The following is a 57,671-nucleotide window of genomic DNA, read 5'->3' on the forward strand; positions in this document are numbered from 1 at the left end:
ACCTCCCTACCCCCCGCGCCGAGCCTGCCCACTTTTTCTCATTTCCTGCGGTTGGACCCTTCTCACAAGGGTACTGTTACTTGAGAATTTCGACTAGATTTCAGGTAATACGGTGTGACAATCTACACAAAACCAACTGAAGCGGGTCGAGTAAGAAGAGGCCATGCGATCATAAATGCACCTGCGCCCTCCTGTGCGAGCCAGAAAAAGAAGGGGAAAAAAAATCACTTTATGAAAAAAGAGCCAGGAAATGCTGTCACGCCAGGGGCATTCGGTTGTGGCAACGAAATGCAAGGGGTTGCAGCATACAAACATTGCAACGTTTACGCGACACGCAACACTTTTACCAACCGGACCCTGTCAGGGTCGTGAGATACATATCAAAACAATTGACTGATATTACAAACAATAACCCGTACAACACAGAGGCTTTCTCTTGGGCACTGAACTTGCAGAAGAATAAGCAGAGGGAGCTGCAACACACACAATAAACATCGCCAACCAACCCATCCAAGAAATGGGAACAGTGGCGCACCCTTTGGCGTGGTCAACCAAATGGACCGCAAAAAGACCGCAACCTAGCAGCAATAAGCCTGTTTGCCGGATGAGGCGCGGAATAGCGTCTGCCGGCAAGGGGTGACCCGAAACGATCGGGAAGGAGGAAAACATGCTGTGGACAATCGCTGTTATACTGTTGATTTTGTGGGCGGTCGGGCTGGTGAGCAGCTACACCATGGGGGGGTTGATTCATCTCCTCCTGGTCATAGCCCTGATCGTGGTGGTGATCAATCTTCTTCAGAGCCGCAGACGAGTGTAGCGAAGTCGGGCCAACGGGCAAATATACAAACCTGCTTCTGGACGGGCACGTTCCCGGTGAATATACTCGCCGGGTTCAGATCACCATGTGGCAGGCAAATCAAAACTGAACCAGGAGGAGAGTATGAAATCAGGCAATCAAGACAAAGCGGAAGGCAAATTCCATCAAGCAAAAGGGAAAATCAAGGAGGTTGCCGGGAAAATCATCGACAAGCCAGAATTGGAAATTGAAGGGAAAACGGAACACAGCGCCGGCAAAATGCAGGATAAAGTCGGCGATCTGAAAAAAGCGGTCGACAAGTAGAAGACAGGTAATATTGACCCAAGGCAAGCGATCACTTCCACAACGATCATTGTCCCAGCACCATCATCCTTATCTCTGCCTAGGAGGCCCCCGTGGATATCGCCATAGAACCGATATTTTCTATCCTGATAGGCATCCTGATTCTGGTTGTACCGAGGTTCCTGAATTATTTTGTTGCCGTGTATTTGATTGTCATTGGCATTCTGGGGCTAATGAATTAAGCGCGCGAACCCAACCGCACGTCCATTCCGTGAAAACATATTAATCGTCAAATGACCTGGCCCGCAACATTGGGCCGTGGCAAGTCAACTGACCATGTAACCGTTAAACAACAGGAGGGTGAAATGTCACTGGGTACAATACTCCTCATAGTTTTAATCCTTATCCTGGTAGGGGCGATCCCCGCCTGGCCCCACAGCCGGTCATGGGGATATGCTCCGAGCGGCGCAATCGGGCTTATCCTGATTATTGTGTTAATCCTGTTTTTAATGGGAAGAATTTAACCGTAAGAGGTGATGCAAATGAACATGTTCTCCAAGGGATTTCTGGCGGTCTTTTTGCTGGCTGCGGTTTTGGGACTGAGCGCCTGCAAGCAAGAGGGGCCTGCCGAGAGGGCAGGAAAACAGGTTGACCAGGCGGTTGAACAAACCGGGGAGAAGATCGATGAGGCAACCGATGCGGCAAAAAAGAAGATAGAAGAAGCCAAGGAAACCCTCGATGACAAAACCAAGTGAGCAAGAGAGCAAGTAACTGAGACTAAATAATCTCGCCGTAAAAAGGACCAATCAGAAAACGAGGTCTTGGCACTGATCCCTGTTCAATGCGGCTGAGCATTTGCTGTCTCCTTCACTAAGTCATGGAAAAACAATATTTTGCGGATCGTTCAGGCATGAACGCTGAATGATCCGCAACAGTGAGGTTGTAACCTTTCACCAGCACTCTATCTGCGGACGATCAATCAACCGTGCCTGCGGTGCCCGATTAAGTTCGCCCGCCTCTTTGTAGTACGTACCCGAGCACTGCTCAACGCTGACAGGGCTGAGGGCATGCTGATTTTTGCCATTCGGCAAGCTGCCGATATGCTGTATGCAGGCACGTGCTGTTAACGCCGCTCCCATCTTTCCATGAAACATTCTGCATATTGGGCACAGAATTGTTTTCACCGGGGACGAGAACGCGGAATTTCATGGCACTTTCAGGTAGAACTTCTGACGCACCCCGTTTGCCCAGCATCAAGATTCATCATCGTGATTCATTTGTTATTTTTCAGATAGCGCCCATCCAGAAGCGGCCCTTTCCCCCTGACTTTTTGTTGTGCCGTCAAATTTAATCCTCGAAATATGCAGAGCCCGATAGCCTGCTTATCCATGTATGAAGCGATGGCAAAACGGTTCCAGTTTACAGGGCATGCAGTCGTTTACTTACAACTCGGTGAACGTTTAAACGGCTTCAAGCAAACTGTTTCAAGATCAACTGGCGCCAGGAACAACGGTTGGCGCGATTATTGATCAAGCAGATCGCCGACCGTTCCCAAAGGGCAACCCGTTGTAAGGAGTACAGATGGCATGGCGAATAGAGTACTGATCATCACTGGTGATACCGTTGAAGCCGAAGCGTTGCAGAAAGTGCTCGGTGGTGCACAAGAAGGGGCGTTTATCGTCGAATGGGTCAAGCAGCTGTCCGAGGGACTGGATCGCCTGCGCGCGGGCGGCATCGATGCGATTATCGTTGAGCTGGCGCTGCATGACAGCCAGGGCATCGACACCTTCGACCAGGTGCTCGCCGCAGCCCCGCACACACCGATCCTGATCCTCAGTGCGGCGAATGACGACAACCTGGTAAAAGCAAAGCAGCATGGCGCCCAGGGGTCTTTGTCGAAAAACGATCTGGACAATTCCCTGGTGCCACAATCGCTCCATAATCTTATCAAGCGCAGGGCCGTCGAAGAGACCTGTTTCCTGGAAAAAGCGCGGGCTGAAATCATCCTCAACTCGATCAGCGACGCGGTTATCAGCACCGACATGGCGGGCAATGTCGATTATCTCAACATTGCCGCCGAAACCATGACCGGCTGGTCGCGGGAAGAGGCGCATGGGCATCCCATCGGCGAGGTAATGCGCATCATTGATGGCGACACGCGCAAACCGAAACCCAATCCAATCGATTTGGTCCTGCAGCAGGATGAAGCAATGGCCCTGACAGCCGGGACCATTTTGATCCGCCGAGATGGCCACGAAGCGGCAATCGAAGATTCCGCTGCCCCGATCCACGATTGGGATGGAAAAATGAGCGGGGCGGTGATTGTTTTCCACGATGTCACGGCCTCCCAGGCGATGGCCTCGAAAATGGCGCATCTGGCGCAACACGATTCCCTCACCAACTTGCCCAATCGCGTCCTGTTGAACGACCGGGTGGAGCAAGCGATCTCCCTGGCAAAACGGCACGGCACGCATCTGGCCGTGCTGTTTTTGGACCTGGATAACTTCAAACATATCAACGATTCGCTCGGACACTCGACCGGTGACAAGTTATTGCAATCCGTTGCGAACCGGCTGCGCGCCTGTGTACGCGCTTCCGACACGGTTAGTCGTCAGGGGGGCGATGAATTCGTGGTCCTGGTAACCGAGGACAGGCTTACGGAGAATGCGGTTCAGATCGCTGATAAAATACTGGCCGCCCTGGCCGCTCCGCACATCATTGGCGAACATGAGCTGCATGTGACCACCAGCATCGGCATCAGCGTCTATCCCGTAGACGGTCAGGATGCGGAGGCACTGTTCAAGAATGCGGACACCGCCATGTACAGCGCCAAGGAAAAGGGCCGCAACAATTACCAGTTTTTCAAGGACGAGATGAACTTACGCTCGGTTGAGCGCCTGGCCATGGAAGCCGCATTGCGGTCCGCACTGCAACGGCAGGAATTTGTCTTGCATTACCAGCCCAAGGTCAAACTGGAAACTGGCGCGATGAGCGGCGTCGAAGCCTTGCTGCGCTGGATGCATCCAAAACGGGGCCTGGTGCTGCCCGGCGAATTCATGCCGGTGGCCGAAAACTGTGGCCTGATGATTCCAATCGGCCGCTGGGTGCTGCGGGAAGCATGCACCCAGGTCAAATGCTGGCAAGACGCCGGGCTTTCGCCGCACTCCATTGCAGTCAACATCTCCGCGCCGGAATTTTGCGCCAAAAATTTTATTGAGGACGTCCGCGCCATCATGATCGAAACTGGACTGGACCCGTATTGTTTGCACCTGGAAATAACCGAAAGCGTGTTGATGCGTGATGCCGAGGCCAGTATCGACATCCTGAAACAGCTCAAAAAATTGGGAGTGCAAGTGGCGGTGGATGATTTTGGCACCGGCTTTTCCAATCTCAGTTACCTGGCCCGGTTTCCCATCGACATCCTCAAGATTGCCCCGTCTTTCGTCCGCGACATCAGTTCCGCCGCCAGTAGCGGCATCATTGCCAGTGCCGTCATTGCCATGGCCACCAGCCTCAAGCAAGTAGTGGTGGCCGAGGGCGTGGAGGATCAATTGCAATGGGCGTTTCTCAAGGTACAGCATTGTGATGAAGGACAAGGCTATCTGTTCGGCAGGGCGCTTGCCGCAGAGCCCTTCACTGCGTTGCTGGTCAGTGGATTGGCCGGAGTGGTTACAAAAGCAGGCGATCACCCTGGAGCTACCCGTACCTCACGGTTCAGAGGCACACAATCACGTGAAAAGCAGGGACCTATTGAAAATCAACCAACAATGCGGCATAGCAAACAAAATTCGTGCAGGAATACCCTTACTGAACTTGGCCGTCACCCTGCCTCAACTCCTCAGGGGAAAAGTCAATCCATATAAGCATAGGGCTTGAGGTTTGCACTGCCGGAACCTGTTCACCTTGAGAGCCTCCGTAGGTAGTGTCCATCCAGAAACGGCTATTTTCCCCTGACTCTTTGTTGCGCTGTCAAATTTAATCCTGGTAATATTAACAATCTGAAGTTTCCCATTTTTAAAATAAGCCAGCCCGGGGGGGAGCCGCGAGTGCCTCGGCGGGGATGGAAATTATTCAATAATTACAACAAGATGCTGGTGAAAAATTGGGCTCGATAAGTACTTGATATAACTCGATAAATTTCAGCCAACTTTTACCAGAAATTGATATTTTATTAGCAAAAACAGGAAGTTATGAGTGAAAACGAGGCCCAGTCATGGTAGAGTGTAATTCTCCAAAAACAAATTACCATAGGAACCTCGCATGCTCATATTACACTCCCTGCTCAGTGAACTCAAAGATGAATTTGCCTCGTCGGAAAATGGTAAGGAACGTAGCGCTTGGTTTCTTCACACCCTGCTCGCGATCATTATACCATTTTCATCATCCAGAACCTCCAATCTGCTCCGAGTGCTCCGTACACTGTTTGGCTATGTCGAGATCGGTAAGAAACGGTACTACACCTTCATGGCCTCACCGAAACTTCCTTGGGACAGGCTCTGGCCGAGGCTTTGGAAAATGATCCCTGAACCAGAAACAGGTGGAAGATTGATTGTCGCTCTCGACGATTATATCAACCCCAAGACAGGAAAGAAGATTTTTGCCTGCGCCAAGGTGTTTGACCATGCAGCCAAGCAGAATCAGTCGCGCTATCCCTGGGCTCAGAATATTGTCGCCATTGGCCTTCTCAAAATGATCAAAGGACGCTGGGCCTGTCTCCCCCTCAGCCAGCGGTACTATCTGCCGGAAACAGAAATCAAAGAAAAAAAACCAGTATTCAAGGGCAAGGCGATTGACTTCCAAAGCAAGCATATCCAGGCCGTTGAGATGCTCGGTAGAGTCGCTGTGGAATTTCCCCAGTCGGATATCATGGTTGTGACCGACTCCTGGTTCGGTAACAATGGTCTCTATAAGCCTTTGCGAAAAGCACTGGGGAAAAAGGCCCACATGCTGTCCCGGCTTCGTTCAAACAACAATCTCTTTGACATGCCAGCTCCACCGACGGGAAAAGGCGCTGGTCGCCCAAAAAAATATGGCGACAAACTCGGCACGACATCCTCACTTGCCTTGATAAACAGAGAGCGGGCTCGGGAGATGACGGTCAACCTGTACGGCCGGGTACGAACGGTTTTGGCCTACGATCAGGTTGTCATGCAGAAAACACTCAAATGCCGGATTAGAGTAGTGTGGGTGTATCGTCGGACGCAATGGGTTGCTCTCTTTTCCACCGATCTAACCCTGTCAGTGGCCGAGATAATCGAGTATTACGGCGCCAGGTGGAAGATTGAGGCCGGGTTCAAAGAACTGAAAAGAGATATCGGCAGTGCCGAAACCCAGACCAGAAATCCGGTTGCAGTGAAAAACCACCTGGACTTCTGTTCGATGGCCACAACATTTACCTGGATCTACGCCTGTCGCCTGGAAAAAACTCCGCAGCGACGGCACACCGTCAAGGGCCGCAACCATTTCGCCTTTTCCGATGTTAGAAGGTTAGTGACCCAAGCAGCATTGGACAAGGATTTTCCATTGCTTTGCCCAGTTCCGCGCAAATCGATGATTAATACGCTTGTGACCGCCCTGATGCGGATGGCGGCATAAGACTTTTACAGGAAACTTCAGTTAACAATATGCCTGCGGTTAAATTTGCCAGCGCGCCTCGATTCATAATAAAATATCACGTTTCCGGATGGACACCAGGTAAGACGGCCTCGATTAAAAAACCCGGACAGCAATCATATCAATAAGAGGACACGGCCCGATGCACCTTGGTGCAGACGGACCGTTTCTTCTCCTTTTTTAAAAAAGAATACCGAACTGAGCAGCAACGTTCAGTCATCACAGGCAGGTAGAGCATGGAAGAGACCCAAGAGGCGCTTTTGTCGCCGAAAGAGTGCAGAAAGACAATTATTGAACTGAGTGGAGAAGAATACGAACTGGAGGTTGCCGCTGCCCTGTGGCCCCTGATCTTGAACCATAAGTGGCTCCTCTCGGAAAAACTCTGCCGGGACGTGGGATTGCGGACTGCCTGTATTGATTTCCTGGAAAATATGGAGCAGGCCCCCCTTGAGTATGCAATCCATAAACAACAACGAATTTTCAACGGGATGGGCGCCCAGATCATCAGCAGGGAGATGTGGGCTACCATCTCTGATTCGCAACCCCCCAAGCAGTTGGTGCAACGCAAAATTATTCTGCCCTTGACCGAGGAGGGCCTTTCCAGAAAGCATGGGGTAGTCCCCCCGAAAGCGATTATATTCTTTGGCCCTCCAGGCACGGGAAAAACCCATTTTGCCAAGGCTATTGCCGGTGCCTTATCCTGGCGGTACATCGAGATTGTCCCCAGCATGCTGATGGTGAACGGTGTCGAGAAAATTGGTGCCAATCTGCGGGAACTGATGGAAAAAGCACGAAATCTGGATGAGGTGGTTCTCTTTATCGACGAGTTTGAAGAGATTGCAGGCAGCCGCGATGCAGGGGACCGGATCGACAAGTCTATTACCAACGAGTTTCTCAAACAAATTCAGTTACTCAAGGACCAGCGCAACAAGATCCTGCTGGTCTGCGCCACCAACTACATCCGGCAATTGGATGCAGCGATGCTGCGTCCGGGAAGATTTGACTGCATCATTCCGGTTGGAGGCTTGGACAAGGAAGGCAGGAAGACGATTCTCGAATATTATCTTACCAAACTCAACACCGGCAACATTGATATGGAACGGATTGTCGAAATGACATCCGGGTTCACCCCCGCGGATATTCAGTATCTTTTCCAGCAGGTCGCCCATTTTGCCTTTGAGCAGGAACTGGCCAGTCAAGAGGACTTCCAGGTAACGGCGGAGACATTCGCCTTCATCCTCCCCAAGGTTCCTCCCTCCTTAGGCAAGGGAGTGCTTGACGAGTTTGCCAGGGACAGCGTAAGTTTTTCTCGAATTTGAGACTGACGCGCTGAGGTGTTGGCAACCGTTCAACGGGTACAAATGAATGATAGTCGTACCCGGCACCTGAAATTCAATTAAACGGGGAGGCCGCCATGGCATCACGAAAAAAGGATAAAGCAATCCCACCGGATCCACCAGGTGATGCCAAAACGAGCAAGGGACAAAACAGCCCGGTAAATGAAGCTGCAATTCCCGAGGAGGATAAGGGAGAAACCGCCGATTTTCCCATTGTTGGCATCGGCGCATCGGCCGGAGGACTGGCCGCTTTCGAGTCTTTTTTCTCGGGCATGCCGGTCGATGAGGAGCCTGGCATGGCCTTTGTCCTGGTGCAGCACTTGGCTCCGGATCACAAGAGCATCCTCACCGATCTGATTAAACGCTACACTCGTATGCAGGTTTTCGAGGTCGAAGACGGCATGGTGGTACGCCCCAACTGCACCTACATCATACCCCCAAATCGCGACATGGCTTACCTGGGTGGGGCTCTGCAGTTACTGGAGCCTTTCTCACCACGGGGTCGTCGCCTGCCCATCGATTTTTTCTTCCGCTCGTTGGCTCAGGACCAGCACGAGCGGGCCATTTGTGTCGTGCTTTCCGGAACCGGCAGTGACGGCACCCTGGGGTTGCAGGCCATTAAGAGCGAAGGCGGCATGGTCATGGCCCAGCGACCCGACTCCACCGAGTATGATGGCATGCCGCGCAGTGCCATCGCCACCGGCCTGGTGGATTTTGAACTGTTGCCAGCGGAGATGCCCGCGCAACTGATCCGTTATGCAGCCCATGCCTTCGGCAAGTCACCGAAGGTCGGCACCACCCCGATGTTAAAAAGCGAGAACGCGCTGAGGAAAATGTTCGTCCTGCTCCGCGCCCACACTGGGCACGATTTTTCCTTGTATAAGTCGAGCACCATCTGGCGGCGAATCGAGCGGCGCATGGCCCTCCATCAGATCGATACAGTGGAGCGCTATATCAAGTTTTCGCAGCAAACGTCTGCGGAGGTGGAATCTCTTTTCCGTGACCTGCTGATCGGTGTCACCAATTTTTTTCGCGACCCTGAAGTCTTCAAAATTCTTGAAGAAAAGATCATCCCCCAACTCTTTGCCGATAAACCTGCCGGTGGAACGATCCGGGCCTGGTCACCGGGGTGTGCCAGCGGCGAGGAGCCGTATTCCCTCGCCATCCTGCTCGCCGAGCGTCAGGAGTCTTTGAAGCAGAATCACAAGGTACAAATTTTTGCCACCGACATCGACAGCCAGGCGATTGCCAGGGCCCGAGCCGGACTCTATCCGGCTGGCATCGCCGCCGACATCACACCGGAGCGGCTGGCACGTTTTTTTTCGACCGAAAGCAACAGTGGTGCGTATCGCATCCACAAAACCATTCGCGACTTGCTGGTCTTTTCCGAACAAAATGTAATCAGAGACCCGCCCTTTTCCAAGCTTGATTTCATCAGCTGCCGCAATCTGATGATCTATATGGGTGTTGAGTTGCAGAAAAAACTCATCCCCCTTTTTTACTATGCTCTCAATCCCGGAGGGTATCTTCTGCTGGGCATTTCGGAGACGGTGGGAGATTTCGCCGATCTTTTTGCCGTGCAGGATCGCAAAGCAAAGATATACCGGCGTAAAGACACACTCCATGGCACCTCCATAATAGGCTTAGGCAACTATCTGCCACCCCTGACCTCGCTAGAGACAGCGTTGCCGCGGGCCGCTGGAAAAATGACAACCCAAAGGAAACCAACACTGCGCGAGTTGACCGAACAGGCTTTGTTGCAGCAAATCATTCCTGCAGGCGCCCTTGTCAAGGGTTCCGGCGACATCCTCTACATCCACGGCCGCACCAGTTTGTTTCTTGAGCCAGCCATGGGCGAAGTCGGCGTCTATAACATTTTCAAAATGGCAAGAGAGGGATTGCGAAGTGAATTGACCGCGGCCATGCACAAGGTGACGGCAGGTGTGGAGTTCGTTCGCTCCACCGGTCTGATGGTCAAAACCAACGGCACCTTCACCCCGGTCAACCTGATCGTTCGCCGAGTGGAAATAGACCCTGACGCCATACCCGAGACACCTTTGTACCTGGTCATCCTTGAGGGGGCCGCAGCGTGCGATCTCCCAACCCCGCAGCAGGAGGGCACGAGCACCCCGGCAGTGCCACATGCAGCCCCGGATATCGACATGCGGGTTGCCGCTCTGCAGCAAGAACTGCAGGTTAAGGAGGAGTACCTCCAAACGACGAACGAAGAGCTGAAATCCATTAACGAGGAGATGCAATCGGTCAACGAGGAGTTGCAATCCACCAACGAGGAGCTGGAAACCTCGAAAGAGGAACTGCAATCGATTAACGAGGAACTGACCACAGTCAATGCCGAACTGCAAAACAAGGTGGCTGATCTGACCTGCGCCAATAACGACATGAACAACCTGCTGGCCGGCACCGACATCGGCACGGTCTTTGTCGATTTCCAGATGCGAATCCTGCGCTTCACCCCTGCCGCTACCAGAATCATCAACCTGATCCAAAGCGACATCGGACGCCCTGTTGGCCATATCGTCTCCAATCTGGTCGACTATGACGCTTTGCTGGCGGATACCCAAAACGTCCTGGACACCCTGGTCCCCAAAGAAATGGAAGTCCATACTCAGGCTGGGAGATGGTACACCATGCGCATCCTGCCCTATCGAACCCTGGAGAACGTAATTGAAGGCGCGGTGATCACCTTTACCGACATAACAGAATATAAACAGATAAAGACGGCCTTGAGCAAGGCGCATGCCCATCTGGCAGAGGCTGTTGTCGCCACGGTCCGCGAACCGTTGCTGGTGCTCGATACTGATTTGCGTGTAACCATGGCGAACAGTGCTTTTTACAGCACCTTCCAGGTAACGCCCGACGCTACGCAGGGGCAGTTACTCTATGAGTTGGGCAATCGTCAGTGGGACATTCCGGAGTTGCACACCCTGCTGGAAAAGGTCCTGACCCACGATGCCGTGTTCAATGATTTTACCGTGACCCACCAATTTGAAACAATTGGGTGGCGCACGCTTCATCTCAACGCGCGCCGCATTTTCGGGGAGCCAGGTCGATCCGAGCTGATCCTGCTGGCGATTGAGGAGCATTCCGGCAACCGTTCCCAGACTCAAAACGACATCAAAGTACAGTAAAATATTTTTAAAACAAGAGCCCAACGGCAAGGAACTACTAGAAAAAATCATTATCAGCGAAGGACCGTTACGGATTCAGGCTGGAGACAATGCCCGCAACATCCTCATTGTACGAAAATTTTTCTGGGCAAAATCAACCCGGATCAATGGTAGACGTACGCGATCATAGGCACCCCATCTTTGCACGGACGCAATTGCCCGCATAGAAGGGGGCTATAACAGTCAGCCAAGTCTGCGCATACCCGGGGTACCTGATATCGCTTACAATACAGAAACGTCATAAATCAATCAGTTACAAACCCTGTGACCGGTCAGGTCGTCGCACCCGGTGGACGTTTACCGGCCATCGACCACTTCTATTCCATGAACTTTTTGGCATGACTCTGGCCAAAGGCAGGATTCTTTCTTATTGTAATCAGTGTTACCGAAAAAATTGAACCAGAACAACAACCTTCTTATCCCGGATCCGGATCCATGCGCAAAATCACCTCCATGACCATGCTGGTCACCCTTGTTGTCCTGATCCTCAATTCGATTGTCCTCTATGTGGTACCCGAGGGCCGGATTGCTTATTGGGCTGACTGGCGCTTTCTGGGCTTGACCAAGACGGAATGGGGCGACCAGCACATCACCATCGGTTTTTTGTTCCTATTAGCCAGCTTCCTGCACCTCTACTACAACTGGGGGGTGGTCAAAAGCTATCTGAAAAACAAGGTCAAGGAGATCAAGGTGTTCACCCTGCCCTGCAATATTGCCCTGGCGGTTACCTCATTGATCATCGTTCTGACCTATTTTCAGGTTCCGCCGGTCAGCTATATTCTTGATCTCAGTGCGTATTTCAAAAGAAGCGCCGCGGAAACATACGGTGAACCACCCTATGGCCATGCCGAAAAAAGCTCCCTGCAGATGCTGACCCGGCGCGAAGGTATCGAGCTTGACCAGGCCCTGGCTCTGCTCGATGAGCACGGGGTGCGGGGGGCCACGGGTTCCGCAACCGTGCTGGCCATTGCCCGGGACAACCGTATGACCCCGCAAGCCATCTACAACATCATCCTGCCGGCCAAGGTTCAGCTGTCCGTCAACGATACGGCGGCGGCACCGCCCATCGAACCGCCCCCATCAGGCTTGGGCAGAAAAACCCTTGAGCAGCTCTGCAGCGAGATGCAACTTGACTGTCCCGCCATTATCGCCGCACTGTCGGCACGGGGGATCTCCAGTGCCCCGGGCAACACCATCCGCCAGATAGCCGAGGCCAACAACAAAAGACCGACGGAAATTTATGAGCTTATCTGGGCCTTCGCCCAAGGAGAATAACGACTCGCGTTTGTTTTTTGTGTTTCACGACAAGGATTGATCCCGGCCATCGGCATGACCGTAGCCGGTACGGAGCAGGGAATCACGGCTGATCATCCCCCGGAACCGCCCCTGATCATCCACCACCGGCAGCCGCTTGAGCATCTTTTCCGTCATAATCCGCACCGCCTCGTCAATCAGCATATCCTCCCGCACGGTCAGAATGTCGGTGCGCATCACCTGCTCGGCCCGAGTCGATTGCAGCCGCTGATCAAGCTCCTGGGTGAAGCCATCCTGACGAAATGGACGCGTCAATCTGGCCAGGAGATAGCGCAGGCCTTCCGGGTCAGGCTGGAAATATCGGAGGAGGTCACGATCGGCAATGAGACCGAGCAAAAGGCCCTCGGCGTTGACGACCGCCACCCGCTGGATATCGTTATCGTTAATGATTTGGATCACTTTATCAAGCGGGGTCTCCGGTCCGACAGTATGGATATCCCGGCGGAGGATGTCGGCCACGGTGCGCAGGTTGCTGATTGTTATTTCCTGAGCCCGGAAAGCGCTCCAGTCAGGGGCTTCCCGCATGACTGTGCGAAAAATATCCAGACGCGACAGCATCCCGACCAGTCGTCCGGCGGCATCGACCACCGGCAGCCGCTTCATGTCATGCGCCAGCATACGCTCCACGGCCTCGGTCAGTGGCCGCTCCTCGGCGATAAGGACCGGTGGACTGCTCATTGCCTCTGCAACCCGCCTTTGCGCAAGATCGTGCATGATCGCTTCGAGGTCGTCCCTGCCGGATGCCGAGAGCAGTCCCAGACGTAACGGCAGCCCGCCTTTACGGATCAGATCCCCCTGGGTGATCACGCCAATGGGCCGTCCCTGCTCATCGACCACCGGCAATCCGGTGAATATGGAGGAAAGCAGCAACCTGGCCGCCTCGCTCAGCCGACTGTCCGCGGTGACCCTTTCCGGCCTGGCCGTCATCACATCCCGCACCTGGAGCTGCCGCGGGAAAAAGGTGCTGGCGGTTTTGTGGGAAACCACCTGGAGATCATGGAGGGCGATGACGCCGCTGCCGATCAGTTCGTCAAGGCCGGCGAGTACCTGGTCGGTTGCCGCGGCCGGGACGATGATATAGATCCGGATCGGGAGATTGAAGGAGAGAATTTCCAGACGATCCGTCGTCATTTCGCCGCTTTCATCACAGCCGGCAATCCCACGGGTGACAATGCATCGGGCGGCGATTTTCAACCCCCGGATATAGTGGAGAACCGCATCGATCACCGGCTTTTTGCCATGACGCGCCTTCTCATCGGTGAAAATCTCAATGGCTTTGTAGTTGAGCATCGTATCCTCCTCCTTGCCCAAGGGCGGTTCGATGCCTGGTTGTTTTGCCTGTTGACGGAGCACGCTGCTGCCACCGTTCGACAAACCTACCGGCAGATGGCATTATTGTTTTCCGCACACCAGGCTGTTAGCCGCTGACGATCTTCACGGCAGATTTTGGTACCTGCCAACCGGCTGACAACCAGATTGAGCTGATCACGGTAGAGAGAATCAAAGCCGCTAACCAGGGAATAGTGCATCCACAGCCCCTCTCGCCGCCCCTGCAGCCAACCATGCCGTCTCAGGTATGCTAAAGTGGATTGAGGTATGCCCAGAGCCTGCACCAGGTCACAGACGCAATATTCCCTGCCTTCATGCAGCAGAACCAGCAAACGCAACCGGGTTTCATCGGCCAGGGATTTAAAAAATTCAGCAGTAATTTTCATTTGTGGCCATTATTCCTGCTGGTCTGAATCTGCCGCCACAGATTCAGACGCTGGTCCGAGGGTCAGCAACTGCCACTCTGCCCACCCGTTTCTATACCAGTACATCGGCAGAGTGAATCCCCATTCTTGGGCTTGCCGGATGGCCTGATACGCTCTCAACGCCCCTGAGCAGTAAAATACCGCCACATCCTTACCGCCGAGGGCGACAGCCAAGTTGTCCTTACTCATGATGTTCGTGCTGTGATCAGGGGTATAATAGGGCAGATTCACCGCGCCGTGGATATGTCCGCGGGCGAATTTATGCTGGGGTCGATTATCGATGAATGCTGCTCCGTGTTGTAAAAGAAACAGAGTCTGGTATCCATCGATAACGGCTACAACGTTGTCTTCAGCTTTTGTACTGGTCACTAGAAACGTAGCCAGGATTAGACTGAACAGGATGTTTTTCATGGCTCCTCAATAACTGATCTGATTGATTTAATTCTTTTTAACCGGATCGTCCACAGGGCAATCACAGGTGAACGGTTAGAATGCATATTTTAACATAACGTGCTTCCTTGAGGAAGAAAACAGGCCGGGTTGAATCGAATTTGACGAAAATTATTGCCTCATCGTTTAAAGCAGGAACGGATGACCAATGCCTTGCTCATATCCGCTCGAGCGGATAAATTTTTTCTTCTATTGATTCCCGCCGCATTTTGCCGCGGGAATGCCGCTTCCCTTTATCGGCGGTGTCCTTCCGGCCCTGAAGGATCTTCATGGCTCAAAAAAAAGGCTGCCTCGGCCCGATTCGGAGAGTGGAATCCAGGCTTTTGCGGATTTTGTGCCCGATTACGTTCTATTTTTCCGTCTCCGGACGATCAGGCTACCGTGCATGGAATGTACACCAATCTGAAATAGGTCCTTGCTTTTCAAGACGACTGGTCATATATTGAAATGTACCATGAAACAACACGACCAGAACAAACAGGACATTATCCGCAAGGGATTAAAAGCACTGTACACCAAGGGATATAATGCGACCGGCGTCCAAGAGATCGCCAATGCCGCCGACATCCCCAAAGGTTCATTTTATAATTATTTCAAAAACAAGGAAGATTTCGCCATTGAGGCGATGCGTCTTTTCACCGAGCGTGAGATCGAAGTGATGCAGCGCACGCTCTGCGATACCGGGATGCCGCCGCTGCAGCGGATACGGGCACTTTATCATCAAAAAATTGAGTTTCTGTCGACGACTGTTGCCTTTTCCATAGGCTGTTTTCTCTGCAACATCACCCTGGAAATGGCGGATGTCAGCGACGCCATCGCCCGTGAAGCAACACGCTGTTTCAGGGATGAATACGCGCCGTTGCTCGCCTGCCTTCAGGAGGCTCAGCGGGAGGGAGCTATTGCACCCTCAAAAAATCCTGACCAGTTGACCAGCCTTATCCGCAACTGCTGGCTCGGTGCCCTGGTGCTCATGAAAGCCAATAAATCGGCGGCACCGCTCCAGGAATTCCAGCTTCTTCTCGACCAGATCCTGCAAAACGCAGCTGAGTAACAACACACTCTCAGCGCACTCAGCCATCAGACAGTTACTGTCTCTTTTGTTGCGACAAAAAAGACGACTGGTCATATTGACCACAACCCCAAGGAGGACCACATGGAAAACATCACATTCAAAGCAATGATTGTCACCGAAACCGAGGACAAAAAATTCACCCGGGAAATCAAGGAAAAAAATGTTGCCGATCTCCCGAATAATGAGGTGCTGATCAAGGTGCACTACTCCTCCTTGAATTATAAGGATGCGCTTTCAGCCTCTGGAAACAAAGGGGTGACCAGGAAATACCCGCACACCCCCGGTGTTGACGCGGCCGGCGAGGTTGTCGAAAGTGCAGTCGCCGATTTCAAACCCGGCGACAAGGTTCTGGTAACCGGCTATGACCTGGGCATGAACACCTCCGGAGGATACCAGGAATACATTCGCGTGCCCGCGGCATGGGTGGTGCGATTACCGGCCAACTTGAGCCTGCGCGAAAGCATGATCTATGGGACCGCTGGTTTTACCGCGGCCTTATCCTGTTACAAAATGATCAACAATGGGGTGACCCCGGACAAGGGACCGGTACTGGTCACCGGTGCCACCGGTGGCGTGGGCAGTATCGCGGTGGCCATTCTTGTTAAAAGCGGCTACGACGTAATCGCCGTGAACGGCGTGGTCGATGAAAAAGAATATCTGCTTGAACTGGGGGCCAAGGAAGTGATCTCCATTGAAGAAGCGGATGACAAGAGCGGTCGGCCAGTGCTGAAACCACGGTGGGCCGGGGCCATCGACACCGTTGCCGGCAATATTCTGACCACAGCCATCAAGGCCACCCAATATGGCGGCACCGTGACCTGTTGCGGCAATGTCGGCTCAGGTGAATTCTCTTCCTCCATTTATCCATTTATTTTGAACGGTGTCAGCCTGATGGGGATCGATTCGGTCAACTGCCCCACGGATCTCCGCCTGCAGGTGTGGGAAAAAATTGCCTCGGACTGGAAACTGGATCACCTGGACAAAATCACCACCGAACTCGATTCACTGGAAGCGCTCGACGACCGCATCAGCCTGATTCTGGAAGGAAAAAACAAGGGCCGGGCCATCGTGAAAATTGTCTGATATGCAGATTGAACCTTGCAAGGTTCCTTTTTTCTTCCGCCACCCAATAAACCACTTGTTCCAGGTTATGCAACATTGCAACCTCCTGAATCCGTGACGGCTGGACGCTTGTTTTGGATATATCTTTTTTTAATCATTTTATAATTGCAGCGGAATCCTTGACAACAACTTTCACCAGCCGCCCTTCGGGGCATCCGCTCACGGATTCAGGAACCTGAGCAGAACGACAACGTACATCAATTTAAGCAGACAGGAGGAGATATCCATGCCTACACCTTTTTTAAAAAAATCGATTATCACAACCTTGAGTATTGCCGGTGCCGTCATCCTTGTTTTTTCACCTGCAAGCCACTCTATGAGTCACCATGACCATGAACATCACGGCCACGAAGCGCATGCCGAACACACCATGACCCAGGAACAGGCGGAAAATCCCGCTGTACTGGCATACCAGGAAGCAAACGAGCGAATGCATCGCGATATGGCCATTGCCTTCAGCGGCGATGCTGATATCGACTTTGTCCGCGGGATGATCCCCCATCATCAAGGTGCCATCGATATGGCCCGGGTAGTGCTGCAATACGGCCAGGACCCGGAAATTCGCGCCTTGGCGGAAGAAATCATCACCGCGCAGGAAGCTGAAATCGCCATGATGGAGGAATGGTTGCACAAAAACGCCCATGCTCACTGAACAGACTTGATCCTTCGCTTAATGTCCCTTGCCCCCCTTGCTGCATCGGATCATTTAAATATCAACCATTGCCGACCCGCCCCGATTGGGCGGGTCGGCATGCCATCTTTTCTTCCTGAACCCGTGACGGCTGGATTCCACCTGCATTGGATCAACGGTTGAAAAAAATGGGGAGGGAGCCAGAAAAAGAGTATGGCCGCTCAGAAAAAATAACGAAGCCGGAATTCCAGTTTATTCCTGTTTTGCTTCTCGCCGTACTCGCTCAACGCACCGCCGTTGAGCACGGAAAAACGCATCTGCAGCTCCCAGTTGGTGATGCCGCTGTAGGTCAATTCCGGTGTCAGAGAGTAGCTGCCGTCGCCAAGGTTGACAATGGCGATCAAGGCTGCGTTACTATAGAGGATGGCAAGGGGTTCCTTCTGGGACAATCGGGCGTACAGATAATCCTGCCCGGCATTGGGCCGGGTGAAATCGGCGGCTGCCATTTGCCGAAGGTCGCGCTGCAGGTCTGTTGCGCCGGTGTCTGACAGCTGAACACCGCGGTTATCAATCAGGTGATAGAAGCGCTCCATCTCCGCGGGACTGTAGCCTGCGCCGTTGTGATAATATTCAAGGATGGTCGTCAGGTCAAAAGAGCTCAGGTAACGAACGCCGAGCAGGTACGAAGTCGCGCTGATGGTTGCTCGGCTCAACCCACCATTCTGGTCCACAGTTGGTTTATTCAGGCGGGGCACATGAGCAATCTCGCCATGGATGGCGAAATTGCTTCGGATATTACGGGAAAAAGTACCGCCAAAACGAGTGGACCGACTGTTGCCGCTGAAGACGATCCCATCGATGTCCGTATCCCGATACAGCAGATACAGTCTGGCCGCCAGATTGACATTGTCGCGGTCGCCAAAGTCTTCATTAACATCAGCACAGACTGGAAGCACCACCGCAGTCAGGGATACGGTCCGCAGATCACCGGAAAAACTGCGGATCGCTTCAAGATCAGCAGTGATATATCCTTCGCGGGCTTCTTCGGGATTATTGGGATCCTTGCCCCGGTTGATGAACCCCGCCGGATTCCAGGCATACCCTTTGCCCCATTGATACGATTTTTTTCCCAGGGAAGCCGTCAATTCCGGACTCGGCGACAGCGTAAGGTTGGATTCATAGACGTCAGCCCTGTCCGACCAACCGAGGGTGTTCTCCCGAACTGATCCATAAAGAAGCCAACTGAACCGGGCGATTCCGCGGGTGTAGGAACCATTCAGCTGCAGGCTGGCGGTCAACTGATCAAAAACCGTGGGGGGATCATCGTTGAAAAAAAGACGGGAAAAAACCGAATCACGGCGTACATCCATATGCTCCCATTTCATCTCGGCAAAACCACCAAGATTCAAGGGCTTCCTGGCAAACGCCTCGACATCGAAAACAAAGTCTTCCAGGGCCCAACTGCTCCCCGGGACGACCACCGCGACGAGAAACAAGGTCAGAAATGCATGCCATCGTCCCTTACGCCCCTTACGTCCATTACGTCCATCACCCTTGCTAGCGCAATTCATCGATCCTGGAAAGATAATCAAGCGTGAACACCTCGTCAGCCAGCTCCTTTTTTTCCAGGCCGGCAAAGAGCATTACCGATTTGTATCCCTGATACAGGGGGCTGTCGGTTTCCAGTACCGAAGGCCGGACCATGCCGTCGCCGAATTCCTTAATCGCACTGTAGCGCAGGGTCTTGATCAGCATACCGCTGGCGGCATAACAGTCGATGGTTATCGGTAACAAGGTGGCCTTATCAACGACCATATGCAGGTGGTCATAGGCCACTGCTGATGTTTTCGCCTGCAGGTCAAGGAGATATGTGTCCTCTTGTTCGGTGGCGCCGCGGACATCATACTCGACACTGAAATCAAGACGGAGAATATCGGAATTGTTGAAGACCCCACCAACCACCGACTGAAGGCTGGTGATCCGGATCGGTCGGCCGACATTGGGGATGTACAGCCACATATTATCACCCAGACGCAGAGTGGCCCGGCCTTTTTCGCTGGCCGGGGACAGGAACAGGGCCACCATTTTATCCTGACCTTTTTTAAGGGTGTAGAGGACAAATTCCCTGGAACGTCCGTCTGGTTCGACATTGATCAGTTTACGATACATCTCATACGATTCCGGCTGCATCCGCCGATCCAGTTCCTCAAGGATGGCATCACCATCCAGGGCCAGGGCCGTGGTATGGACAAACATCAGGATGGCAGCGATAACGCAGGCAGACAATTTGTTTTTCATTCGCGTATTCCCCTTTTCAAACATGGCGCAGAGCGGTAATCGGATCCATTTTCGCCGCTTTCCAGGCCGGATGCAAACTGCCGAGAACAGCTATGGCAACAACGATCAAGGCCGTGGTAATAATATCCCCCGGATAAAGGATTGGATCAAGGATCAGCCCCTTTTGTTGCCCGAAATCAAAGCTGATGCGGGCTGCCCCGATGCCAAGAACCGAAACCAGACTGAGCAGCACCCCGAGAACCGTACCGAAGACGCCCAGCAGCAACCCTTCGACAAGAAAAAGCGAGTGAATCTTTCCCGGTCCCGTGCCGATGGCGGCAATCGTCCCGATCTCGTTGATCCGCTCATATACGGCCATCACCATGACATTCATGATACTCACCAGGACAATGGCCACCAGCATGACCTTGATGAATACAGTCATTAGATCGATCATCCGGGCAATGTTGGCAAAGGGTGTCAACCGCTCCCAGGCATGGACCTCGAAAACCGGCCGGTCCGGATGAACACGAATGGCCTCCAGGGCAGGGCCAATTGCAGCCATAACTTGTTCGAGTTGCTGCCGATCCTTGAGCCTAACCGCGATTTCACTCACTTCCCTGTCCTCCAGACGCAGCAGACTGCGAGCATCCTCGATGTGGATGAAACCATCACGCCCCCCGGGTCCAGTGACGCCTTCAACAATGCCGCGAACAACAAAGGACTGGCCATTGACCGAGCCATCCCTGTTGGTAGCCACCAGGACAACACCATCACCGACGCCCACGTTCATGCCCCGGGCCAGCAGTTCCGGGACGACAATTTCACCCCGCTCGAGCAACCCCTGCTTGTCGCCCTGGACAACGCGATCAAGGAGCAGCGGCACGGTGCGCAGCTCGCGGTCAGGTTCCACGCCATTGAGCCGGATATTGGTCGTTTCGGTGTAATTGCTGAACAAAGCCCCCAGCTTGATCCGCGTTGAGAAGGCTTCCACCGCTTCATGTTCGGAGAGCAGATTCTCCACCAGAGCAACCTGTTGCGCGTCAAGGTTGCGATCCAGCGGCAAGGTGTCGATGGCAGCCATGTACCCTCGCTGATGGATCTGCAGGTGGCCAAGCATGGAATCGGTGATCTGCCCGATCATCATGTTTTTAAAGGATCCGGAAACAGCGAGAAAGAGCAGGACCGCCACCACCCCCAGGGTGATCAGCATCGAGGTCAGCAGGGTTCGGCGTTGATAGCGGCGCAGATTACGAAAAGCGATTTTGACGATGTTAACCATGGCCTGGATCCGTGAGTGTTTGCCGGCACGTCAGTTTCGTTGTCCATGGCCGTTTGATGAAAGGAGACTTTATCGGACGGTTACGGCCAATGAAGTTGGCGTGCCGACAGACGCCCCGAAGGGCGGCAGGTGAAAGGTATTATCTAGGATTTTTTTCCAATTATAACATGATTACAGCAAAATAATATTCAAACAAGACTCCAGCCGCCCCGGATTCAGGCGTGGGCTTCTCCACTGTGATGGGAGGCAGCAAGCCTGCCGTCCTCAAGCGTGAACACGACCTCGGCGTTGCTGACTATTTTAGAGTCATGGGTGGAGAAAATGAAGGTGGTTCCGAATTCATCACGCATGGTCTTCATCAGGGTGATGATACGCTGGGCGGTATCCCGGTCGAGATTGGCGGTGGGTTCATCGGCCAGGACCAGTTCAGCTCTGGTCACCAGCGCCCGGGCCACGGCCACCCGTTGCTTCTGTCCTCCGGAAATCTGGTGTGGAAATTTATGCCCCTGATCGCTCATGCCCACCGCTGCCAGCATTTTCTCCACCCGTGCCCTTCGTTCCGCGACCGGCCAGTTCTGGACCATCAGCAGAGGGTATTCAATATTTTCAAACACGGTCAGGACCGGCAGCAGGTTGAAATCCTGAAAAATGAACCCGATATGCGTACCGCGGAACGCGGCCGCGTCCCGGGTGCCAAGGCGGGTGACATCCTGTCCAGCCACCAACAGGCGACCTGAAGTTGGCGGATCCAGACAGCCGATCATGTTGAGCAGGGTACTTTTGCCGCTTCCAGAGGGGCCGATGAATGAGACGAACGAGGCCGGGACAATGGAGAAGCCTATCCCACGAATCGCCTCAACCTCAATATCGCCGGCAATAAATTTTTTCCAGAGACCTTCCGCCTCGACAATCGCCATGGTCAGTCCTCCATGCGGTTAAAACTGATTACTGAATCCGTGACGGCTGGACTTTCGTTTTTGACATATACTACTGTAATCATATTACAATTCAAGCTACACGTAATCATAACATCATTATACCAACAAAAAAGAACTTAATCATCTCTCAAAAAAACTCTGCCCTTGAACAGACTCAACGCCTATCACCGTTATTCAGACGCTTTACGCCGAAATGTCCCTGCCTTTTGCCTGAACACACTTTCTCAAGGCTGCAGCATGCGGGCTGTTCAGCAAGTGAAGGTGGTTGGATAGTCGCACACCCATGAAGAATTTGAACCACCCTACCTCCCCTGCCTGCGCTTCCAAACCGAGCAAGTCTTTTTTATTGCTTTAGGATTCACAAAGAACTTATGATGGAGGCAATTACATGCATCCCATTTAACCCGAGCCCGAATGCCCGCAGAGAAAGGGCAGAGTGTTCAGCCGAGTCTGCACAAAACCGGGAAACCTGTCTTCGCGGAAAGTAGAGAGCGTGATACGTTAAACAGGAACAAAAAGCGTAATCGGGTACAGCATGATGAACGGGAGAATACGGCCTTGGGTAGGGACACGGGTCTGCACGGCGGACTTCTCATGAGGAATGATCATATGTTTCGACGTTTTATGGTTGCAACCGACTTTTCCCCTGCATCCTATACCGTGGTGCAGAGCCTAGAGGGATTGCAGGCCTTTCATGCTCAGCAATGCCTGCTGCTGCATTGCCTGAGTTTGCCGGGTGCGGTCTCGGCATCCTCCTCTTCCCGATCCGAGTCAGGTGATGAATTGCTTGCCGAGCAAAAAGCGCTTCTTGAAGAACAGGGATTTACGGTTGAGACCAGAATCATTGCCGGGTCAGTGAAACAGGAAATCAAACGGATCGCGGCCGAGGAAAAGTACGATCTGATCGTGGTCGGAGCACAGGGCCAATCCCTGGCCAGGGAGCGATTGCTGGGAGGTGTCGCGTATGCCATCATCAGCACTTCGCGGAAACCGGTCCTGGTCATGCCGGTCACCAGGGCTTCCGACAACCCGGATACCTGCGTTTTGCCATCCCGCTGTGAGTTCAGCAGGCACGTTTTGCTGGCCACTGATTTCTCGGAAATGGCCTATACCGCCTTCATCCATGTTGAACAGATGGCGGCTTGTGGTGTCCGTAAAGTGACGCTGATTCACGTCCAGGACCAGAATGACGCAAAGCAGCACCTTAAAAAACGCTCGGCGGAAATCAACGCCCTTGATCACAACCGTCTTGATAATCTGCGAAAAACCCTGCTGTTGCGAGGTGTCTCCGAGGTCGACATCGAAATCCGCCATGGCGAACCCTATGTGGAGATCACTCGCGTGGCCCGGGATAACAACATCCATCTGGTGGTTATGGGAACCCAGGGCCGGGGTTTTCTGGGCAAAATCATTCTGGGGAGCGTCAGCCTCAATGTGGCCCGCACCTCCGAGGTTCCGGTGCTGTTGATCCCGTCTGTTCATTAACATCTGAATCCGTGACGGCTGGACGCTTGTTTTGGATATATTGCTGTAAGCATAGTATAATTGCAGCTCACCCCTTGAAAAAAAACTTTCACCAGCCACCCTTCGGGGCATCCGCTCACGGATTCAGGTAACATGCATGACCTGGACATGAAGGGGATGGGGATGTAACGCCTGCCCCGGCGTTAAACTTCACATCTATCCCCATTCCCGACTTTTATCTACAACAACCCTCGAAATGCCGAAGCCTTGATCACCGCCACCACTTCCTTGTTCTCCTCGAGGCCCAGCTCCCGCATCGATTCGGGAACGATCTCAACGATCAAAGGCTGTGTGCCGCACTGCAGTTCCACCCGCACCCGGTTGCCGACGGTGAACAGTTTACGCACCGTACAGGAAAGAAGGTTGCGGGCGCTGGTCGCCTCGGGATGCCTCTTGAAGAGCAGGATGTCCCGCGCATCCAGTTCAAAAATGTTCTCCTCCTGTTCCGCATGTTCGGTGAGCACCAGCCCTGCATCCCCCCATTGATAACGCCAGAGGTCACCCTGGGGCTGCGGTCGACCGAGGCGGAGAAGATTGACATAAGCTTGTCCGGGTGCGCCCCAGGCTGATTGCGCCAGTTCCTCGGTGACTATCCGCCGCTTGATTTCACCATGATCAACCACCAGCACCTGCTCGGTCATCAACCGCATCTCCAGCAGCGAATGGCTGATGAACAGCAGCGGAATCCCGAACCGGGAAAAAACGGTATTCAGGTAGGGCATGATCTGGAATTTCAAACTCTCGTCCAGGCCGCTGAGCGGTTCATCCATGAGAATCAGCCGGGGACAGCTGAGAAGGGTACGGCCCAGGGCCACGCGCTGGCGTTCGCCCCCGGAAAGCAGATTCACGCCCCGGTCGAGCAGATGGCCCAGGTGCAGCACCTCGATGATCGACTCCGGCTCGAAATGCCGGTCGCTTTCAGGGATTCGTCGCCAGCCGTAAAGCAGATTGCGGCGTACATTCATATGGGGAAAAAGGTGACTGTGCTGAAAGACCACGCCGATCCGCCGCTGTTCAGGGCGCAGATTGATGCCGCGGGTGCTATCGAACAAAACGGTGCTGTCCAGGCGAATGGAGCCACTGTCGGGTCGGAGAAGTCCGGCCAGCAAGTGCATCAGGGTCGACTTGCCGCTACCTGACGGTCCGAACAGGCCGATGCGTTGGCCGATCAGATCAAATTCGGCGGCAAAGTGAAATGTGCCGAGTTTTTTCCGTATCGAAACAGCGAGTTGCATAATGCTATTTCCTGTCCAGCGATCTGGAGGCTGCACCGCTTATCAGCAAGACGATGAACGAGAGCAGAATCGACACCAGGCAGAGCATCATTGCCATCCGATCGCCTCCAGGCGTGCTGGTGTATTCGTAGATCGCCAGCGGAATGGTCTGAGTGACACCCGGAATATTGCCGGCCAGGATAATGGTGGCGCCAAATTCTCCCAAACTGCGGGCGAACATCAGGGTCATGCCGGCAAAGACCGCCTTGCCGGAGAGTGGCAGGGTGACCGTGAAAAAGGCACCCCAGGCGCTGGCCCCCAGAGTGCGGGCCGCCCTGCGGTAGGAAGGGTCGATCGATTCCATGCCGAGTCGTATCGAACGGACCAGCAGGGGGAAGCCGACCACGGACGAGGCAATGATCGCCCCGGTGAGAGTGAAAATCACCTGAATATTGTATTCCATCAGCCAGGAACCGATCAAGCCGCGGCGACCGAACAGCACCAGCAGCAGGTAGCCGACGACCACCGGCGGCAGAACCAGAGGCAGATTGACGATGCCTTCGATGATGGATTTGCCGGGAATGCGCGTGTGGACAAGAAGATAGGCGACACCGATGCCCAGAGGGGTTGACAGCAGGGTGGCTGAGGTGGCCACCTTGAGGGAGAGCCGGATCGCATCAAAGTCCGAAGGCTGCAATTCAAGCATGGTGTCGCCCGGGGTGGTGATGAACTATTTCGGGCTGCTGAAGCCGTATTTCACCAAGATCTCCAGGGCTTCCGGGCCGGTGAGAAAGTCGAAAAAAGCCCTGGCCTGTTCATTCCCGGCGCCCTCCGTGGTCAGAGCGATGGAATAGGTCACCGTTTCATACAATTCCTGCGGCACCTCAAAAAGAATGACCGCCTGGGTGGCCATCAGAGCATCGGTCTTGTAGACAAAAGCGCCGTCCACCTCACCCCGATCAGCATAAACAAGCGCCTGGCGCACATCCTTGGCCATGACCAGTTTCCGCCCTTCTTCCATCTGCTTGAAGATGCCGGCCCTCTCCATGGCCTGGGCCGCGTATTCGCCGGCAGGGACGTTTCGCGGACTACCGATGGCGATCTGGTTGAGTTCCGTAATATCCGATAGCCTGGTTATCGCCGGATTCCTGATCCCGACAAAGACCAGGGTGTTGGTGGCCAGGATCTTTTCGCTGGCCGGATCGATCATTTCCTGGTCGCGGAGCCAGGTCATCCATTTCTGATTTGCCGAAATGAACAGGTCAGCGGGCGCGCCTTCGGCAATCTGCTTGGCCAGGGATCCCGAGGGACCGACGTTGGGAACAATCCGGACATCCTTTTCCGAAACACTGAACAGTGCCGCTGACTCTTTCACGGCATCGGTCATGCTGGCTGCCAACGAGATTCTGATCTCAGAGGCTGCCTGGAGAAATGATGCGGTCAACAGGATGGCGGCCGCGAGGGTTGCAATCAGGGTCTTTGGTCGCTGCACGACGCTCTCCTCTTGATGAAAGAAAAATAGTTCGCGGTAAAAACAAGCCTGTGACAGTTATACGTTCAGCAAACACAGTTTTTTTCCGGCAAAAAACAGGCCGAGGGAAATCAGCAGACAACTCAATCCCAATATGGGAAGGGCCAGCACCATCGGCAGCCCTATACCTCCAAGAAAAATCGGGAGAAGCCCAAAGGTTGTCTCGCCAAGGGAAATCGGGCTCGAGTGGCATTGATCCTTGTACGATGGATCATCAGCATACATTGCAGGACAACCGCCGATCCATTTTTCACAAGCCAACAACAGTACAACAGCAGCACCTAGCGTGAGTGTGATCCACATGTCTGTTCCTCCTCTTTTTTCAGCAAACAACAAGAATCCGATTCCCATCAGATACATTCATTCATCTTCCCGGTTGATAAAAAGATGAACTGCCAATACATTAGCACAGCACGAGCCGCTCACCCTTTCATGGCGAAACCGGCCGGATATATTCTATCTTCGAACGCCCACAAATGTCGTCTATAAACGTCATTCGAGGTCGCACCATCTGTACCATCAACAGGCAATAACCGCTCCACAAAAATCACAATCGTCGGAAAAGCACCTAAAATATTGAAATAGAGAGGCAAATCATTCCATCTTTCCCATGCCCTTGTTCATGGCCACATGAAACATATGTTTATACACGTCAAATTTTGTTGTTGTTTCGACAATTTTGTCTTTGCGAGCACACAATTGTCCCGGCCACCTGCTGCAACCTTGTCCGAAAATATTCGGAGATGTCGGTATGTCTGGCGATAAAGCAGAGCTGGTCTGCACCCTGAAGGCCATGCGAATGGCCAGGGGGATTTCGCAAAAAGATCTGGCGCGGCGGGTCGGGGTCGGCAGGCAGGCGATCTACGACATGGAATCAGGGCGCTACGTGCCGAATACAGCGCTGGCCTTACGCCTGGCCAGGGAACTGGGATGCAAAGTGGAAGAACTGTTCCACATGGAGGGACAGCAGGAAAAGGAATCCATCATCCTGCCCGAACAGGTGGACCAACCCGGAACCAGACTCTCGGTTGTCCGCGTCAACGAACGTCTGATCGCCTACCCCCAGGATGGCAAATGGCTGTTGAACGAGGGATTTCATGCCGCCGATGGTCTGCTGGATAAAACAGGTCGCGACATCCAACTGCTCCAGGATGCACAACGACTGGAGAATACAATCCTCCTGCTCGGCTGTGATCCGGCTTTCTCCATCCTCAATGCTCATGTCATCCGATCCGGACACGGCGCCGATCTCCTGTGCCGGTTCGCCTCAAGCATGCGGGCGATGGACGGACTGGAAGCAGGTCATGCGCACCTGGCTGCAGCCCATCTTCATAACATCGGCACGGAAGAAGCCAACGTGGAGCTGGCCAGAACCGCCTTGAAAAAGACACCGACGCTGGTCATCGGGTTCTCGCTTTTCGAGGAAGGACTGATGCTCCAGCCCGGCAACCCTCTTGGTATCACCACGCTTGCCGATCTGACGAATAAAGGCGTCCGGTTCATAAACCGCGACCGGGGCGCGGCCATTCGTCTCCTTTTCGACGATCTGTTGCAACGATCCGGCATCCAGGCAACATCAATACTAGGATATAATGAAATGGCCTCCGGCCATATTGAAGGAGCCCAGATGGTTTCCTTCGGTCTTGCCGACGCTGCCCTTGGCCTGCGGGCCGTGGCTGCCACTTATGATCTGGACTTCATGCCGCTGCAATTCGTCCGTTGCGACCTCATCATTCCTCGAGATTTCCTTGCCTTGAAAGCGGTACGGATCCTCCTGGATGTGCTGCAGAGCAAAGCCCTGCGGCGAGACCTGGACTCCCTGCCGGGATACGAGGCCGGGATGACAGGCACTGTCATCGCGGAGCTCTAATAAATCTGTCACCATTTTGCGCCATTTTAAGCAGAAACTGCTTGTCTCCCGCCGGGTTGATCACATATACTTTAATAAAAACATATCTTCACCACCTTGCCGATGTTGACCAACGCTCTCGCCGACAGCAACTTTTCCGCCCTCACCTATAACAGAAACGCTGGTTTTTCTTCACTCCGGGCCGAGCCGGCACGCTATATCACCGGCATTCCTGAAAAAGGGAACCCCACAGCAGCAGTCTTCCAGGATAAAGTGACCCTGTCCGCCGATGGCATGGAGAAGTCGCAACAGTCAAGAACCTCCGTGGATACTGACCCGGCCGAGCGGGACCAGTCTCGAGCCCAGTTGGGCAAGCTGGAAATCCAGGCACTTTCTCCCGCAGAGGAACAGATGCTGCGTGAATTGCAGAATCGCGACCGGGAGGTCAAAAGCCACGAACAAGCCCACCTGGCCGCTGCCGGTCGACATGCCAGAGGGGGACCGACCTATACTTATCAGCAGGGTCCGGATGGCCGACGATACGCCGTGGGTGGTGAAGTGAACATCGACACCAGCAAGGAAAAGACCCCCGAAGAGACCATTGACAAAATGCAGACAGTGCGCCGCGCCGCCATGGCACCGGCCTCGCCTTCGGCCGCTGACCGGGCCATAGCCGCGGCGGCAACCGCCACGGAAGCACAAGCCCGCCAGGAGCTGCAAGCCCAACAGGCTGAAGAAATGCGGGAGATGACAACATCGCCAACCGAACATTCCGCTCCTGAAAGCGTTGCCGACAGTCGTTCTGTTGACATAACAGCCTGACCTATCCTTCACCCTCTGTTTTCCGGTACAGGGGACAACGCTCACGATCCTGGTTTTTTTCCCTTCCTCACCCATCCTTTCCCTGGGCAAACGCATGGAACAGACCGCCTACCTCGATGATCTTTTTTCCTATATCAATCAATCACCGACTTCACTGCATGCAGTGGCCACCAGTGCCGCTCTGCTGGCCGGCGCCGGATTTGAGCGTCTCCATGCGTCCATTTCCTGGGACGGCCTCAGCCCCGGTCGCTACTATATTATACGCAACGATTCCAGCTTGATCGCCTTTACCCTGGCTGAACCCCTCGGATCAGTCACTCTTTTCCGCATGGCCGGGGCTCATACCGACAGCCCGGCTCTCAGGATCAAGCCCAACCCTGGTCAGCTCCGCCACGGCTACCTGCGGCTGGGGGTAGAGGTGTATGGCGGGCCTCTGCTGGCGCCCTGGTTCGACCGTGACCTGTCGATTGCCGGCCGGGTGAGCTGGCAGCACGAGAACAGTCCCCTGCAGTGCAGTCTGATCGATTTCCAGCGGCCGGTGGCGATCCTGCCCAGCCTGGCCATTCACCTGGACCGTGATGCAAACACCAACAGAAATATTGACAAGCAGAACGATCTTGTCCCGCTGGTCATGCTCAGCGAAGAAAAAGAGACCCCGGACTTCAGGGCCATTCTCAGCCAACAACTCCACCGGCAGCACCCGCAAGCCGCTGGTGCGAAACTCATCGATTTTGATCTCTATCTCTATGACACCCAGCCGGCAGGCAGGATGGGATTGAACAATGAATTCATCACCGGACCTCGACTGGACAATCTCCTCTCCTGTCATGCCCTGCTGCAAGGCCTGATCCGCAACGAATCCCGTCGCAACTGCCTCATCGTCCTCAATGATCATGAGGAAGTGGGCAGCGTCTCCACCGCCGGCGCCCAGGGGTCGTTTCTCGCCGATGTACTGGAGCGGCTTTTTCCGGATCCGGGTAAACGCCAAAGGGTCATTGCCGGTTCCCTTTTTATCTCGGCGGACAACGCCCATGCGGTGCACCCCAACTTCACCGCCAGACATGACCCTGAACACCTGCCGCTCTTAAACCACGGACCGGTGATTAAGGTGAATGCCAATCAGCGCTATACAACCAATGGCCTGACCGGAGGGCTGTTCCGACTCCTCTGCCGCAAGGCCGATGTTCCCTGTCAACAGTTCGTTATGCGCAGCGATCTTGCCTGCGGCTCCACCATCGGTCCCTTCACTGCCGCCAAGCTCGGTGTCCCCACCGTTGATATCGGTGTTCCGCAACTGGCCATGCATTCCATCAGAGAGACCGCCGGTCACCTGGACGGGTGGTATTTATTGCAAGTCATGATCACTTTTTTCAGTGAACCCGATGCGGGTATCCGTTGTCCGGAAATCAGCAGTTGAATCCAACGCCGGTCTGCGGGGCATCCTTTCGCACGCCATTTCCATTGCCGGTAACCGTCCGATAAAGTCTTCTTGAATCGAACGGCCACGAACAACGAGGCTGACGTACGGACGAACGTTCGCTGATGCAGGTTTATTAAAAATGATATATGTTCGAATATAGTTTATTGTAAATTAATTTTTCTTGCCTCTGTGTTCTGCCTGCGGTACAACTGTCAACACATCAACACTGAAACCAGACACAGCAGCAACCCATCGAACGCACCCGATAATCGTAGCTTGAAGCCTGTGTTTTTCTGGTTTAAACAATCAGCTTGATACTGTTAACAGGAGAATTACCCATGGCTACTCAGGCCCAGACCACCCGCAAACTCCAGGTCCTGCATATTCTCTCGGAAAACCTGAACAATCCGGAACCCCAACTTGTCCGCTCAAGCGATATTGCCCAGCGACTCAAAATGACCGTGCCGGAAACCCAGACCCTGTTGAAGGTGCTCAATGACATGGGCGTCATCGAAAGCAATGTGGACAACCAACTCTCTCTTATCACTCGCAAGGGCGTCCACTATCTGAGCGGTCAGGCCTCCATGTGACACCGGAATCGCAAACCTTGTATCCGTGACGACTGGACACCTGCTTTGGATATATCTTGCTGTACTCAGGTTATAACTGCAGCGGAATCCTTGACAATAACCTTCACCAGCAGCCCTTCATGGCGCCCGTCCGCACGCCGTCTTTATTGCCCGTAACCGTTTGATAAAGCGTACTATCATCGAACAGTCACAGACAATAAAGCTGCCGCAGGGACAACGCTCACGATCCAGGATGAAAGACACCCTCCCCCAGAGCTACGACCACTACATCAAAGCGCTGATGGACATCAGCGAAGCCGTGACCTCGGATCTTTTCCTGGAGGATGTGTTCAAACTCATCGTCATGGTGGTGGCCAAGGTCACCGGGGTAGACATCTGTTCTCTGTGGCTGGTGGATGAACAGGCCAATCCTCCCAAAATCAGATTAAAGGCCACCCAGGCCATTGAACCTGAATATGTCATCGACAGATCCCTGGCGATAGGCGAAGGCGTGGTCGGCCATGTTGTTGCCACCCAGAAACCCCTGGTAATCAAAAACGTCCTCGACCTCGAGATCTTCAAGGAAAAGGAGATGGCCCGGAAAATGGGCCTGGTCTCCATGGTCGGTGTCCCCCTGCAGAGCAAGAAGGACAGAGTCATCGGTGTCCTCAACTGCTTCACCTCCACCCCCCATGATTTTTCCACAACCGACATCAACATGTTGACTGCCGTGGCCAACCAGGCGGCGGTGGCCATTCTCAACACCGAATTGATCATCAAGACCAAAATTATTCAGGAAGAGCTGAAATCACGAAAAAAAATCGAGCGGGCCAAGGAAATCATCATGGAGCGACAGTCCATCAGCGGTGATGAGGCCTATCGTTGGATTCAGAAGCGGAGCATGGACTCACGCAAATCCATGCTGGAAGTGGCGGAGGCTATTATACTGACCACCGAATTGTACTGACCGGTCGATTCCCCTGCATACTCAATATCCCGAATCCGTGACCGCTGGACTCTTGTTTTGGATATATTTTGCTGTAATCATGTTCTAATTGCACCAGAACCCTTGACAATACCTTTCACCAGCCACCCTTGGGGGTATCCGTCCGCACGCCATCTTCATTGCCCGTAACCGTCCGATAAAGTGTACTTTAATCGAACGGTTACGGACAACGAAGCTATCGCACGGACGATCGCTCACGGGTTCAGGAATAGGTTCTCCCGGCAAACTGAAACTATATACATTTAAACTTATTTCTTGACACAATACGTAAGTTTCAATAAATAGATCACGATACAAATGCAGCGTACAAAGGCGTACGCTTGCGCTGATCACACCATTACTGACACGACAAAGGCGTCTGTCTCTCCACCCGTGGGGACATAGACGCCTTTTTTTTCGGCATACCAAAGAATCGATCACTGGATGGTACCGGTATGCAACCACACCAACAAAGAGGTATACTATGCGTTATTCAAAATCGAACGATGTTCTAGGCACCACCAACCGGGGCAACACCGCCGAATCCAGCCTGTGCACCCTGTGCCGTGCCGACTGCATGGGGCAGTGCGAGACCTGGAAATCCAGCCTGATCGGCCGCAAACTGCTCTATCCTCGAGATTTCGGGGTAGTAACCGCCGGGGCCAACAACACCACCCATGTGGGTGTTTCCTATAATTCGTTACGCATTCAAGGCTATGCTTATGGTTCCCATGGTCTTGCCCAGGGCCTGTCCAACGATGCCGACGACTGTATTTTTCCCAATGTCGACCTGACCACGGAATTTGGGCATGAAGTCAAAACCAAAAGCAGAATCCCCCTGATGACCGGTGCCTTGGGTTCGACCTTCATCGCCGCCAAGTACTGGGATTCCTTTGCCATCGGTGGCGCCCTGGTCGGCTTTCCCATCGTGGTTGGTGAAAACGTGGTCGGGGTTGACAAAGCCTCGGAAATGAAAGACGGCAGAATAACCAAGGCCCCTGAACTCGACCGCCGCATTGACACCTACCTTCGCTATCACGATGGATATGGGGCCATCATTGTTCAACTGAACGTCGAAGACACCCGCAATGGCGTTGCCGAATATGTGGCGGAAAAATATGGCAACAGCTGTATTGTTGAACTGAAATGGGGGCAAGGTGCCAAGGATATCGGCGGCGAAATTCAAGTGAGCAGCCTTGATTACGCCTTGTTTCTGAAGGAACGCGGCTATATCGTCGACCCGGACCCGGCCTCGGCCGAAGTCAAGCAGGCCTTTGAAAAAGGCGCCATCAAATCCTTTGCCCGTCACAGTCGCTTGGGCGGCACCAACATGAGCACGGTGGATCTGGTTCAGGAAGACTTCATGAAATCAGTGGACTACCTGCGTAGCCTCGGTTTTAATCGTATTTCATTGAAAACAGGTGCCTACGGCATGGAGGAACTGGCCATGGCCCTCCGCTTCGCCACCGACGCCAAACTGGACCTGTTGACTATTGACGGATCCGGCGGCGGGACCGGCATGAGCCCCTGGAATATGATGCAGAGCTGGGGGGTTCCATCGATTAACCTGCATGCCAAGGCCTATGAGTATGCCAGTATCCTGGCTGCCCAGGGGAAACGGGTGGTGGATCTCTCCTTTGCCGGTGGCTTTGCCCTGGAAGATAGTATTTTCAAGGGGATAGCCCTGGGCGCACCGTACACCAAGCTGATCTGCATGGGTCGCGCCATCATGATTCCCGGCTTCCTGGGCGCCAACATCGAAGGAGCCCTCCATCCGGAAAAGAGGGCAAAGGTCAATGGCAGCTGGGACAAACTTCCGGCCAGCATTTCTTCCCTGGGCCTCTCCGCGGAACAGATATTCGCCTCCTACTTTGATGTGGAGAAAAAAGTCGGCAAGGAGGAAATGAAAAATATTCCCTATGGGGCCATTGCCATGTGGACCATGATGGATAAACTGGCCTGCGGCCTTCAACAACTCATGGCCGGAGCGAGAAAATTCAGGCTGGACAAGATCAGCCGCAACGATCTGTATGCCGGCAACAGGGAAACTGCCCGGGAAACCGGCATTACCTATGTCACCGATGCCCGGGATGAAAGCGCCAAGAGAATTCTCTCGGCCTGATCAATACCTGAATCCGTGACGGCGGGATTCTTGTTTTGGATATATTTATCTGTAATCAGGGTATACGTGTAGATGTATTTTTCAGAGTACGCCTCCACCCGCCGCCCTTCGGGGTGTCCGTCCGCACACCATCTTCATTGCCCGTAACCGTTCGATAAAGTTTACTTTAATCGAACGGCCACGAACAACAAAGCTGACGCACGGATGAACGCTCACGGATCCAGGCAATACTCAGGTCCATCCCGGGCGGGCAGAGTCCGCCCGGGATGGGATTCGTGGACAACATCCACCTGATGCAAAAATCGTTTAACTTGGCAATTGATCAACGGATCTTCAACCAGAGAAGCTCGGCGGCAATTTCGCCGGGATTGTCCCATTGCTCCGGAATATCGTTCTGCAAATACAGGACATCATGGGGTGCCAGCTCGCGTGTCTGCCCGGCAATCTGGACAATAAGGCTGCCAGCCAGTACACAGCCCATCTCCGCTCCCTTGTGGTTGAAAAAATGACAGGGTATTTTCCTGCCGGCGGGAAAATGGATCAGATACGGCTCAACTTCAGCGCCAATCATCCCGGGCGGCAACAAACGTTCGCCACTGATCGCACCCTTGGGTACATTGTCGAAAGACACACTGGTTCCTTCTCCACTCCTGCAGACCCACCGTTCTCCCCGTTCGTCCACTTCCGTAAAAAAAGAACCAATACCCACGGTCAAGCTTTCCGCCATGCGAAACAGGGCCGGTAAAGACGGGCAGATCAAATTTTTTTCCACCTGGGAAATGCTGCTGGGACTCACACCGGTTTTGACCGCCAATTCCTTTTGCGACAGGCCTTGCTGTTTTCGCACAGAACGAATCCTGGCCCCCAGATCAAAGCGTAAAGGCAGGGTCCGCTGCTGTTCAAAGACAATCTCCATATCTTCACTGGCGAAAGATTGCGGCTCATTGAGAAACTTCGAATTGCGCTTTTCCGCCTTGAGAATCTTGAGGGCCGGCTTCCCATTCCGGACGGCCAGATCGATGGCCACCTGGGCGATCTTGTTGATGTTTGCCTTCAGTCTGCCGGAATGGGCACTCTTTTCAATGATCCAATAGGCGATGGTGTCGAGTTCATAGAGTCGGGGGCAGGTCCGGGCATAAAATTTAAGGACCTGTTCCTCACCGCCCCACAGATCCTGCATGCCGGTGAGGCTGTCAAAGATAAACCGGATATCCCCGCTCATGCTGCCATGCAGGCCGTATATGGCATCACCGACCAGGCCAGGGTCGGTGGGATCATTGACCTTGACGACCTGATACGACCACTGGGCCCCGTCTTTTTCGTAGAATTTGTTGAACACTTCGGAGCGGTCACCCTTTCCGTTGGTAAAACAGTCCAGGATAGTAAAATTCTGGCTTTCCGCCAGAGGGCCAAGAAAGGTGACGACGTTCTTCGGTGAACGGTCAAAGCTGACATAAATCATCGGCTTTTTCCCGGCCAGGGACTCACGGATGAAGTTGACGCAGAATGTCGCGGAAAAGCTTCCCGCATCCTCGTACCAGAGGACATTGTCACCGATATAGAGATTGCCGAGAAGATTATCCAGCTGGGGAATACCGGAAGAAACCGATTTTTTTTTATTCTTATCCATACGTTGGCGGGAAAGAGTTCGCAGAAGGAGGCAAGGGCGTCTTCCTGAATCCGTGACGGCTGGACGCTTGTTTTGGATATATCTGGCTTAATCACCTTATAATTGCAGCGAAATCCTTAAATACCCTTCACCTGCCGCCCTTCGGGGCGTCCGCTCACGGATCAAGGATATTTCTCCCACCATAATCGACGCATACCGGGCCAACAAGCATTTTTCAAAGGTGACTTCTCTCCGTTTTTCCTCTCTGCTCAAAAGCCGGTCATCAACAATCACAGGCAAAAAGGAAACTGTCTGGCAACAGCAATTGCCCTCCTCATGGCGAGGTGCAGAGAATTCCATGCGGATGAATGGTCTCCTGTCGGTGCCGGACAATCCTTCTTTTTTCTCCCGGCACCTTGAAGCTGTTTGACAAGCAAAAGCTTGTTCAGTATGGGAGAGAGCCTGTTTTGAAATCAGTTTTTTTTCCAGTACTCTGATAAAAACACTCAAAAGGAATCGATCATGTCCACTTCCCTCATTCAGCGTACCGCGTCCGCCTACGACTATCCCCTGCTGATCAAAAACCTGTTCAACGCTCCGGTTGTCGACAATCCGGACCAGGAGATCGTGTATCGTGATCAGCTCCGCTACACCTATCATGAATTACGTCAGCGCGTCCATCGCCTTGCCGGCGCCCTGACTGCCCTGGGGGTCCGGCCCGGGGATACGGTGGCGGTGATGGATTGGGACAGCCACCGCTACCTGGAGTGTTTTTTGGCCGTGCCGATGCTCGGTGCCGTCCTCCACACCATCAATGTCCGGCTTTCAGCGGAACAGATCCTCTACACTATTGATCACGCTGAAGACGATTACCTGCTGGTCCACGACGAGTTCCTGCCCGTCATTGAACAAATCAAAGGGCGTATCGACAAGGTCAAACAGTATGTGCTGCTCACCGATCTGGATACAGCGCCCCAGACACCCCTGCCCCTGGCGGGAGAATATGAGGCCCTGCTGGCCGCGGCCGATGATCATTTCAACTTCGCTGATTTCGATGAAAACACCAGGGCCACCACCTTCTACACCACCGGCACCACCGGTATGCCCAAGGGTGTATATTTCAGCCACCGTCAACTGGTACTGCACACCCTGGCAGTCATGGCCGCGCTGGGCACACCTTCAAGCCAGGGACGCCTGCATCAAAGGGATGTCTACATGCCGTTGACACCGATGTTTCATGTTCATGCCTGGGGACTGCCGTATGTCGCCACCGCCCTGGGGGTCAAACAGGTGTATCCCGGCAAGTACGCCCCGGGACCGATCCTGCAGCTGCTAGTCCGGGAAGGGGTCACCTTCTCCCACTGCGTCCCCACCATCATGCACATGCTGATCAACCACCCCAGCTTCGAGGAACTCGACCTGTCCCGTTGGAAGGTGCTCATCGGTGGATCTGCTCTGCCCAAAGCCATGTGTCAAAAAGCCCTGGCTCGTGGCATTGATATTTTCACCGGGTACGGCATGTCCGAAACCTGCCCGATCCTGACCATCGCCCATGTCCATCAAGACGGCCTCGCACCTGAAGAGGAAATTGCCCTGCGATGCAGAACAGGCCGCCCCATCCCCCTGGTGCAGATGCGCCTGGTCGATGAAGAGATGAACGATCTGGACCGCGATGGAACCCAGGTCGGTGAAATCGTCGTTCGCACCCCCTGGCTGACCCAGGGCTACCTCAAGGACCAGCGAAACTCAGAGAATCTCTGGCGAGGAGGCTTTCTCCACACCGGCGATGTGGCTCATATCAACAAGGAAAACTATGTGACCATCACTGATCGGATCAAGGATGTCATCAAGACCGGAGGCGAATGGCTCTCCTCCCTGGAGCTGGAGGACATCATCGGCATGCATGCGGGCATTGCCGAGGTAGCGGTGATCGGCAAGCAGGACGCAAAATGGGGAGAACGCCCCCTGGCGCTCATCGTTCCGAAAAATGAGACCGAAGCACCTACCCCGAGGCAGCTGGTCAGCCACGTCAACCAGTTCATAGAAAAAGGCCTGCTTTCCAAGCAGGCCATGCTGATCAAAATCAAGGTGGTTGAAACCATCGACAAGACCAGTGTCGAAAAAATTGATAAAAAAACTCTGCGGACTAAATATCTGCCCTGAGGAGAGAACAGGGTAAGAGGATTCACAGATGAACAGGAAGGCGGTCATGGCCGGCCCGGAAGTCTCGGCGGCCTGGCCATGACCGGTCTTTCATGGTATAATACAGCTTGTGAAAAATCGATGCCAAATGAGGCCATGCATGAAAAAAGAAGAGAAAACCTGTGCTGTCTGCAAAAAAAAGACCCTGAAAGTTTCCTCCTGTAAAAGTTGTGGCCGTGAATACTGTGGCAAATGTCAGAGTTCGTCCACCCCGCAACACTTCTGCAAGGAGTGTATCAGCATGGAGGGAATCGTCACCAAGGCCTGAAGTTCATTCTCAATCATCATCCACAATCAAAGATCCCCCTCCCTGCACGGTCACGGCCACCCGCATGGAGGGGTCGAGTGGGCAGCCACCCTTGGGTCGTCCGTCCGTACGCCATCTTCATTGCCCGTACCCGTCCGATACAGTGCATTTTAAACGAGCGAAACGAGCGGTTACGAACAACAAGGCAGACGCACGGACGAATGCTCACGGATCCAGTTTATTTTTTGTGCTTTTTCGCTGCTGAACGATTCAATGCACTGAGCAGTGCCTTGATCGAGGCGACAATAATATCGGTATCCACTCCAGCCCCCCACCAGCCATCCTCATCCTGATCATAAACTTCAATATAGCTCACCGCCTTGGATGAACTGCCCCGCGCCAGGGCATGTTCGTGATACGAATGGAGGGAAAACTGCAGGCCAAGCCCGACCCGCAAAGCCGTACAAAAGGCGTCCAGCGGACCATTGCCGACCGCGGCGATGGTTTTCTCTTCCCCTTTGACAATCACCACCGCCTCTATTTCCGCGCTGGACGCGTTTTCATCCCGATCGATATGGCGCTTCACCACATTGAAGGATTGCAAAGCATATCCGTTGGTATTGAAGAGATATTCCTTTTCAAAAGCATGAAATATCATCTCCGGGGTCAGTTCATCGCCGGTGGCATCGGAAATTTCCTGGACCACCCGGCCAAAGCCGGGATGCATATCCTTGGGCAGCTTAAAGCCGAACTCCCGGTCCATGACATACGCAACCCCGCCCTTACCGGACTGAGAGTTGATCCGGATGATCGATTCATAGGTGCGCCCGACATCCTGGGGATCAATGGGCAGGTACGGCACCTCCCAGAGACCGCTTTCGGTCAGCTCGGCTGCGCTCATCCCCTTGTTGATGGCATCCTGATGTGAGCCTGAAAAGGCAGTGTACACCAATTCGCCGGCATAGGGATGACGGGGATGTACCTTCATCTTGGTGCAACGCTCATAGGTGTTGATCACTCGATTGATGCGAGAAAAATCAAGGACAGGATCCACCCCCTGGGTGTACATATTGAGGGCCAGGGTGAGGATATCAACATTGCCGGTACGTTCCCCATTGCCAAACAGCGTCCCCTCGACTCGATCAGCTCCTGCCATAAGAGCCAATTCCGTGGCTGCTACCGCTGCTCCCCGGTCATTGTGGGCATGCAGACTGATAATGACCCGCTCCCGATTGTCGAGATGCCGGCAGAACCATTCGATCTGATCGGCATAGATATTCGGCGTCGACATCTCCACTGTGGCCGGTAGATTGAGGATGACCGGATTGTCTGGAGTCGGCTCCCAGACATCGAGAACCGCTTTGCAGATCTCCAGGGCAAAGTCGAGCTCAGTGCCGGTAAAGCTCTCCGGCGAGTATTCATAGCGAATCCTGGTATCGGTTTCCCGTGCCTGCTCATGGATGAGTCGAGCCCCGGCCACCCCCAGTTCAATAATTTCTTTCCTGCCTTTTTTAAAGACAATGTCACGTTGCAGGGTTGAAGTGGAATTGTAGAGGTGAACGATCGCCTCGCGGGCCCCTTGAACGGAAGCCAATGTTTTTCTGATCAATGGCTCCCGGGCCTGGGTCAGCACCTGGGGGACAACACCATTCATGATGTGCCCGCCCTCGACCAGTAAGCGGATGAAGTCATATTCAATCTGCGAGGCCGCGGGAAAACCGACTTCGATTTCCCGAAAGCCAACTTCCATCAACAACTGGAACATCTCCAGCTTCTCTTCCAGATTCATCGGCTGGATCAACGCCTGGTTGCCGTCGCGCAGATCAACACTGCACCACACCGGTGCGGTGGTGATCGACTTGTCCGGCCATGTCCTGTCTGGGAGATGGACCACTGGATAGGGCTTGTATTTCTTGAGTTTATCCTTGTTCATAATCGCTCTCCATGCAACAGCCACCTGAATCGGTGACGGCTGAACGCTTGTTTTGGATATATCGTACTGTGATCATATTATAATTGCAGCGACATCCTTGATAATTCCCTTCACCGGCCGCCCTTCGGGGCGTTCGTCCGCACACCATCTTCATTGCCCGTACCCGGCCGATACAGTGTCCTTGAATCGAACGCTCACGGCTCCAGGAATCAGCAAAAAAAAAGCCACGGTTTGGGAAACCGTGGCTTGGCAGAGCTGAAATCTCCAGGGTCCGTCAGAACACGCCCCCCTTCCCCGCCACGGTAGTACCGTGCAGTCCACCTGGAAAAAGAAGTAGAGCGAGTTTTTGTTCCATACCAGAATCCTTTTAAGAAAGTTTTGCCTGCATAGTAAAGCGCCGATGCCTTTTGTCAAGGAGGAAAACAGCGGGGATACATTCAGGAGCTGTATGATCTAGACAAACTCTGGCCATCTTCGCTGCCTTCGCTGCCATGATACCCTTACATTTCGCCCCGGAGGAATTTTTCCGCCAGGTCAACATCCTGTTTCGATCCGATGATCAGCGGCACCCGCTGATGGAGGCTGGTCGGTTCGATATCGAGAATACGCCGCCCGTCATCGGTAATAGCCCGGCCGCCTGCCTGCTCGACGACCATCGCCAGTGGCGCCGCTTCATAAAGCAACCGCAGCTTGCCTTCGGCTTTCTCGCCGCTGGTTTTGTCCCGGGTATACAGAAAGACACCACCTTTAATGAGGTTCCGATGGAAATCCGCCACCAGGGAACCGATGTAGCGGAGGCTGTAAGGACCACTGCCGGTGCCGTCCCTTTTCAAATGATTAATGTAGTTGCGGGTACTGTCAAACCAGCGATCAGCATACGCTTCATTGACACTGTAATACATGGACCTGACGGGAACCTGGATGTTTGGATGGGAAAGAAAAAACTCACCCACACTCGGGTCAAGGGTGAATCCGTGCACGCCGCAACCGGTGGTGTAGACCATCACCGTTGAAGAACCATAAATAATATAGCCCGCTGCTACCTGTTGAGTTCCTTTTTGCAATAAATCCTCAACGCTTCCCTGACCGGACGGACTGATTCTTTTATGAATTGAAAAAATCGTACCGATGCTGACATTCACATCGATATTGGTGGAACCGTCGAGCGGATCAAAAGCAATGGCGTAATTTCCCTCATATCCTGGCAGCACCTGGATGATTTCATCATCCTCTTCCGAGGCCATGACACAGACATGGCCGCACTGCTCCATACGGCGGATAATGGTCTGGTTGGCAAAAACATCGAGCTTCTGGACATCTTCACCCTGAATATTGGTCCGCCCGGACTGACCGAGGATATCCGCCAGTCCGGCCATGTTCACTTCGGCACTGATAATTTTACCGGCAACGACCAGATCGTTGAGCAACCCGGTCAGTTCGCCGGTGGCTTGGGGATGCAGTAACTGATCATCCATGATCTGGCGACTGACGGTGATACCTTTTCTTTTTGCTGACATCGCTCTTCCCCCTCTTTTTTCCCCTGACTGTTGCGGTGTATTCCGGGGTATTTATTGTTGTGCTGCGGAAAGATTCAAAGGCTGCCAATTATTCAGCAGCCCCACCAAGGTTCTGACTCCAATACCTGAGGGCCCTTTGGGAATATAGGATTTTTCGGTAAAATCCCAGGCAGTCCCGGCAATGTCGAGATGCGCCCAGGGCGTATCACCGACGAACTCCTGCAAATAGCAGGCAGCGGTGATGGTGCCAGCACTTTTGTCTCCGGTATTTTTCAGGTCCGCAACCCGGGAGTCAAGCAATTTTCGATACTCTGGCCCCAGCGGCAGGCGCCAGAGCGGTTCTCCCGCCTGGACTCCGGCTTCGGTTAGCTGCGCCGCCAACTGATCATTATTGGCCAGCAGACCGGTGTAATGGTGCCCCAGGGCAACAATGACCGCACCGGTCAAGGTGGCCAGGTCAATCACCGCTTCAGGCTGGTAGGTGGCGATCCCGTAGCCAAGGGCATCGGCCATGATAAGGCGTCCTTCAGCATCGGTATTGATGATTTCCACTGTTTTACCACCGTACTGGGTGATGATGTCGCCGGGTTTCAGAGCTTCCGGTCCGGGCATGTTTTCGGTGGCCGGAATCAGAGCGACCACATTGATCCCGGAAATTCTGGAACCTGCGATGGCCTGCATGGCGGCGAGGACCGCTGCGCCGCCGCTCATATCATACTTCATGCTTTCCATGCCGGCCGGCGGCTTGGCACTGATCCCACCTGAATCAAAGGTGAGGCCTTTGCCGACCAGGAGAACAGTGGGCAGTTTCTTGCTGACTCTGTATTCAACAATCACCAGTTTTGGCGGCTGAGCCGATCCTTGATTGACGGCAAGGATACCACCCATACCCAGTTTCTGGAGCGCGGATTTTTCCAGCACTTTGTATTTCAATCCGCTTTTCTTACTGATTTTTTTCGCATATTCGGCAAAATCATGCGGCGTCCAGCCATTACCGGGCCGATTGGCCATATCACGAGCGGCACAAACCGCTTCCGACCCGATTTTTCCTGCGATCATCCCCTTGTGAACAGCCTCCTCAACTAACCCCCCAGGATGGAGAGCAATGTTTTCCATCCTGGCAGCCTTTTCCTCTTCCTTGAGAGTAGTTTTATACATGTGAAAACGATAATTCCCCAACAGCAACCCTTCAACGAGACATTGGGCAATTTCGGCGGCATCAAGGGAATATTCCCTCGGCAGCACAACCAGCAGATCGCGGGCCTTGACCCCTTCCGCCTGTCTGGCTATGGTCCCGCCAGCCATGCGCAGTCGTTCCCTGCGATCATTGATTTCATCATCCTGTTTACCCAGGCCAACGAGCAGGACCCTTTTTGCCCGTGGAATTGGTTCTTGATCATCCGAAATCAGGGTGGGGTAATAAATAAAGGTCTGATCTTTCTTGCCGTTGAAATCACCGATTTCTTTGATTCGCGGCAATGCTCTGTTGACTCCGCCGAGAATCTCAGAATCCAGAGTCAACGCATCTTCCTCCACAAAACAGACCAGTAGGTCTCCCGCAAACCCGTGAGGATCCTCCAAGGTCATGTTGATTGTTTCTTGCCCCATGTGCATCGGCCTTTTCCCTCCTGTACGGATATGGTAAACACTTTAAAAAGGAACAGGAACTGTTTAATGTACCTGTTTCATACACGAAAGTTGATTGAACCTCAATCGACAAAACCCTGGCAAGTGATCACAGGCACCCCATCTCTGCACGGGCGTTATGGGCCTCCCGGCTCTGTGGGGGTTCGTCCGTGCGTCAGCTTTGTTGTTGGTGGCCGTTTGATTAAAGGACATTTTATCAGACGATACCGGCAATGAAGATGGCGTGCGGCCGGACGCCCCAAAGGGGGCGAGTGCCGGCTTATTATTAAAATTTTTCTACAATTATTCCCCGATTACAGTACAATAAAAGCCAAACAGTTGCCTAACCGTCGCCAATGCAGCTACCTGTATTCAGCGTGCAGGCAAAAGGCTGCCTGACCTGGAATCCGGATAGATCCCAAGGGCCCGTGACCGGTTACCAACATCGCTGCAAAGAGACGACTCATTCATAACAGGATACATGATCGGAGGCTTCCCTTGTTGACCGTGTTCATCATTGCCGTCAGTTCCGCCTTGCTTATTTCCACGATGTGCTCCATTTTCGAAGCCGTGCTGTTGTCGTTGTCCCCCCCCCAGGTCGAGTTGATGACCGAAACTCACCCCAGACAGGCAGAGCGCATGCAGGCTTTTAAGGAAAACATTGAACAACCCATCACTGCCATCCTGACCCTCAACACCCTGGCGCACACCATCGGTGCTTCAGTGGCCGGAGCCGCGGCGATCTCTCTTTTTGGTCAACAGGGCCTGATCTGGTTTTCTCTGTTTTTCACGTTGACCGTGCTCCTCTGCACGGAAATCCTCCCTAAAACCATTGGCGTCAGTTTTTGCAAACAACTGGCTCCCCACATTGTTGTGCCGCTGCATTGGATGATTATCGCCCTGAAACCTCTTATTATACTGGCGCAGTTCGTTACCCATCTGGTGCCTAACAGTAAAAAACCGCATCACATTTCCGCGGAAGAGTTGAAAATCATCGCCAGCCTGAGCAGAAAATCCGGAGTTATCGAAGCTGAGCAGGAAACCGTGATTGCCAACATCCTCCAACTCGGTAAAAAAACAGTGCGTCAGGTCATGACTCCGAGAACGGTCACTTTTTCCGCTTCCCAGTCATTAACCATCAAAGAAGCGGCATTTATTGAGGAAAAATGGCGGATGCACAGCCGCGTTCCAGTATATGAAGGTGAACCGGACAATGTGGTCGGTTTCGTCCTCAGCCAGGATGTCCTGATGGCCGCGGCGATCGGACAGGAGGATCTCAAATTGCAACAGATCATGCGTCCGGTTCATTTTGTTCCGGAAACAGCCCCACTGGATCGCATTTTCATCGATTTCTTTGAGCACCGCCAACATCTTTTTGTTGTTGTCGATGAATACGGCAGCGTTACCGGCGTGATCAGTATGGAAGATATTCTTGAAGAAATCATCGGCAGGGAGATTGTCGATGAATCCGATAAAGCCCGCAACATGCGGGAGCTGGCCCGTATCCGCAAGAAAAAAATCAACACCCTTTAGGCATGCGACATTGTCCCTGGATCCCTGATCATCTTTTTTCCTGAATCCGTGACGGCTGGACGCTTGTTTTGAATCTCTCTCCCTGTGGAACATTTCATCATGAACTTCCCTGCTCATCCTTCGTTCAATCACAACACCCCTTGGGTCACCTTTCTCCTTGTGCTCTGCAGCTTCTTTGCGGCCCCTCTCCTTCTGGCGGAGACAAGGTATATCAAGCCAAGTCTGGAAGTCACCGTGTATCAGGAGCAAAACGTCGCCGCGGACACCCTCGCCTCGATTTGGATGGGAGAAGCTGTGCAGGTGGTGCTGGTTGAGGAGGAATGGACCCATATCCGTTTAGAGGACGGCACTGAAGGCTGGGTACACTCCCGCTTTCTCGACCCTGCACCACTCCTGCCTGATGATCTTCCTGGAGCGGCGGAAGCAACCGATATCCCTGTTGACCTCCAGGTCCTGTTTAAAAGCCTGATTACCGAGAACGAACAACTGCGCAAGGAAATCGCTGCCACCAGGGGAGCGGAGCAAACAGCTCATTCCGGGACAGGACTGGCAGCGACAAACGATCCCGCCACTCTCCTCAATACAACCATCCTTCTGGACGAAGCCCTGGGGCAGCTTGAAGAGAAGCGGGTGGAGAATGCGGTTCTTCAGATCGAAAACAGCATATTGAAAAAAAACCAATCGATTAAATGGTTTCTGGCCGGATCGGGCACCCTGTTGCTTGGTTGGCTCATCGGCCGAATGACAAACAGCGGGGTTCGACGGAAAAAATCATCCCTGCTCTGACGATCGGCTACGTCACCATATTTGCTGACAATCGCCCGGATCCGAGAGCGCAAGTCCCGAAGGACGGCTGGTTAAAGGTATAGCCCCTGTATACGGGCAGCCGCGACCGTGCAGAGATGAGGGTGCCGATAATCGCTTCATTTTTATCAGTTCATTGCCTCCAACTGCACCGCCACCTCGATGGTCGCGCCTTCACGGACCAGGGTCAGCCGAACTGTATCGCCGACTTCATAGCGTTCCAATTCGTCGCGTAAAGAGGTATGGTCGCTGACCCTGCGGCCGTTGACTGCCTGAATGACGTCCCCCAGAACCAGGTGATCCCGCATCTGGGTGGTGCCCCGCAAACCGGCTTTTTCCGCTGAAGTTCCGGGCAGCACATTCAGGACCAGGGTGCCCTGGAGACCGAGTTCATCCGTCAGTCTCCGGTTGGCCAGGGTGACACCCAATCCAGGGCGAATGAGCCTTCCCTGGCTGATAATCCTTGGCACCACCCGGTTGACCTCTCCCACCGGAACAGCAAAGCCGATCCCGGCACTTCCTCCAGAAGGACTGTAGATAGCTGTATTAACACCAATCAGCCGGCCGGCGCTGTCCAGTAGCGGCCCTCCGGAGTTGCCGGGATTTATGGCGGCATCTGTCTGAATGACATCATGGATGGTCCGTCCGGTTACCGCGTTGATTTCCCGACCCAGCGCACTGACGACGCCGGTTGTCAGGGTCTGATCAAGGCCAAAGGGATTGCCGATGGCAAAAACTTTCTGACCGACCTGCAGATTGCTGGACTCACCGATGGCCAGGGGATGAAGTCGGCCGGCCGGAGCGGCAATCTGCAGTACGGCGAGATCCCGGTCCGGAGCAACACCGACCAGTACAGCTTTCCAGGTCGTCCGATCCGCCAGAGTCACTTCCAAGCGGCTGGCATCGGCAATAACGTGATAATTGGTCACGATCCGACCCTGTTTATCCCAGACGAACCCCGACCCCGTGCCCCGGGGGATCTCGTATACATTCAGACTGAAGATATTGCGCCGTACCGCAATGCTGGTGATATAGACGACCGAAGGAGCGGCATTGCGAAAAATCTCGATGGTGTTCAATTCGTCAGCGGCCAGGTCGCCACGGGCATCTATAGGGCGGGGAACCGCCCCTGGATCATGCAGGGGGCGTTGAAAGGTCTGGAATAGCAGCCAGCCGGCCACGAACAGCACAAGGAGAATCGTCAGACGGTTGATACCGGACCTTGAAGAAAAAGCAGCCAAGGAATCACCTTTGGGCAGATAAATCAAACCAGGTTGTCAGATGAGGGGACAATCACGTCAGGATTTCCGGTGATCGCTGCAAGAGAAGCGTTTACCGGGTTTGATCTTTCCTGATAATCGAAGCTGCTGGATGTGACGCTGCAAAGACAAACACCTTGCTGACTCCGTGACGGCTGGACGCTTGTTTTGGATATCTCTTGCCGTACCCATTTTATAATTGCAGCGGAATCCTTGACAATAACCTTCATCAGTCTCCCTTCGGGGTGTCCGTCCACACGGATTCAGGAAGCAGGTGTATTTATCCGAACAGACCGCTTTTCTGGGCCAGATAACAGAGAAAAAAACCGATGGCCATGGCTATCAGACCAATGCGGCGCAATTGTTCCGGAGGCATCTCCAGGATCTGCCTGAGCCATCGCTGCATGGCCTCAGGCGAGGCCGCGTACGGTAAACCTTCGAGAATGAGAATAAGACCGATCAGGGTTATAAACAGTTCCATATTCCAGCAATACCAAAATTCAATAACCTGTGCAATCCTCACAAAGGTATTGACAATAGTCAGGTGAAAAAAGTAATTTAATTGGTGTATTCGATGGTTTATTTTGCCGTGCCATGATGTATCGACCTTCACGATTCAGCATTCCAAACCTCTTGCAAACAGGTGAGGATCAACAAAGCTCCGTGTATCCATGACCCAACTGAATTCAAAATACCGCGATTCCGGTGTCGATATCGACAAGGGTAATCTTTTTGTCTCCCGGATCAAATCCATTGCCGCTGAAACCCATCGCCGTGGGGTCCTCGCTGACCTGGGGGGATTTTCCGGCCTCTTTGCCATCGGCAACGAGGATCTGTCCAACCCGGTGCTGATAGCCTCCACCGACGGGGTGGGCACTAAGCTCATTGTGGCCAAACTATGCAACAAACACGATACCATCGGAATCGACCTGGTGGCCATGTGTGTCAACGATGTCATTGTCAGTGGCGCCAAACCGCTTTTTTTCCTTGATTATTTTGCCAGTTGCTCCCTGGATATTGACGTAGCCACCGATGTCGTCCGCGGCATTGCAGCCGGCTGCAAACTGGCTCAATGCTCCCTGATCGGCGGTGAAACCGCGGAAATGCCAGGCCTCTATCAGCCAGGGGATTACGATCTCGCCGGCTTTGTTGTCGGCATTGGCGACCGTAACGCCATTATCGACGGTAGTGATATCAGGGTCGGGGACAAAATTATCGGCCTGGCGTCTTCCGGGCTCCATTCGAACGGCTTTTCACTTGTCCGAACAATCTTCTTTGATCAATTGGGCAAAAAGGTGGATGATTTTATCGAAGAATTCGGCTGCAGCCTCGGAGAAGAGCTGCTGCGGCCGACACGAATCTATGTGGACAGCATCGTTACCATCCTGCGCCGCTATAAAATAAATGGTCTGGTGCATATCACCGGTGGTGGTTTCATCGACAATATTCCCCGCATCCTGCCCGCGGGTTGCGTTGCCCACATCCACGCGGACAGTTGGCCCATTCCGCCGGTTTTCACCTACCTGACCGAAAAAGGAGCCGTTTCCAGTGAAGAGATGTTTCGAACCTTCAACATGGGCATCGGCATGATGACCATTGTTTCCGAACATCTGGTCGAAGACCTCCTCCATCAATTCAGAGCGCGTGGGGAGCAGGCCTATCTGATCGGTGAGATAAAAACTACCGCTCAGGTCGGTGGGGGCAAGCAGGTGGTTATCGACGGTGTCTGTTAGGACGTGCTCATCCAGAAACGATTGTTCTCCTGCTGATCCTTTATTGCGCCGTCACGGATTCAGGTTTTATTCCATCCGGGCGCAGTCCGCATCACTGCCTTTGATTTTATCCAGACCATGCCTTAAGGCCGGGAACACTGCCTCCAGATTCTCCCGGGCTGCTTTTCTGCTGCCCGGGAGATTGATAATCAAACACTCCTTGCGGATGCCGGCAATGCCACGAGACCAAACCGCCTGCACAGTCTTCTCCAGGCTGGCCAGACGCATGGCCTCGCTTAAGCCGGGAACCTGCATATCCACCACCCTTGCTGTCGCTTCGGGAGTTCTGTCACTGGGGGCGACACCAGTCCCTCCGGTGGTGACAATCAGGTCCAGACGCATCTCATCCACCCAATGCACCAGGGTCTGCTCGATCAACGCCTGCTGATCAGGAATAACCAGAGAGACGGCAACCTCAAACCCCTGGGCATGCAGCATTTCCCGCAACAATGGCCCGCAGGTATCTTCACGCTCCCCCCTGGCCCCCTTGTCGCTGAGGGTGAGTACACCACACCGATAAGGGACGGCAGATTGCCGGATCACTATTCTTCCGCTTGCTGCTTGTATTCGGCGATGATCTTCTCGGCGATCTGAGCGGGCACCTCCTCGTAATGAGAAAATTTCACCGTGAAGGTTCCGCGCCCCCCGGTCATGGAGGTCAGGTCGAGTGCATACAGCAGGATCTCGGCCTGAGGGACGTGGGCATTGATGATTTCCAGTTTACCGGTTGAATCCATGCCCAATACCCTGCCCCGGCGGCTGTTGAGGTCGCCCATGACATCACCGACAAAATCCTTGTGAACCCGGACCTCGACTTCCATGATGGGCTCGAGAAGAACCGGATTGGCTTGCACCACACCCTTTTTAAAGGCCAGAGAGCCGGCAACCTTGAAGGCCATTTCCGAGGAATCAACCGTGTGGTACGATCCGTCGACCAGGTTGACCTTGAGATCGACAAAGGGGAATCCGGCAATCACTCCTCGATCCATGGCCTCGAGAATACCCTTCTCGACCGCCGGCCGGTATTGCTGCGGAATGACACCACCGACAATCTTGTCGACAAACTCGAAATGTTCTCCCCGCGGCAGGGGTTCCATCTCGATGGTGCAATCGCCGAACTGGCCGCGACCTCCGGATTGTTTTTTATGTCTTCCCTGGACCGTCACCTTCCCCTTGAGGGTTTCTCGATAGGGGACGCGGGGGGGATGCAGCTCCATTTCCACCCCGAATTTCCGTTTAATTTTTTCTCCGATGACCTCAAGATGCACCTGCCCCACTCCGGAAATCAGCGTTTCATGGGTCTGCTGTTCCCTGGTGAGCCGCAAGGTCAGATCTTCGTCAAGTAAACGGGTGATGGACGAAAAGAGTTTTTCCTCGTCGCCTTTTTTAGCGCTGACGGAATAAGCTATCACCGTGGGCAACGGCTCAACCACGGGATATACGATGGGATTGGCCTCTTCGCAGAGGGTGTCTCCGGTCGTTGTTTCCTTGAGTTTGGCCACAGCCACTACCATCCCGGGCAGGGCCTGCTCCACCGGTCGCTGCTCCTTTCCGGCCATGATGAAGAGTTGCCCGAATCGCTCGGAGGTTCCCTTGGTGGCGTTATAGAAGGTATCGCCTTTCAGGGTTCCGGAGACAATCCGAAAAATGGTCAAACGACCGGCAAAAGGATCAGCCATGGTTTTAAAGACCAGGGCGGAAAACGGACTGTCAGCGGTTCCCCGTCGCTCGACCTGATCACCGGTCTTGGGATGACTGCCCACCCGGGCCGGACGCTGATCCGGAGAAGGAAGCAGATTGATGACAGCATCGAGGACAATTGAGGATCCAGCATTGCCGAGGGCGTCGAGGGCGCAAACCGGCGCGATCTGGGAAGTTCGAATCGCCGCGGCCAAACCGGTCTGCAGCTCTTCGTCGGAAAGGAGCCCTTCCTCAAGAAATCTCTCCAGCAACTCATCATCGGTCTCGGCGACATATTCAAGCAGGCTTTCCCGCAGAGCTTCCACTTCATCGACCATGTCCGCCGGAATCTCACCATTTGTTGCCTTGCCGCCTTCGGTGAACAGCAGGGCCTTGTTGGCAACGATGTCCACCACACCTTTGAAGTGATCTTCGGCGCCAATGGGCAGGTAGAGCACCACCGGATTGAGACCGGTTGTTTCCCTGATGCCGTCGACGGTCTTGGCAAAATTGGCCCGTTCCCGATCCATTTTGGTAATGCAGATCAGGCAGGGCAGATTGTGTTCCTTGATAAGATCGACAAATTTTTCCGTCTGCGGCCGCACGCCCAGGACAGCCCCCACCGTCAGCACGGCGCTGTCGGCAACCTGGGCAGCCAGACGGGTCTCGTTGAAAAAATTATCGTCTCCGGGCGTATCGATGAGATAGACATCGTTTTTTTTCCAGGTCAGATGGTTAAAAGCGGTGCTGATGGAAATCCGGCGCTTGATCTCCTCGGGCTCAAAGTCCATTGAAGCCGTTCCTTCATCCACCTTACCCAGCCGTTTCACTGAACCGGCGGTAAACAGTAACGCCTCCGCAAGGGTTGATTTACCGCTGTTGCCATGTCCGAGAATAACCGTATTCCTGATCTGTTGTACGTCCTGCATGGATACCTCCAGTGAGTGAAACGGGTGCCGCATAAAGGTTAAAGGATGACTATTCCCGACTGAAAAGCATTGAAAAGCTCTTTCTCTTTCCAGAGAGGAATGGTAACCATCTAGTCCAAAAAAACCGCTACTGTTATATTCGTATTAACATTGCAAAGTCAAGCTATAACCCTCTGAAACCCTGATCAATCAATGAGCACGCCTCCATCGGTCACCCCATCCGGATCCACCGGTCGGATCGCCCGTTCCGCTGGAGCGGTGAGTATCGCCGTTATGTGCAGCCGCGTCCTCGGCCTTATCCGCGAACAGGTCTTTGCCGGATTCTTTGGAGCGGGGTATGCCTACGATGCCTTTGTTGTCGCTTTCCGTATCCCCAACCTGCTGCGGGATCTGTTCGCCGAAGGGGCCCTTTCCGCCGCCTTCATCACCGTGTTCTCCCAATATGACGCCAAACGCGGCCCAGAGGCAACCTGGCAGCTGGCCAGCAATGTGCTCATTTTTTTTGCTATCCTGATCAGTTTGTTAACGCTCATCGGCATGTACATGGCCGGCCCGATCGTCAATCTGCTGGCACCGGATTTCAGCCTGGTTCCCGGCAAAACGGAGCTGACCGTCCAACTCACCCGGATCATGTTCCCTTTCCTGCTGTTCGTTTCGCTGGCGGCAGTGGTCATGGGGATGCTCAACGCCAAGGGCAGATTTTTCATCCCGGCCCTGTCGTCGAGTTTTTTCAACCTCGGCTCCATTGTCGGCGGCCTGACCCTGGCCTGGCTCTTTCCCCGTTTTGGTCAACCAGCCATTGCCGGCATGGCCTGGGGGACCCTCCTCGGTGGTGCGCTGCAACTCATGGTGCAACTGCCTGCCCTGCGCAATATCGGTTTCCGTCTCCGTGTCCATTGCAACCTTGCCGATCCCGGCCTGCAGCGCATCCTGCTGTTGATGCTCCCTGCCATCATCGGCCTCTCGGCCACCCAGATCAATATCTTCGTCAACACCAATTTCGCTGCCAGCTGTGCCGAAGGCTCCGTCTCCTGGCTCAACTATGCTTTCCGTCTGGTTCAGCTGCCCATCGGCCTCTTCGGCGTGGCCCTGTCCATAGCCATCATGCCGATCCTGGCCAAACAGGCCGCGGAAAAGGACATGGCCAGTCTGAAACAGACCTTCACCTCGTCCTTGATCCTGGTCTTTGCCCTGGCGATACCGGCCACGGCCGGGCTTATTCTCCTTGCCGAGCCCATTATCCGTATCATCTTTGAGCGGGGAGCGTTTACGGCCTTTGACACCCTGCAAACCGCGTCGGCCCTTTCCTGGTATGCCTGCGGTCTCTTTGCCTACTCGGCCATCAAGGTGATGGTTCCTGTCTTCTATGCGGTCGGCACGACAAGATTTCCGGTCATCGGCAGCTTCCTTGGCGTTGCCGCCAACATTATCATTATCATCCTGGTGATCGATCTCATGCAGCACCGGGGGATTGCCATGGCCACATCCCTGGCCATGAGCTGCAACTTCCTTTTCCTTGCCATAATCCTCCACTGGAAACTTGCCGGACTGCCCCTGAAGTACCTGCTGACCGGGCTGATGAAAATCCTTACGGCCGCGGCTCTGATGTCAGTGGCAATATGGGCGCTGGTCCAGGTGCTGGCTGGCTGGCTGACCGGGCCGACCCTGCTCCAGGTTTTCGGATTAGGCCTGCTGATCACTGTGGGTGGAGGACTGTATGTGGTGGCTCTGCAACTGCTGCGACTGCCCGAATGCACCCTGCTGACGGATAAACTCGTTCAGCGGTTGCGCAGATCATAGAGAAGCTGCAATTGGGCCAGCACGCTGACCACCGCGGTATCGACGTGAAGGATACGACGACCCATGGTGAACGTCAGAAAACCCCGCTCAGCGAAACATTGCAACTCATAGTCGCTCCAGCCACCTTCCGGACCGACAGCGAGCAACAGTCGCTGACCGGGCAAACCGGCGACCGCAACGTCGGCCAGGGTGCCATCGGCTTGCGGATGGGCAATCAAGCCATGGCCATCAAGACCGGGCAGGACATCTTCGACAAAGGGTTTGAATCTGGGATGAATGGACACCTCGGGCATCCGGGTATCCATGGCCTGCTCCATGCCGTCGACAAGAATGGCGCGCATTTTATCGGCTGCAAGCAACGGCGTTTGAAAAAAGGATTTTTCCACCCGCCGGGAACGGATGAGATGAAAACGCCGTACCCCAAGCACGGTGGCCTGCTTGAGAATGCGCTGCAGCATGATCGGCCTGGGCAGGGCCAGAATGAGGTCCACATCCAAATCGCACCCTGGCTCACGATCCAGGACCACCGCCAGCCGCACCGACGCTCCCTCAACGGCCAACACCCGGCCACTGCCGAGTTGACCATTGATTACTCCGACCCGAACCCAGTCTCCGGGTTCCACCCGCAGGACACGGATAAGATGCTCGGCCCGGCGACCGGTAAGGATGGTTTCATCGCCGGTCAACTCCAAGGGGTCAAAAAGGAGCAGGTTCATGGCCCAGAGGCAGGATATCCGCAGCAGATCGGATCACCACCAACCTGCTGATGAAAACTTGTCACAGCTGCAGCACCTTGTCCTCAAAACGCAAGGTGGCAAAGTAATCTTCCGGGGTTTCCTCACGGCGGACCAGGGCGACCCCACCGTCCCGCCGGAGTAGAAGTTCCTTGGGGCGAAGCTTGCCATTGTAATTGAAGCCCATGGCCAGTCCATGGGCACCGGTATCCTGAATGACAAGAAGATCGCCGTCTGTGATTCTCGGCAGTTGCCTTTGGATAGCAAACTTGTCATTATTTTCGCAGAGCGAACCGACCACATCCACGGTCTCCATGTCCGGGGCTTCCTGCTTGCCCAACACCTCGATATGATGATAAGCGCCGTACAGAGCGGGCCGCATCAACGAGTTCATGCAGGCATCAACGCCGATGTAGGTTCGATAAATATCCTTGCGGTTGATGGCCCGAGTGACGAGCACCCCGTGCGGACCGGTCATATAGCGGCCGCTCTCCATGAATAAAGCCGGACTGTAGCCTTGACGCTGCTGAAATTCGGCAAGGAGCGCGGTTATTTCCCTGCCCATGGCCGCGATATCAAGAGGCCGGGCATCAGGGGTATAAGGGATACCGAGCCCGCCACCAATATTGAGGAACGTAAAAGCTATCTCCAGCTCCCTGCCGATACTTTCCGCCAGTTCAAGCAGCATGGCCGCGGTACGGACCATGTAGGTGTAGTTGAGTTCATTGGAGGCCAGCATGGTATGGAGACCAAAGCGTTTTGCCCCCCGGGCCCGGGCCTGGCGATAGGCCTCGACGATCTGCTCGTGGCTGACCCCGTATTTGGCCTCCTCGGGCTTGCCGATGATATCGTTACCGCTGCGCCGCGATCCCGGATTATAGCGAAAGCAGATCAACTCCGGCATCTGCGGCACTTTGTCGATGAGGCTGATATCATCAAGATTGAGAATGCAGCCACCTTTCGCTGCCGCAGCCAGGAAATCTTCACGGCTGGTATTGTTGGAGGTAAACATGATCGCGTCGCCGTCGGCGCCGATGTCCCGGACAAGGAGCAACTCGGTGATTGAACTGCAATCAAAACCAAAACCCATGTCCTGCATGATCTTGAGAACACTGGGGTTGGGCAGGGCCTTGACCGCATAATACTCGCGGAAGGAGGGAATGGCAGCAAAGGCCTGCTGCAACTTCCGGCCTGTTTCACGGATACCGACTTCGTCATAGATGTGAAACGGCGTGCCGAAATGCTCGGCAATGGCGGGTAAGTGGGGATACAGACGATCTGCAAAGCCGGGGGTAATGGGCATGGTACTGTTCCTTTTTAAGTTCACCCTGAATCCGTGACGGCTGAACGTTCACGGATCTAGGTTCAAAAACGGATGGGAATACGAGCGGTTTCCTTGTAGGTCCGCAGGACGGTCGCTGTTCGGGTGGCAACCACCTCATGGATACCTGCGATTTTTTCACGGATGACAACGGCCAGTTCAGCGGTATCAGCGACCCGGAGCTTGACCAGGTAGCAGTCCTCGCCGGCGACATAATGGACCTCCTGAACTTCCGGGACAGCTGCCAGCGATCTGCCGGTTTCCGGCCGGTCGCCCACCGATCTGGTGCGGACCTCGACAAAGGCAATCTGTCGTCGGTCAAACTGTTCAGGGTTGAGCCGAACCTCATACCCATCGATAACTCCCTGCCGCTCCATCTTGCGGATACGTTCCAGAACAGCCGAGGGAGCCATTTCGACCTGACGGGCCACCTCGACATTGGGTATCCGAGCTTTTTCCTGCAGTATTTTCAGGATTTTCAAACTGATTTCATCCAGCACACCAGGTCTCCAGCCAAAGGTCATGCTTCTGCCAACCCAAAGACAAGCGGCTCAAGGAAATATTAAGAACAAAATTCATAGGGTCAGATATAATACAGAATTATTACCCTTGCAATTATCTGTATGCAAAAAAATATTCGTAACATTGCCACAAAAAAAGAATATAAAGTGAACGGAAAAAAGCTTGTCAAGCTTGTTGCACCTTTCTTCTTCGACAGAAAAAAAGCATACTGGTATCCCTGGATCCGTGAGCGTTCGTCCGTACGTCAGCTTCGTTGTTCTTGACCGTTCGATGAAAGTACATTGTATCGGACGGGTACGGGCAATGAAGATGGCGTGCGGACGGATGTCCCGAAAGGCGGCTGGTGAAAGGTATTGTCAAGGGATTGGCTGCAATTATAAGATGAGTACAGCAAGATATATTCAAAACAAGCGTCCGGTCGTCACGGATTGAGGGTATCAAAAAAGCCGTATCCTTTACCCTGGACTCGGCAAACCATAAGGGACCAGTCAATGTTTCTGTTCTACAAGATTTTTTCGAGTTTCCTGGTCCTTGTCCTGCTTCCCTTCGTCCCCCTGCTCCTCTTGCGAAAAAAGTACCGGCAGCGCATTACAGGACGACTGGGTTTCGGACTGAGACATCAGGTGGCCCAACTCGGGCCGCTCCCCCGGTCTGCTCCGGTCTTCTGGGTTCATGCCCTTTCCGTGGGCGAGGCCACATCCGCCCTTCCGCTGGTGCATGCTATCCGCCAGCGCTTTCCGGCAGCCCGGATCATCTGCACCCTGACCACTGCTTCGGGCAGTCAGGTGGCGGAACGTCTGCTTGCCCCCCATGCCGATCTCCTGCTTCCCGCCCCCTTGGACCTGGGACCTGTTGTTCCTTTTTTCACCAGAATGATCCAGCCGGACCTTTTCATTCTGGTGGAAACCGACTTCTGGCCTCACTGGCTTTCCTGTCTCGCCGGGGAAAAGATTCCTGTGGTCCTGGTCAACGGGCGGATTTCAAAAAAATCGCTGCGCCAATACCAACGATGCCCTCTTCTCTTCCGAACCATCTTTCAGAGCTTCACCCTTCTCTCCATGCAAACCGCCGCCGATGCAAAAAAAATGATAGATCTGGGGGTAGAAGCCGGCAAGGTCGTCACCCTGGGTAATCTCAAATTCGATACAGAACTCTCCGCTACGACCGGCACCAACGCTCCAGTGTCCATGCCGACAAAAATCTCGCGCGGTTTTGCACCCACCGCACCTCTGTGGATCTGCGGTTCCACCCATGACGATGAAGAAGAACAGCTCTTTTCCGTGTATAAGCACCTGCGTGGTACAGTCCCTGAACTGCAACTCCTTGTTGCCCCACGGAATATTGAAAGAAGTCAGGATATCCTGGCGCTTGCCGCCGCGCACGGCCTTGATGCCCGCGCTTGGACCATGGGTGTGCAACGGCAGGGACCGGTTTTGATCCTCGATACCATCGGAGAGCTGGCTGCCTGTTATCCCATGGCTGAGGTGGTTTTCATCGGCGGCACCCTGGTTGCCGAAGGCGGGCATAATCCCTTGGAAGCGGCAAGAGCCGGTGTCCCGGTGCTGTTTGGTCCCCACATGGAAGATTTCGAGGAGATTGCCGCGGAACTGACTCGTTGCGGTGGTGCTCTTCAGGTCGGTTCCGCGACAGATGTGTCCACTGCTGTGGAACAGATCCTGCGTGATCCGGCCCTGCGCACGTCCATGGCCACCGCAGCCCTGCAATGTGTCCGCAGGAACCAGGGGGTCGCCCGGAGACATCTTGAAAGAATGACCGCTCTTCTCGTGCGGACCGAAAACAACGGATGATTGCCCCATGCATAGGTTGCTGCATATCTGCACAGAGAACCTGCTGATCAGCGCCACCCTGTGCTTTCTTGCCGGTGCCTGCAGCGCTTTTTTTCTCTCGACAAGCAGCACCCATTTGCCTCTCTTCAACCTGACCCTGCTCATGGTCCCGGCCCTGGTATTCGCCGCTTTTTTCCTTGGCCGGCAACTCCGTCTGCTTGTCCCTTTGCCTCTCTTCTTTCTTGTCGGCCTGTTCCACACCCATCTGGCTCTGCAACCGCCA

50 protein-coding genes (1 of these 50 running past the window's edge) are annotated in these 57,671 nt (G+C 53.9%); 28 read left to right on the plus strand and 22 right to left on the minus strand.

The window, feature by feature from the left end; all coding sequences use genetic code 11:
• Positions 1-667: 667 nt before the first annotated feature.
• The 10 genes from JWG43_RS12570 to JWG43_RS12615 all read left to right on the plus strand — a co-directional run bounded on the left by JWG43_RS12570 (position 668) and on the right by JWG43_RS12615 (position 12,512).
• Positions 668-817: a lmo0937 family membrane protein gene (locus JWG43_RS12570; RefSeq protein ID WP_205243288.1), complete on the plus strand. Its 150-nt coding sequence runs from the start codon at positions 668-670 to the stop codon at positions 815-817.
• A gap of 123 nt (positions 818-940) precedes the next feature.
• A complete protein-coding gene (locus tag JWG43_RS12575; protein ID WP_205243289.1) occupies positions 941-1,120 on the plus strand; it encodes a CsbD family protein in 180 nt (59 codons plus the stop codon).
• Positions 1,121-1,212: 92 nt separating this feature from the next.
• Entirely contained in the window at positions 1,213-1,341 is a 129-nt protein-coding gene (locus JWG43_RS20260) for a DUF3096 domain-containing protein (RefSeq protein ID WP_205243290.1), read from the plus strand.
• 123 nt (positions 1,342-1,464) lie between these two features.
• The gene (locus JWG43_RS20265; protein WP_240193569.1) at positions 1,465-1,623 is read left to right on the plus strand and encodes a DUF3309 family protein; all 159 of its coding nucleotides are present in this window, start codon (positions 1,465-1,467) and stop codon (positions 1,621-1,623) included.
• A gap of 18 nt (positions 1,624-1,641) precedes the next feature.
• Complete coding sequence (locus JWG43_RS12590; RefSeq protein ID WP_205243291.1) at positions 1,642-1,854, plus strand: hypothetical protein; 213 nt, start codon at positions 1,642-1,644, stop codon at positions 1,852-1,854.
• An 831-nt stretch (positions 1,855-2,685) separates the two neighbouring features.
• A complete protein-coding gene (locus JWG43_RS12595; RefSeq protein ID WP_205243292.1) occupies positions 2,686-4,962 on the plus strand; it encodes a putative bifunctional diguanylate cyclase/phosphodiesterase in 2,277 nt (758 codons plus the stop codon).
• A 397-nt stretch (positions 4,963-5,359) separates the two neighbouring features.
• Complete coding sequence (locus JWG43_RS12600) at positions 5,360-6,694, plus strand: IS701 family transposase (protein WP_205243293.1); 1,335 nt, start codon at positions 5,360-5,362, stop codon at positions 6,692-6,694.
• 254 nt (positions 6,695-6,948) lie between these two features.
• Positions 6,949-8,031, plus strand: a complete 1,083-nt coding sequence (locus JWG43_RS12605) for an ATP-binding protein (protein WP_205243294.1) — start codon at positions 6,949-6,951, stop codon at positions 8,029-8,031.
• A 95-nt stretch (positions 8,032-8,126) separates the two neighbouring features.
• Positions 8,127-11,198, plus strand: a complete 3,072-nt coding sequence (locus tag JWG43_RS12610) for a chemotaxis protein CheB (RefSeq protein ID WP_205243295.1) — start codon at positions 8,127-8,129, stop codon at positions 11,196-11,198.
• 474 nt (positions 11,199-11,672) lie between these two features.
• Complete coding sequence (locus tag JWG43_RS12615; protein WP_205243296.1) at positions 11,673-12,512, plus strand: DUF4405 domain-containing protein; 840 nt, start codon at positions 11,673-11,675, stop codon at positions 12,510-12,512.
• A 24-nt stretch (positions 12,513-12,536) separates the two neighbouring features.
• Here the strand turns inward: JWG43_RS12615 and JWG43_RS12620 are convergent, their stop codons facing one another.
• Genes JWG43_RS12620 through JWG43_RS12630 form a run of 3 tightly spaced genes read right to left on the minus strand, consistent with a single transcriptional unit; the run spans position 12,537 to position 14,716 of the window.
• On the minus strand, positions 12,537-13,904 hold the full coding sequence (locus tag JWG43_RS12620) for a DUF190 domain-containing protein (protein WP_338033266.1): 1,368 nt from the start codon (positions 13,902-13,904) through the stop codon (positions 12,537-12,539).
• A 23-nt stretch (positions 13,905-13,927) separates the two neighbouring features.
• Positions 13,928-14,266: an ArsR/SmtB family transcription factor gene (locus JWG43_RS12625; RefSeq protein ID WP_205243297.1), complete on the minus strand. Its 339-nt coding sequence runs from the start codon at positions 14,264-14,266 to the stop codon at positions 13,928-13,930.
• A gap of 9 nt (positions 14,267-14,275) precedes the next feature.
• Entirely contained in the window at positions 14,276-14,716 is a 441-nt protein-coding gene (locus JWG43_RS12630) for a rhodanese-like domain-containing protein (protein ID WP_205243298.1), read from the minus strand.
• Between the two features lie 493 nt (positions 14,717-15,209).
• On the opposite strand from JWG43_RS12630, the gene JWG43_RS12635 reads away from it, so the two are divergent.
• The 3 genes from JWG43_RS12635 to copM all read left to right on the plus strand — a co-directional run bounded on the left by JWG43_RS12635 (position 15,210) and on the right by copM (position 17,601).
• The gene (locus JWG43_RS12635; RefSeq protein WP_205243299.1) at positions 15,210-15,806 is read left to right on the plus strand and encodes a TetR/AcrR family transcriptional regulator; all 597 of its coding nucleotides are present in this window, start codon (positions 15,210-15,212) and stop codon (positions 15,804-15,806) included.
• A 102-nt stretch (positions 15,807-15,908) separates the two neighbouring features.
• A complete protein-coding gene (locus JWG43_RS12640) occupies positions 15,909-16,910 on the plus strand; it encodes a YhdH/YhfP family quinone oxidoreductase (protein ID WP_205243300.1) in 1,002 nt (333 codons plus the stop codon).
• A 265-nt stretch (positions 16,911-17,175) separates the two neighbouring features.
• Positions 17,176-17,601 carry a CopM family metallochaperone gene (gene copM, locus JWG43_RS12645; RefSeq protein ID WP_205243301.1) on the plus strand — a complete coding sequence of 142 codons (426 nt, stop codon included), beginning with the start codon at positions 17,176-17,178 and terminating at the stop codon, positions 17,599-17,601.
• Between the two features lie 200 nt (positions 17,602-17,801).
• Here copM and JWG43_RS12650 read toward each other — a convergent pair whose 3' ends face one another.
• The 4 genes from JWG43_RS12650 to JWG43_RS12665 form a co-directional block, all read right to left on the minus strand.
• Entirely contained in the window at positions 17,802-19,151 is a 1,350-nt protein-coding gene (locus JWG43_RS12650; RefSeq protein WP_240193570.1) for a hypothetical protein, read from the minus strand.
• Complete coding sequence (locus JWG43_RS12655) at positions 19,138-19,836, minus strand: outer membrane lipoprotein-sorting protein (RefSeq protein ID WP_371925193.1); 699 nt, start codon at positions 19,834-19,836, stop codon at positions 19,138-19,140. Before JWG43_RS12655 ends, JWG43_RS12650 begins: the two co-directional genes overlap by 14 nt.
• 58 nt (positions 19,837-19,894) lie before the next feature.
• Positions 19,895-21,139 carry an ABC transporter permease gene (locus tag JWG43_RS12660; RefSeq protein ID WP_205243303.1) on the minus strand — a complete coding sequence of 415 codons (1,245 nt, stop codon included), beginning with the start codon at positions 21,137-21,139 and terminating at the stop codon, positions 19,895-19,897.
• A 215-nt stretch (positions 21,140-21,354) separates the two neighbouring features.
• Complete coding sequence (locus JWG43_RS12665; protein WP_205243304.1) at positions 21,355-22,056, minus strand: ABC transporter ATP-binding protein; 702 nt, start codon at positions 22,054-22,056, stop codon at positions 21,355-21,357.
• Positions 22,057-22,686: 630 nt separating this feature from the next.
• On the opposite strand from JWG43_RS12665, the gene JWG43_RS12670 reads away from it, so the two are divergent.
• Positions 22,687-23,562, plus strand: coding sequence for a universal stress protein (locus tag JWG43_RS12670; protein WP_205243305.1), 876 nt, complete (start codon positions 22,687-22,689; stop codon positions 23,560-23,562).
• Positions 23,563-23,780: 218 nt separating this feature from the next.
• Here JWG43_RS12670 and modC read toward each other — a convergent pair whose 3' ends face one another.
• From modC to JWG43_RS12690, 4 genes are read right to left on the minus strand one after another with little or no spacing between them, the layout of a single operon-like run.
• Complete coding sequence (gene modC, locus JWG43_RS12675; RefSeq protein WP_205243306.1) at positions 23,781-24,836, minus strand: molybdenum ABC transporter ATP-binding protein; 1,056 nt, start codon at positions 24,834-24,836, stop codon at positions 23,781-23,783.
• 4 nt (positions 24,837-24,840) lie between these two features.
• Entirely contained in the window at positions 24,841-25,521 is a 681-nt protein-coding gene (gene modB / locus JWG43_RS12680; RefSeq protein WP_205243307.1) for a molybdate ABC transporter permease subunit, read from the minus strand.
• A 24-nt stretch (positions 25,522-25,545) separates the two neighbouring features.
• Complete coding sequence (modA, locus tag JWG43_RS12685) at positions 25,546-26,307, minus strand: molybdate ABC transporter substrate-binding protein (RefSeq protein WP_205243308.1); 762 nt, start codon at positions 26,305-26,307, stop codon at positions 25,546-25,548.
• Positions 26,308-26,364: 57 nt separating this feature from the next.
• Entirely contained in the window at positions 26,365-26,649 is a 285-nt protein-coding gene (locus JWG43_RS12690; protein ID WP_205243309.1) for a hypothetical protein, read from the minus strand.
• A gap of 448 nt (positions 26,650-27,097) precedes the next feature.
• Between JWG43_RS12690 and JWG43_RS12695 the strand changes: the two genes are divergently transcribed.
• The 6 genes from JWG43_RS12695 to JWG43_RS12720 all read left to right on the plus strand — a co-directional run bounded on the left by JWG43_RS12695 (position 27,098) and on the right by JWG43_RS12720 (position 34,113).
• Positions 27,098-28,216, plus strand: a complete 1,119-nt coding sequence (locus tag JWG43_RS12695) for an XRE family transcriptional regulator (RefSeq protein WP_205243310.1) — start codon at positions 27,098-27,100, stop codon at positions 28,214-28,216.
• A gap of 102 nt (positions 28,217-28,318) precedes the next feature.
• Entirely contained in the window at positions 28,319-29,017 is a 699-nt protein-coding gene (locus JWG43_RS12700) for a putative metalloprotease CJM1_0395 family protein (protein ID WP_205243311.1), read from the plus strand.
• 94 nt (positions 29,018-29,111) lie between these two features.
• Positions 29,112-30,434, plus strand: a complete 1,323-nt coding sequence (locus tag JWG43_RS12705; RefSeq protein WP_205243312.1) for a M18 family aminopeptidase — start codon at positions 29,112-29,114, stop codon at positions 30,432-30,434.
• 341 nt (positions 30,435-30,775) lie between these two features.
• Positions 30,776-31,027, plus strand: a complete 252-nt coding sequence (locus tag JWG43_RS12710; RefSeq protein ID WP_205243313.1) for a hypothetical protein — start codon at positions 30,776-30,778, stop codon at positions 31,025-31,027.
• 232 nt (positions 31,028-31,259) lie between these two features.
• Positions 31,260-31,973 (plus strand): GAF and ANTAR domain-containing protein, encoded by a 714-nt coding sequence (locus JWG43_RS12715; RefSeq protein WP_205243314.1) that lies wholly within the window; start codon positions 31,260-31,262, stop codon positions 31,971-31,973.
• Between the two features lie 502 nt (positions 31,974-32,475).
• Positions 32,476-34,113: a glutamate synthase-related protein gene (locus JWG43_RS12720; RefSeq protein ID WP_205243315.1), complete on the plus strand. Its 1,638-nt coding sequence runs from the start codon at positions 32,476-32,478 to the stop codon at positions 34,111-34,113.
• 322 nt (positions 34,114-34,435) lie between these two features.
• On the opposite strand, the gene JWG43_RS12725 is transcribed toward JWG43_RS12720, so the two are convergent.
• On the minus strand, positions 34,436-35,743 hold the full coding sequence (locus JWG43_RS12725; protein WP_205243316.1) for a helix-turn-helix domain-containing protein: 1,308 nt from the start codon (positions 35,741-35,743) through the stop codon (positions 34,436-34,438).
• A gap of 501 nt (positions 35,744-36,244) precedes the next feature.
• Here JWG43_RS12725 and JWG43_RS12730 point away from each other — a divergent pair.
• The gene (locus tag JWG43_RS12730; protein ID WP_205243317.1) at positions 36,245-37,885 is read left to right on the plus strand and encodes a fatty acid--CoA ligase; all 1,641 of its coding nucleotides are present in this window, start codon (positions 36,245-36,247) and stop codon (positions 37,883-37,885) included.
• Between the two features lie 139 nt (positions 37,886-38,024).
• Complete coding sequence (locus JWG43_RS12735; protein WP_205243318.1) at positions 38,025-38,192, plus strand: hypothetical protein; 168 nt, start codon at positions 38,025-38,027, stop codon at positions 38,190-38,192.
• Positions 38,193-38,409: 217 nt separating this feature from the next.
• Here the strand turns inward: JWG43_RS12735 and leuA are convergent, their stop codons facing one another.
• From leuA to JWG43_RS12750, 3 genes are all read right to left on the minus strand, one after another.
• The gene (leuA, locus tag JWG43_RS12740; protein ID WP_205243319.1) at positions 38,410-40,104 is read right to left on the minus strand and encodes a 2-isopropylmalate synthase; all 1,695 of its coding nucleotides are present in this window, start codon (positions 40,102-40,104) and stop codon (positions 38,410-38,412) included.
• 500 nt (positions 40,105-40,604) lie between these two features.
• On the minus strand, positions 40,605-41,621 hold the full coding sequence (gene fbp / locus JWG43_RS12745; RefSeq protein WP_205243320.1) for a class 1 fructose-bisphosphatase: 1,017 nt from the start codon (positions 41,619-41,621) through the stop codon (positions 40,605-40,607).
• Positions 41,622-41,672: 51 nt separating this feature from the next.
• On the minus strand, positions 41,673-43,235 hold the full coding sequence (locus JWG43_RS12750) for a leucyl aminopeptidase (RefSeq protein WP_205243321.1): 1,563 nt from the start codon (positions 43,233-43,235) through the stop codon (positions 41,673-41,675).
• A 519-nt stretch (positions 43,236-43,754) separates the two neighbouring features.
• Here JWG43_RS12750 and JWG43_RS12755 point away from each other — a divergent pair.
• Both JWG43_RS12755 and JWG43_RS12760 read left to right on the plus strand, forming a co-directional pair.
• Positions 43,755-44,780, plus strand: coding sequence for a hemolysin family protein (locus JWG43_RS12755; protein ID WP_338033268.1), 1,026 nt, complete (start codon positions 43,755-43,757; stop codon positions 44,778-44,780).
• A 99-nt stretch (positions 44,781-44,879) separates the two neighbouring features.
• Positions 44,880-45,566: a TIGR04211 family SH3 domain-containing protein gene (locus JWG43_RS12760; protein WP_205243323.1), complete on the plus strand. Its 687-nt coding sequence runs from the start codon at positions 44,880-44,882 to the stop codon at positions 45,564-45,566.
• A 146-nt stretch (positions 45,567-45,712) separates the two neighbouring features.
• On the opposite strand, the gene JWG43_RS12765 is transcribed toward JWG43_RS12760, so the two are convergent.
• The gene (locus JWG43_RS12765; RefSeq protein WP_240193571.1) at positions 45,713-46,825 is read right to left on the minus strand and encodes a S1C family serine protease; all 1,113 of its coding nucleotides are present in this window, start codon (positions 46,823-46,825) and stop codon (positions 45,713-45,715) included.
• 298 nt (positions 46,826-47,123) lie between these two features.
• A complete protein-coding gene (locus JWG43_RS12770; protein ID WP_205243324.1) occupies positions 47,124-47,324 on the minus strand; it encodes a DUF2065 domain-containing protein in 201 nt (66 codons plus the stop codon).
• A gap of 190 nt (positions 47,325-47,514) precedes the next feature.
• On the opposite strand from JWG43_RS12770, the gene purM reads away from it, so the two are divergent.
• Positions 47,515-48,576: a phosphoribosylformylglycinamidine cyclo-ligase gene (purM, locus tag JWG43_RS12775; protein ID WP_275888467.1), complete on the plus strand. Its 1,062-nt coding sequence runs from the start codon at positions 47,515-47,517 to the stop codon at positions 48,574-48,576.
• Between the two features lie 66 nt (positions 48,577-48,642).
• Here purM and JWG43_RS12780 read toward each other — a convergent pair whose 3' ends face one another.
• Positions 48,643-49,158 (minus strand): MogA/MoaB family molybdenum cofactor biosynthesis protein, encoded by a 516-nt coding sequence (locus tag JWG43_RS12780; protein WP_338033267.1) that lies wholly within the window; start codon positions 49,156-49,158, stop codon positions 48,643-48,645.
• Positions 49,158-51,224: an elongation factor G gene (gene fusA / locus JWG43_RS12785; protein WP_205243325.1), complete on the minus strand. Its 2,067-nt coding sequence runs from the start codon at positions 51,222-51,224 to the stop codon at positions 49,158-49,160. The genes JWG43_RS12780 and fusA overlap by 1 nt, the downstream gene beginning before the upstream one ends.
• Positions 51,225-51,416: 192 nt before the next feature.
• On the opposite strand from fusA, the gene murJ reads away from it, so the two are divergent.
• Positions 51,417-53,024 carry a murein biosynthesis integral membrane protein MurJ gene (gene murJ, locus JWG43_RS12790; protein WP_205243326.1) on the plus strand — a complete coding sequence of 536 codons (1,608 nt, stop codon included), beginning with the start codon at positions 51,417-51,419 and terminating at the stop codon, positions 53,022-53,024.
• Here the strand turns inward: murJ and JWG43_RS12795 are convergent.
• From JWG43_RS12795 to JWG43_RS12805, 3 genes are all read right to left on the minus strand, one after another.
• Positions 53,003-53,740, minus strand: a complete 738-nt coding sequence (locus tag JWG43_RS12795; RefSeq protein WP_205243327.1) for a 16S rRNA (uracil(1498)-N(3))-methyltransferase — start codon at positions 53,738-53,740, stop codon at positions 53,003-53,005. The two genes, murJ and JWG43_RS12795, sit on opposite strands and share 22 nt — an antisense overlap.
• 61 nt (positions 53,741-53,801) lie before the next feature.
• Positions 53,802-55,061 carry a diaminopimelate decarboxylase gene (locus tag JWG43_RS12800; protein ID WP_205243328.1) on the minus strand — a complete coding sequence of 420 codons (1,260 nt, stop codon included), beginning with the start codon at positions 55,059-55,061 and terminating at the stop codon, positions 53,802-53,804.
• A 62-nt stretch (positions 55,062-55,123) separates the two neighbouring features.
• Entirely contained in the window at positions 55,124-55,579 is a 456-nt protein-coding gene (locus JWG43_RS12805; RefSeq protein ID WP_205243329.1) for an Lrp/AsnC ligand binding domain-containing protein, read from the minus strand.
• 513 nt (positions 55,580-56,092) lie between these two features.
• Between JWG43_RS12805 and JWG43_RS12810 the strand changes: the two genes are divergently transcribed.
• Positions 56,093-57,409: a 3-deoxy-D-manno-octulosonic acid transferase gene (locus tag JWG43_RS12810; RefSeq protein WP_205243330.1), complete on the plus strand. Its 1,317-nt coding sequence runs from the start codon at positions 56,093-56,095 to the stop codon at positions 57,407-57,409.
• Positions 57,410-57,416: 7 nt separating this feature from the next.
• Positions 57,417-57,671, plus strand: partial view of a DNA internalization-related competence protein ComEC/Rec2 gene (locus tag JWG43_RS12815; RefSeq protein WP_205243331.1) — the 5' portion only. The gene runs 2,355 nt beyond the window's last position; only the first 255 of its 2,610 coding nucleotides appear in the window; the start codon lies at positions 57,417-57,419; its stop codon lies off the right edge, out of view.

The organism is Desulfobulbus alkaliphilus (genome assembly GCF_016918545.1).
GTDB classification, from domain to species: domain Bacteria; phylum Desulfobacterota; class Desulfobulbia; order Desulfobulbales; family Desulfobulbaceae; genus Desulfobulbus; species Desulfobulbus alkaliphilus.

Excerpts from the sequence above, each read along its gene's own strand:
- JWG43_RS12570 (WP_205243288.1), top strand. The coding sequence starts at position 668 with ATGCTGTGGACAATCGCTGTTATACTGTTGATTTTGTGGGCGGTCGGG.
- JWG43_RS12575 (WP_205243289.1), top strand. The coding sequence starts at position 941 with ATGAAATCAGGCAATCAAGACAAAGCGGAAGGCAAATTCCATCAAGCA.
- JWG43_RS20265 (WP_240193569.1), top strand. The coding sequence starts at position 1,465 with ATGTCACTGGGTACAATACTCCTCATAGTTTTAATCCTTATCCTGGTA.
- JWG43_RS12590 (WP_205243291.1), top strand. The coding sequence starts at position 1,642 with ATGAACATGTTCTCCAAGGGATTTCTGGCGGTCTTTTTGCTGGCTGCG.
- JWG43_RS12595 (WP_205243292.1), top strand. The coding sequence starts at position 2,686 with ATGGCGAATAGAGTACTGATCATCACTGGTGATACCGTTGAAGCCGAA.
- JWG43_RS12600 (WP_205243293.1), top strand. The coding sequence starts at position 5,360 with ATGCTCATATTACACTCCCTGCTCAGTGAACTCAAAGATGAATTTGCC.
- JWG43_RS12605 (WP_205243294.1), top strand. The coding sequence starts at position 6,949 with ATGGAAGAGACCCAAGAGGCGCTTTTGTCGCCGAAAGAGTGCAGAAAG.
- JWG43_RS12610 (WP_205243295.1), top strand. The coding sequence starts at position 8,127 with ATGGCATCACGAAAAAAGGATAAAGCAATCCCACCGGATCCACCAGGT.
- JWG43_RS12615 (WP_205243296.1), top strand. The coding sequence starts at position 11,673 with ATGCGCAAAATCACCTCCATGACCATGCTGGTCACCCTTGTTGTCCTG.
- JWG43_RS12625 (WP_205243297.1), bottom strand. The coding sequence starts at position 14,266 with ATGAAAATTACTGCTGAATTTTTTAAATCCCTGGCCGATGAAACCCGG.
- JWG43_RS12630 (WP_205243298.1), bottom strand. The coding sequence starts at position 14,716 with ATGAAAAACATCCTGTTCAGTCTAATCCTGGCTACGTTTCTAGTGACC.
- JWG43_RS12635 (WP_205243299.1), top strand. The coding sequence starts at position 15,210 with ATGAAACAACACGACCAGAACAAACAGGACATTATCCGCAAGGGATTA.
- JWG43_RS12640 (WP_205243300.1), top strand. The coding sequence starts at position 15,909 with ATGGAAAACATCACATTCAAAGCAATGATTGTCACCGAAACCGAGGAC.
- copM (WP_205243301.1), top strand. The coding sequence starts at position 17,176 with ATGCCTACACCTTTTTTAAAAAAATCGATTATCACAACCTTGAGTATT.
- JWG43_RS12650 (WP_240193570.1), bottom strand. The coding sequence starts at position 19,151 with ATGAATTGCGCTAGCAAGGGTGATGGACGTAATGGACGTAAGGGGCGT.
- JWG43_RS12655 (WP_371925193.1), bottom strand. The coding sequence starts at position 19,836 with ATGTTTGTCCATACCACGGCCCTGGCCCTGGATGGTGATGCCATCCTT.
- JWG43_RS12660 (WP_205243303.1), bottom strand. The coding sequence starts at position 21,139 with ATGGTTAACATCGTCAAAATCGCTTTTCGTAATCTGCGCCGCTATCAA.
- JWG43_RS12665 (WP_205243304.1), bottom strand. The coding sequence starts at position 22,056 with ATGGCGATTGTCGAGGCGGAAGGTCTCTGGAAAAAATTTATTGCCGGC.
- JWG43_RS12670 (WP_205243305.1), top strand. The coding sequence starts at position 22,687 with ATGTTTCGACGTTTTATGGTTGCAACCGACTTTTCCCCTGCATCCTAT.
- modC (WP_205243306.1), bottom strand. The coding sequence starts at position 24,836 with ATGCAACTCGCTGTTTCGATACGGAAAAAACTCGGCACATTTCACTTT.
- modB (WP_205243307.1), bottom strand. The coding sequence starts at position 25,521 with ATGCTTGAATTGCAGCCTTCGGACTTTGATGCGATCCGGCTCTCCCTC.
- JWG43_RS12690 (WP_205243309.1), bottom strand. The coding sequence starts at position 26,649 with ATGTGGATCACACTCACGCTAGGTGCTGCTGTTGTACTGTTGTTGGCT.
- JWG43_RS12695 (WP_205243310.1), top strand. The coding sequence starts at position 27,098 with ATGTCTGGCGATAAAGCAGAGCTGGTCTGCACCCTGAAGGCCATGCGA.
- JWG43_RS12700 (WP_205243311.1), top strand. The coding sequence starts at position 28,319 with ATGTTGACCAACGCTCTCGCCGACAGCAACTTTTCCGCCCTCACCTAT.
- JWG43_RS12705 (WP_205243312.1), top strand. The coding sequence starts at position 29,112 with ATGGAACAGACCGCCTACCTCGATGATCTTTTTTCCTATATCAATCAA.
- JWG43_RS12710 (WP_205243313.1), top strand. The coding sequence starts at position 30,776 with ATGGCTACTCAGGCCCAGACCACCCGCAAACTCCAGGTCCTGCATATT.
- JWG43_RS12715 (WP_205243314.1), top strand. The coding sequence starts at position 31,260 with ATGAAAGACACCCTCCCCCAGAGCTACGACCACTACATCAAAGCGCTG.
- JWG43_RS12720 (WP_205243315.1), top strand. The coding sequence starts at position 32,476 with ATGCGTTATTCAAAATCGAACGATGTTCTAGGCACCACCAACCGGGGC.
- JWG43_RS12725 (WP_205243316.1), bottom strand. The coding sequence starts at position 35,743 with ATGGATAAGAATAAAAAAAAATCGGTTTCTTCCGGTATTCCCCAGCTG.
- JWG43_RS12730 (WP_205243317.1), top strand. The coding sequence starts at position 36,245 with ATGTCCACTTCCCTCATTCAGCGTACCGCGTCCGCCTACGACTATCCC.
- JWG43_RS12735 (WP_205243318.1), top strand. The coding sequence starts at position 38,025 with ATGAAAAAAGAAGAGAAAACCTGTGCTGTCTGCAAAAAAAAGACCCTG.
- leuA (WP_205243319.1), bottom strand. The coding sequence starts at position 40,104 with ATGAACAAGGATAAACTCAAGAAATACAAGCCCTATCCAGTGGTCCAT.
- fbp (WP_205243320.1), bottom strand. The coding sequence starts at position 41,621 with ATGTCAGCAAAAAGAAAAGGTATCACCGTCAGTCGCCAGATCATGGAT.
- JWG43_RS12750 (WP_205243321.1), bottom strand. The coding sequence starts at position 43,235 with ATGCACATGGGGCAAGAAACAATCAACATGACCTTGGAGGATCCTCAC.
- JWG43_RS12760 (WP_205243323.1), top strand. The coding sequence starts at position 44,880 with ATGAACTTCCCTGCTCATCCTTCGTTCAATCACAACACCCCTTGGGTC.
- JWG43_RS12770 (WP_205243324.1), bottom strand. The coding sequence starts at position 47,324 with ATGGAACTGTTTATAACCCTGATCGGTCTTATTCTCATTCTCGAAGGT.
- purM (WP_275888467.1), top strand. The coding sequence starts at position 47,515 with ATGACCCAACTGAATTCAAAATACCGCGATTCCGGTGTCGATATCGAC.
- fusA (WP_205243325.1), bottom strand. The coding sequence starts at position 51,224 with ATGCAGGACGTACAACAGATCAGGAATACGGTTATTCTCGGACATGGC.
- murJ (WP_205243326.1), top strand. The coding sequence starts at position 51,417 with ATGAGCACGCCTCCATCGGTCACCCCATCCGGATCCACCGGTCGGATC.
- JWG43_RS12795 (WP_205243327.1), bottom strand. The coding sequence starts at position 53,740 with ATGAACCTGCTCCTTTTTGACCCCTTGGAGTTGACCGGCGATGAAACC.
- JWG43_RS12800 (WP_205243328.1), bottom strand. The coding sequence starts at position 55,061 with ATGCCCATTACCCCCGGCTTTGCAGATCGTCTGTATCCCCACTTACCC.
- JWG43_RS12810 (WP_205243330.1), top strand. The coding sequence starts at position 56,093 with ATGTTTCTGTTCTACAAGATTTTTTCGAGTTTCCTGGTCCTTGTCCTG.